At 37.8% G+C, this 47,895-nt stretch carries 50 protein-coding genes and 1 other RNA gene (1 of these 51 cut by a window edge); 33 read left to right on the forward strand and 18 right to left on the reverse strand.

Annotated features, from left to right (window positions below):
* Positions 1-408, reverse strand: the 5' portion of a protein-coding gene (locus MM236_RS12140; protein ID WP_241275247.1) for a class I SAM-dependent methyltransferase. It extends 354 nt beyond the left edge of the window; the window shows 408 of its 762 coding nt (coding positions 1-408); the start codon lies at positions 406-408; the stop codon falls past the left edge of the window.
* 211 nt (positions 409-619) lie between these two features.
* Between MM236_RS12140 and MM236_RS12145 the strand changes: the two genes are divergently transcribed.
* Genes MM236_RS12145 through MM236_RS12155 form a run of 3 tightly spaced genes read left to right on the forward strand, consistent with a single transcriptional unit; the run spans position 620 to position 4,771 of the window.
* Positions 620-1,963: an efflux RND transporter periplasmic adaptor subunit gene (locus MM236_RS12145; RefSeq protein WP_241275248.1), complete on the forward strand. Its 1,344-nt coding sequence runs from the start codon at positions 620-622 to the stop codon at positions 1,961-1,963.
* Positions 1,960-3,288 (forward strand): ABC transporter permease, encoded by a 1,329-nt coding sequence (locus MM236_RS12150; RefSeq protein WP_241275249.1) that lies wholly within the window; start codon positions 1,960-1,962, stop codon positions 3,286-3,288. The genes MM236_RS12145 and MM236_RS12150 overlap by 4 nt, the downstream gene beginning before the upstream one ends.
* Positions 3,281-4,771, forward strand: a complete 1,491-nt coding sequence (locus MM236_RS12155; RefSeq protein ID WP_241275250.1) for a TolC family protein — start codon at positions 3,281-3,283, stop codon at positions 4,769-4,771. The genes MM236_RS12150 and MM236_RS12155 overlap by 8 nt, the downstream gene beginning before the upstream one ends.
* 23 nt (positions 4,772-4,794) lie before the next feature.
* Here MM236_RS12155 and MM236_RS12160 read toward each other — a convergent pair whose 3' ends face one another.
* The 4 genes from MM236_RS12160 to MM236_RS12175 all read right to left on the reverse strand — a co-directional run bounded on the left by MM236_RS12160 (position 4,795) and on the right by MM236_RS12175 (position 6,836).
* On the reverse strand, positions 4,795-4,965 hold the full coding sequence (locus MM236_RS12160) for a type II toxin-antitoxin system antitoxin (RefSeq protein WP_241275251.1): 171 nt from the start codon (positions 4,963-4,965) through the stop codon (positions 4,795-4,797).
* A 4-nt stretch (positions 4,966-4,969) separates the two neighbouring features.
* A complete protein-coding gene (locus tag MM236_RS12165; protein ID WP_241275252.1) occupies positions 4,970-5,470 on the reverse strand; it encodes a hypothetical protein in 501 nt (166 codons plus the stop codon).
* A gap of 3 nt (positions 5,471-5,473) precedes the next feature.
* Entirely contained in the window at positions 5,474-6,322 is an 849-nt protein-coding gene (locus MM236_RS12170; RefSeq protein WP_241275253.1) for an SPFH domain-containing protein, read from the reverse strand.
* A 178-nt stretch (positions 6,323-6,500) separates the two neighbouring features.
* Positions 6,501-6,836 carry an SH3 domain-containing protein gene (locus MM236_RS12175; RefSeq protein ID WP_241275254.1) on the reverse strand — a complete coding sequence of 112 codons (336 nt, stop codon included), beginning with the start codon at positions 6,834-6,836 and terminating at the stop codon, positions 6,501-6,503.
* Positions 6,837-6,983: 147 nt separating this feature from the next.
* On the opposite strand from MM236_RS12175, the gene MM236_RS12180 reads away from it, so the two are divergent.
* Both MM236_RS12180 and MM236_RS12185 read left to right on the forward strand, forming a co-directional pair.
* The gene (locus MM236_RS12180; protein WP_241275255.1) at positions 6,984-8,060 is read left to right on the forward strand and encodes a hypothetical protein; all 1,077 of its coding nucleotides are present in this window, start codon (positions 6,984-6,986) and stop codon (positions 8,058-8,060) included.
* Positions 8,061-8,063: 3 nt separating this feature from the next.
* On the forward strand, positions 8,064-8,816 hold the full coding sequence (locus MM236_RS12185; protein ID WP_241275256.1) for a hypothetical protein: 753 nt from the start codon (positions 8,064-8,066) through the stop codon (positions 8,814-8,816).
* Positions 8,817-8,896: 80 nt separating this feature from the next.
* Here the strand turns inward: MM236_RS12185 and MM236_RS12190 are convergent, their stop codons facing one another.
* Complete coding sequence (locus MM236_RS12190) at positions 8,897-10,204, reverse strand: peptidoglycan DD-metalloendopeptidase family protein (RefSeq protein ID WP_241275257.1); 1,308 nt, start codon at positions 10,202-10,204, stop codon at positions 8,897-8,899.
* 86 nt (positions 10,205-10,290) lie between these two features.
* Here MM236_RS12190 and MM236_RS12195 point away from each other — a divergent pair, with 86 nt between their 5' ends.
* Entirely contained in the window at positions 10,291-10,476 is a 186-nt protein-coding gene (locus tag MM236_RS12195) for a hypothetical protein (RefSeq protein ID WP_241275258.1), read from the forward strand.
* A gap of 204 nt (positions 10,477-10,680) precedes the next feature.
* Here the strand turns inward: MM236_RS12195 and fabG are convergent, their stop codons facing one another.
* Together fabG and MM236_RS12205 are read right to left on the reverse strand one after the other, a co-directional pair.
* Positions 10,681-11,427, reverse strand: coding sequence for a 3-oxoacyl-[acyl-carrier-protein] reductase (gene fabG / locus MM236_RS12200; RefSeq protein WP_241275259.1), 747 nt, complete (start codon positions 11,425-11,427; stop codon positions 10,681-10,683).
* Between the two features lie 116 nt (positions 11,428-11,543).
* Complete coding sequence (locus MM236_RS12205; protein ID WP_241275260.1) at positions 11,544-11,921, reverse strand: GxxExxY protein; 378 nt, start codon at positions 11,919-11,921, stop codon at positions 11,544-11,546.
* A 192-nt stretch (positions 11,922-12,113) separates the two neighbouring features.
* Between MM236_RS12205 and lpdA the strand changes: the two genes are divergently transcribed.
* The 8 genes from lpdA (at position 12,114) to MM236_RS12245 (ending at position 20,081) form a co-directional block, all read left to right on the forward strand.
* Positions 12,114-13,514, forward strand: a complete 1,401-nt coding sequence (gene lpdA / locus MM236_RS12210) for a dihydrolipoyl dehydrogenase (RefSeq protein WP_241275261.1) — start codon at positions 12,114-12,116, stop codon at positions 13,512-13,514.
* A 97-nt stretch (positions 13,515-13,611) separates the two neighbouring features.
* Positions 13,612-14,145 (forward strand): RNA polymerase sigma factor, encoded by a 534-nt coding sequence (locus MM236_RS12215; RefSeq protein WP_241275262.1) that lies wholly within the window; start codon positions 13,612-13,614, stop codon positions 14,143-14,145.
* A complete protein-coding gene (locus tag MM236_RS12220; RefSeq protein ID WP_241275263.1) occupies positions 14,145-14,963 on the forward strand; it encodes an anti-sigma factor domain-containing protein in 819 nt (272 codons plus the stop codon). The genes MM236_RS12215 and MM236_RS12220 overlap by 1 nt, the downstream gene beginning before the upstream one ends.
* A gap of 415 nt (positions 14,964-15,378) precedes the next feature.
* Positions 15,379-16,449: a hypothetical protein gene (locus tag MM236_RS12225; protein WP_241275264.1), complete on the forward strand. Its 1,071-nt coding sequence runs from the start codon at positions 15,379-15,381 to the stop codon at positions 16,447-16,449.
* Between the two features lie 100 nt (positions 16,450-16,549).
* On the forward strand, positions 16,550-16,996 hold the full coding sequence (locus MM236_RS12230) for a DUF2721 domain-containing protein (protein WP_241275265.1): 447 nt from the start codon (positions 16,550-16,552) through the stop codon (positions 16,994-16,996).
* Complete coding sequence (locus tag MM236_RS12235) at positions 16,986-17,945, forward strand: glycerophosphodiester phosphodiesterase family protein (protein WP_369415207.1); 960 nt, start codon at positions 16,986-16,988, stop codon at positions 17,943-17,945. The genes MM236_RS12230 and MM236_RS12235 overlap by 11 nt, the downstream gene beginning before the upstream one ends.
* 313 nt (positions 17,946-18,258) lie before the next feature.
* Positions 18,259-19,275: a threonine aldolase family protein gene (locus MM236_RS12240; RefSeq protein WP_241275266.1), complete on the forward strand. Its 1,017-nt coding sequence runs from the start codon at positions 18,259-18,261 to the stop codon at positions 19,273-19,275.
* A 275-nt stretch (positions 19,276-19,550) separates the two neighbouring features.
* Positions 19,551-20,081 carry a TlpA family protein disulfide reductase gene (locus MM236_RS12245; RefSeq protein ID WP_241275267.1) on the forward strand — a complete coding sequence of 177 codons (531 nt, stop codon included), beginning with the start codon at positions 19,551-19,553 and terminating at the stop codon, positions 20,079-20,081.
* Between the two features lie 139 nt (positions 20,082-20,220).
* Here the strand turns inward: MM236_RS12245 and MM236_RS12250 are convergent, their stop codons facing one another.
* Positions 20,221-20,475 (reverse strand): Txe/YoeB family addiction module toxin, encoded by a 255-nt coding sequence (locus MM236_RS12250; RefSeq protein ID WP_241275268.1) that lies wholly within the window; start codon positions 20,473-20,475, stop codon positions 20,221-20,223.
* Positions 20,476-20,488: 13 nt separating this feature from the next.
* The gene (locus MM236_RS12255) at positions 20,489-20,740 is read right to left on the reverse strand and encodes a type II toxin-antitoxin system Phd/YefM family antitoxin (RefSeq protein ID WP_241275269.1); all 252 of its coding nucleotides are present in this window, start codon (positions 20,738-20,740) and stop codon (positions 20,489-20,491) included.
* A gap of 159 nt (positions 20,741-20,899) precedes the next feature.
* On the opposite strand from MM236_RS12255, the gene MM236_RS12260 reads away from it, so the two are divergent.
* The 7 genes from MM236_RS12260 to MM236_RS12290 all read left to right on the forward strand — a co-directional run bounded on the left by MM236_RS12260 (position 20,900) and on the right by MM236_RS12290 (position 27,440).
* Complete coding sequence (locus MM236_RS12260) at positions 20,900-22,165, forward strand: replication-associated recombination protein A (protein WP_241275270.1); 1,266 nt, start codon at positions 20,900-20,902, stop codon at positions 22,163-22,165.
* Between the two features lie 155 nt (positions 22,166-22,320).
* Positions 22,321-23,808, forward strand: coding sequence for a DUF5687 family protein (locus MM236_RS12265; protein WP_241275271.1), 1,488 nt, complete (start codon positions 22,321-22,323; stop codon positions 23,806-23,808).
* Positions 23,805-24,500, forward strand: a complete 696-nt coding sequence (locus MM236_RS12270; RefSeq protein ID WP_241275272.1) for an ABC transporter ATP-binding protein — start codon at positions 23,805-23,807, stop codon at positions 24,498-24,500. The genes MM236_RS12265 and MM236_RS12270 overlap by 4 nt, the downstream gene beginning before the upstream one ends.
* A gap of 165 nt (positions 24,501-24,665) precedes the next feature.
* A complete protein-coding gene (locus MM236_RS12275) occupies positions 24,666-25,892 on the forward strand; it encodes a sulfite oxidase (RefSeq protein ID WP_241275273.1) in 1,227 nt (408 codons plus the stop codon).
* Between the two features lies 1 nt (position 25,893).
* Positions 25,894-26,364 (forward strand): cytochrome C, encoded by a 471-nt coding sequence (locus MM236_RS12280; protein ID WP_241275274.1) that lies wholly within the window; start codon positions 25,894-25,896, stop codon positions 26,362-26,364.
* A gap of 302 nt (positions 26,365-26,666) precedes the next feature.
* The gene (locus tag MM236_RS12285) at positions 26,667-26,882 is read left to right on the forward strand and encodes a helix-turn-helix domain-containing protein (protein ID WP_241275275.1); all 216 of its coding nucleotides are present in this window, start codon (positions 26,667-26,669) and stop codon (positions 26,880-26,882) included.
* Positions 26,883-26,903: 21 nt separating this feature from the next.
* Positions 26,904-27,440, forward strand: a complete 537-nt coding sequence (locus tag MM236_RS12290) for a type II toxin-antitoxin system HipA family toxin (protein ID WP_241275276.1) — start codon at positions 26,904-26,906, stop codon at positions 27,438-27,440.
* Positions 27,441-27,751: 311 nt separating this feature from the next.
* Here MM236_RS12290 and ssrA read toward each other — a convergent pair.
* Positions 27,752-28,160, reverse strand: a transfer-messenger RNA (tmRNA) gene (gene ssrA, locus MM236_RS12295).
* A gap of 304 nt (positions 28,161-28,464) precedes the next feature.
* Here ssrA and MM236_RS12300 point away from each other — a divergent pair.
* From MM236_RS12300 to MM236_RS12315, 4 genes are all read left to right on the forward strand, one after another.
* Positions 28,465-29,637, forward strand: coding sequence for a BT3233 family polysaccharide utilization protein (locus MM236_RS12300; protein WP_241275277.1), 1,173 nt, complete (start codon positions 28,465-28,467; stop codon positions 29,635-29,637).
* A gap of 143 nt (positions 29,638-29,780) precedes the next feature.
* A complete protein-coding gene (locus tag MM236_RS12305; protein ID WP_241275278.1) occupies positions 29,781-30,569 on the forward strand; it encodes a DUF481 domain-containing protein in 789 nt (262 codons plus the stop codon).
* Positions 30,570-30,669: 100 nt separating this feature from the next.
* Positions 30,670-31,815 carry a DNA polymerase III subunit gamma/tau gene (locus MM236_RS12310; RefSeq protein ID WP_241275279.1) on the forward strand — a complete coding sequence of 382 codons (1,146 nt, stop codon included), beginning with the start codon at positions 30,670-30,672 and terminating at the stop codon, positions 31,813-31,815.
* Between the two features lie 128 nt (positions 31,816-31,943).
* Positions 31,944-32,390, forward strand: coding sequence for a DUF8439 domain-containing protein (locus tag MM236_RS12315; protein WP_241275280.1), 447 nt, complete (start codon positions 31,944-31,946; stop codon positions 32,388-32,390).
* Here the strand turns inward: MM236_RS12315 and MM236_RS12320 are convergent.
* The 5 genes from MM236_RS12320 to MM236_RS12340 all read right to left on the reverse strand — a co-directional run bounded on the left by MM236_RS12320 (position 32,387) and on the right by MM236_RS12340 (position 37,346).
* Positions 32,387-33,376 (reverse strand): DUF3078 domain-containing protein, encoded by a 990-nt coding sequence (locus tag MM236_RS12320; protein WP_241275281.1) that lies wholly within the window; start codon positions 33,374-33,376, stop codon positions 32,387-32,389. The two genes, MM236_RS12315 and MM236_RS12320, sit on opposite strands and share 4 nt — an antisense overlap.
* Positions 33,377-33,403: 27 nt before the next feature.
* Entirely contained in the window at positions 33,404-35,014 is a 1,611-nt protein-coding gene (locus MM236_RS12325; protein ID WP_241275282.1) for a LysM peptidoglycan-binding domain-containing protein, read from the reverse strand.
* Complete coding sequence (locus MM236_RS12330) at positions 35,011-35,655, reverse strand: O-methyltransferase (protein WP_241275283.1); 645 nt, start codon at positions 35,653-35,655, stop codon at positions 35,011-35,013. Before MM236_RS12330 ends, MM236_RS12325 begins: the two co-directional genes overlap by 4 nt.
* 1 nt (position 35,656) lies before the next feature.
* Complete coding sequence (locus MM236_RS12335; RefSeq protein WP_241275284.1) at positions 35,657-36,886, reverse strand: M16 family metallopeptidase; 1,230 nt, start codon at positions 36,884-36,886, stop codon at positions 35,657-35,659.
* A gap of 211 nt (positions 36,887-37,097) precedes the next feature.
* Entirely contained in the window at positions 37,098-37,346 is a 249-nt protein-coding gene (locus MM236_RS12340; protein WP_241275285.1) for a hypothetical protein, read from the reverse strand.
* A 35-nt stretch (positions 37,347-37,381) separates the two neighbouring features.
* Between MM236_RS12340 and MM236_RS12345 the strand changes: the two genes are divergently transcribed.
* Together MM236_RS12345 and MM236_RS12350 are read left to right on the forward strand one after the other, a co-directional pair.
* Entirely contained in the window at positions 37,382-38,683 is a 1,302-nt protein-coding gene (locus tag MM236_RS12345) for an aminopeptidase P family protein (RefSeq protein ID WP_241275286.1), read from the forward strand.
* A 416-nt stretch (positions 38,684-39,099) separates the two neighbouring features.
* The gene (locus MM236_RS12350) at positions 39,100-39,861 is read left to right on the forward strand and encodes a DUF6733 family protein (protein ID WP_241275287.1); all 762 of its coding nucleotides are present in this window, start codon (positions 39,100-39,102) and stop codon (positions 39,859-39,861) included.
* Between the two features lie 224 nt (positions 39,862-40,085).
* Here MM236_RS12350 and MM236_RS12355 read toward each other — a convergent pair whose 3' ends face one another.
* Both MM236_RS12355 and MM236_RS12360 read right to left on the reverse strand, forming a co-directional pair.
* Positions 40,086-40,895, reverse strand: coding sequence for an MOSC domain-containing protein (locus MM236_RS12355; RefSeq protein WP_241275288.1), 810 nt, complete (start codon positions 40,893-40,895; stop codon positions 40,086-40,088).
* A 20-nt stretch (positions 40,896-40,915) separates the two neighbouring features.
* Complete coding sequence (locus MM236_RS12360) at positions 40,916-41,197, reverse strand: hypothetical protein (protein ID WP_241275289.1); 282 nt, start codon at positions 41,195-41,197, stop codon at positions 40,916-40,918.
* Positions 41,198-41,335: 138 nt separating this feature from the next.
* Between MM236_RS12360 and MM236_RS12365 the strand changes: the two genes are divergently transcribed.
* From MM236_RS12365 to dnaK, 6 genes are all read left to right on the forward strand, one after another.
* Positions 41,336-42,511 (forward strand): molybdopterin molybdotransferase MoeA, encoded by a 1,176-nt coding sequence (locus tag MM236_RS12365; RefSeq protein ID WP_241275290.1) that lies wholly within the window; start codon positions 41,336-41,338, stop codon positions 42,509-42,511.
* A gap of 5 nt (positions 42,512-42,516) precedes the next feature.
* Positions 42,517-43,251 carry a sulfite exporter TauE/SafE family protein gene (locus MM236_RS12370; RefSeq protein WP_241275291.1) on the forward strand — a complete coding sequence of 245 codons (735 nt, stop codon included), beginning with the start codon at positions 42,517-42,519 and terminating at the stop codon, positions 43,249-43,251.
* Between the two features lie 12 nt (positions 43,252-43,263).
* Positions 43,264-43,497, forward strand: a complete 234-nt coding sequence (locus MM236_RS12375; RefSeq protein WP_241275292.1) for a MoaD/ThiS family protein — start codon at positions 43,264-43,266, stop codon at positions 43,495-43,497.
* Between the two features lie 3 nt (positions 43,498-43,500).
* Positions 43,501-44,583, forward strand: coding sequence for a ThiF family adenylyltransferase (locus tag MM236_RS12380; RefSeq protein WP_241275293.1), 1,083 nt, complete (start codon positions 43,501-43,503; stop codon positions 44,581-44,583).
* Positions 44,584-44,593: 10 nt separating this feature from the next.
* Positions 44,594-45,040: a molybdenum cofactor biosynthesis protein MoaE gene (locus MM236_RS12385; protein ID WP_241275294.1), complete on the forward strand. Its 447-nt coding sequence runs from the start codon at positions 44,594-44,596 to the stop codon at positions 45,038-45,040.
* A gap of 224 nt (positions 45,041-45,264) precedes the next feature.
* Positions 45,265-47,184: a molecular chaperone DnaK gene (gene dnaK, locus MM236_RS12390; RefSeq protein WP_241275295.1), complete on the forward strand. Its 1,920-nt coding sequence runs from the start codon at positions 45,265-45,267 to the stop codon at positions 47,182-47,184.
* Positions 47,185-47,895: the final 711 nt, after the last annotated feature.

The raw sequence follows: 47,895 nt of genomic DNA on the forward strand, positions 1-47,895 counted from the left end.
TTCGTCTTCGAAAGGAATCTGATGAACATCAAGCTTAACTTTGGCAAGTGGTGATTCAATATCGCCAGTTATATAATCCAAATTTGGCAAAGCATCCATTCTATCAATGAAACAAAGCTCAGGAGCTATGTGGAGAACTTTTAGTCGATCTGTGAAAAAGTTGGTCTCTTCTTGGAGGAAAAGCCACATCAATCTATGTCTTTCAAGCGCCAAGCAGTTTGGGCAAAGTGCATTTTCCCTTGCCTTTCTTCCATATGGTAAAAATTTTCTGAAAGAATGATTGCATACATTGCAAGAAACTTGATTACCTCTGTAAAAAATTGCCAAGACTCTCAAAAAAAAGTGAGAAACAAGCTGGAGGTACTTTCTTGGGATATAGCGGATTACAAAACTGATGATGGACTTCATGAATTTGGGTTATGTCGGAATTGATGATATTAGCAATGATTATTAGATCGGATTGCAATTTAAGTAATGTTCGGGCAAAAGTATTGAAATCATGGAGCACAATCTTATAATTGACTGATTTTATGTTAGTGGTGCTATTTTATTATTGTTGGGGGAATTAAAGAAACTCAATAGACTAAATTTGTAAATAAATAAACACCAAAATAATATAATGAAAAATAAGAAAGTATATATAATACTTGCCGTCGTGTTTGTCGTGTTGATATTTGTTTGGAGATTTTTTTCAGTATCAACAGGAGAGGGTTTTGATATAATGGCTGACGTCAAGAGAGGTGATTTTAGAGTTGAAATAACAAGTTCAGGAGAGTTGGAAGCTCTAAACTCTGTAGAAGTACTGGGGCCATTAGAAGCGAGAAGGTTTAGGGTCAATAATATTACCATAGAAAGCATGGTCGATGAAGGTACTGTGGTATCACAGGGTGACTTGATTGCTGAACTGGACAAGTCAGAACTTTTTGGTAGAATAGAAGACAGAAGATTAGATCTCGAACAAAGTAAAGCCCAATACGAACAAATCCAGTTGGACACTTCCCTTGTACTGAGACAGGAAAGAGACAATATCACAAACCTTGAATATATAGTAGAAGAGAGAAAGTTGGTCGTAGAGCAGTCACAATTTGAACCGCCGGCGATAGTCAAGCAGAATGAATATAATGTAGAAAAAGCGCAGAGAGACTTGGAGCAAGCCAGAGATAGGTATAGGGTGAAAATACTTCAAGAAAAAGCAAGGATGGTCGAAGTAGCTGCCAGAGTTCGCGAATACGAGAATGAAATGGCGCAAATGCAGGAGGTTTTGGAGAAGTTTACGGTAAGAGCACCTCAAAATGGGATGGTGATCTATCAATCGGTAAGAGGAGGGAAGATCAAAGAAGGTTCACAAATAAGTGCGTGGAATCCAGTAGTAGCGACTTTACCGGATTTGAGTAGGATGAGAAGTATCACCTACATCAATGAGGTAGATATCCGAAAAATAAAAAGTGGACAGAAAGTTGAGATTGGATTGGATGCATTCCCAGACAAAAAGCTTTCAGGAACTGTCACAAGAGTGGCAAACATAGGTCAGCAAAGACCCAATTCAGATGCTAAGGTTTTTGAGGTGGCTATCGTGGTCAATGAAAGTGATCCGCAATTGAGACCTGCAATGACGACTAGCAATATGATAATTGTGGAAAAAGTTGAAAATGTATTGCATGTTCCTTTGGAAGCAATAAACGTCCACAATGACAGTATTAACTATGTGTTTCTCAAGAATGGAACCAAGCAAGAAGTTCTTTTGGGTATGGCTAATTTGAATGATATCATCATAGAGATGGGATTGAACGAAGGGGAGAGGGTATTCTTGTCCACCCCTGATTTTGCCAAAGATGCCCCAATTAAATTGCTGCCTGAATTACAAGGGAAAAGGACTGAGATTTACAAGGAAGCTGCAGGTTTGGAAGATGAGGAGAAAAAAGAACAGCCAAGTGAAAATAGAAGAAGGAGGAGGGCACAGTGAAAAAGCCAGTGATTGATGAGAGATTGCTCGCAAATTTTTCCATAGCTCTTGAAGCAGTTATAGCAAATAGATTAAGGTCATTTTTGACTGCATTGGGGATTATATTTGGTGTAGCAGCAGTGATTGCAATGCTCGCTATTGGAAATGGGGCACAACAAGAAATATTGGAACAGATCAAGTTGGTAGGGGTCAATAATATTGTCATACAACCAATAGTAGAGCAGTTTGAGGAGAATGTAGGGGATGAATCTGACTTGGGAAAAGAAAGAAAGAAGTTTTCGCCAGGCTTAAGGTTGATTGATGTGGCATCAATAGAAAAAAACATTCCTGGCATCGCTAGAATCAGTCCCGAAGTGGTCTTGGAAACCAACATCGTCTATGGTGGTGTCAGAAGGTCCGCCAAACTTGTTGGGATTACTCCAGCTTATTTTGATGTTTTGGACTTCAAGCTTGATGATGGAAGATTGTTCAGTGAGGCTAACGAAATCAAAGGTGATCCTGTGTGCATTATTGGAAAAGCTGTTCAGCGCAAATTTTTTCCAAAAGAAAATCCAATAGGTAGGAAAATCAAAAGTGGAAGTCAATGGCTGGAAATAATTGGTATTATGGAAGAGCGCTTGGTTTCAGAGCAGAGTATTTCGAAGTTGGGGATTCGGGATTTCAACATGGATGTATATATACCTATCCAAAGTATGTTGATTAGGTTTAAGAATAGAGATTTAGTAACTGGTTATGACTTAGAATCAGATGAATCAAGTCAGAAAAATCCGAATTACCACCAAATTGATAAACTTGTAGTCCAGGTGGCAGAGAGTGAGTCGCTCAATCCTACAGCAGAAGTAATTTCAAAACTTTTGGCAAGAAGTCATAATGGAGTAGTTGATTTTGAGATTACAATTCCCGAATTGCTTTTAAAACAACAGCAACGTACCCAAAACATATTTAATATTGTCCTTGGAGCTATTGCAGGAATATCCTTGCTGGTAGGAGGGATAGGGATTATGAATATCATGCTGGCATCAGTGATGGAAAGAATAAAAGAAATTGGCCTAAGGCTTTCGTTAGGTGCAAAAAAATCCGATATTGTTAACCAATTCCTTTTTGAGTCCATTATGATCAGTGTTTCGGGCGGTATTATTGGTGTGATATTAGGTGTGATGCTGGCTTATGCAGTGTCCATCTTTGGAGACTTCCCCACAGTAGTCTCATTTGCTTCCATCTTACTTTCCTTTGGAGTAGCTGCCACAGTTGGGTTGATATTTGGAATAGCTCCTGCCCAAAAAGCAGCAAGTCAGGATCCAATAACTTCTTTAAGATATGAATAGAAAATTAATTCTTTGTGCCATTTGCGTAGGGTTTTTCCTATCATCAGCCAAAAAGGCATATTCTCAACAACAACTAGAATACACCCTAGATCAAATCGTGGCAAGAGCTAAGAGTCAATCACCTGCTGCATTGAGAGCTGAAACTCAAAGGGAAAACAGATTTTGGCAGTATAGGTTGTTTAAATCTAATTATAACCCACAACTGAGGCTTGGAGGGACAATCCCAAGTTACTCCCAATCTTTCAACAATGTGACTCAGCCCGATGGTACCATTGAATTTAGGGAGGTTAGGCAAAATTTCATGGATGTTAACTTAGGTTTGGAGCAGATAATTTCTCCGACTGGTGGGCTTTTGTCCGTGAACTCATCCACTTCTAGGTTTGATAATTTCTTGGTTACCGGTAACTCTCCACAGACAAGGTGGAGTGGCGTTCCTGTAAACATCCGATTGGAGCAGCCAATTTTTGCTTTTAATCCATTCAAATGGGATAAGAAAATTGAACCACTTGTATACGAGGAAAGTAAAAGAGAGTTTGTAGAGGAAATGGAAGGGATTAGTAGGATTGTCTCTTCTATGTTTTTTGATTATCTAGATGCTCAGATTAACCTTGATATTGCGAGAAAGAATTTAAGTAATTTTGAAGATATTTATAAGATAGAGCAAGGCAGGTACAATATTGGGACAACTTATGAAGATAAGTTGCTCCAAGTGCGGCTTCAGGTATTGCAGGCTCAGCAGCAACTTGCACAAGCAAGATTGGATATGGAAGACCGCTCTTTAAGGTTGAAATCATACGTAGGACTCAATGAAGCTACAGATTTGGTATTGGTAGCTCCTGCAGAAATTCCAATATTTGATGTGCCAGTGGATGAAGCTTTGGATAGAGCATATCAGAATAGATCCGAAGCCTTGGGTTTTGATAGAAGAAGATTGGAAGGTGAAGAAAGTGTCGCTAGAGCTAGGGGGCAGAGGTTTAATATGAATCTTGGAGCAAGCTATGGTTACAACAATGCGGCATTGATGTGGGGAGATATTTATTCTAACCCTAATACCCAAGCCTTAGTTAATCTAAATGTATCGGTTCCGATTCTCGATTGGGGAAGAAATAAAGCCCGAATGGGTCAGGCAATTGCAAACAAGAAATTGGTGGACTACACTGTCGATCAAGATATCATAAACTTTGAGCAATTGATATTTACAAAGGTAAAGAACTTCCAAATGCTCAAAGACAGAATGGAGATTACCAAACTTTCGGATGAAGTTGCCGATAAAAGATATGAAATATCACTTCAAAGATATCAGAATGGCAACGTTACCATTACTGATTTGAATATTGCACAACAAGAAAAGGATAGCAATAAAAGAGCATATATTCAATCCTTGCGAGATTATTGGACAGCATATTATGAAATGCGTGAGTTGACACTATATGACTTTGAGAATAAAAAATTGCTTTACCTTCCTGAGGAAGTAGAAGATTAGAAAATATTATAAGACCAAGATTCTTAAGATTCTTGGTCTTTTTGCTTTGGAAGCCTTTTGGCTTTTTTCAGCGCTTCATAGATTATCCATTCTATTTGACCATTCGTACTACGAAATTCATCCTCAGACCATTTTTCAACGGCTTTCATGAGTTTTTCGTCAATTCTTAGAGCAAAGGGTTTTTTAGCTGACATTACTTTAATTATTAATAGATAAGACCTCTTCTTCCGACTTCCACAATGCAATAATCTTCTCTATCTCCAAAGGTTTATGCGTACTGAAAGCATACTTTTTATTTTTTGTTTCCACTATAAAGATATGGTCTGAGAAATAAATGTAAGCTTTGATTTTTCTTGAAAATCTTACTCCAATACCACCATACTCAAGAATACCATCTGATTTTTTAACATAAACATTTTCTATTTCTTCTTTTTTAAACTTTGTCCACTTATTAAAGATTGGAGGATTTCTAAATGAAATGCCATAATCATCAACCCTCAGATCAAGTCTCATATTGAAGATAAGTGAAAATGCACCTATCATTATTGTTCCTATTATCAAAAGCATTTTCCCTCCATCTTCACCTAGATTTCCAGTAAAATAGAAAACAGTGAGTAAGATTAGTGTGGGCAATTCAATTAATATGATTGCCCACATAATAATGCTTCCACGAAAATCTTGCCTCTCGTTAAGGACCATCTTCTATTGGTTCAAGGTCCCTACATTCAAAACAGGACTAGCAGAGCGATCAGAACAAAGTACGACCATCAGGTTACTCACCATGGCAGCTTTTCTTTCTTCTTCGAATTCTATAATTCCTTTTATTTTCAAATCTTCCAATGCCATTTCGACCATTCCTACTGCTCCGTCTACGATCTTTCTTCTTGCAGCGACAATGGCCGTAGCTTGCTGTCTTTGAAGCATGGCGGAGGCTATTTCCTGAGAATATGCCAAATGGGAAATTCTTGCTTCTATCACTTTGATGCCGGCATGATGCAAGCGCTCAGAAATCTCGGCCTCCAAAGAATGATTGACATCTTCTACACCTGAACGCAAAGTGATTTCAGCATTTTCAGCTTCAAAGTCATCATACGGATATTTTCCTGCCATCTTTCTCACTGCAGCATCAGATTGTAGATGTATGAAATTTTCATAATCTTCTACTTCAAAAGTGGCTTTGAATGTGTCCTCTACCTGCCAAACGACAATTGTTCCGACCATTACCGGATTACCGATTTTATCATTTACTTTCAAGGGCTTGTTTTCAAAATTCCTTACCCGAAGGGAAATTTTGTTTTTTGTCATAAATGGATTTACCCAAAAGAACCCATTTGCCTTTACAGTTCCTTTGTAAGCTCCAAACAAAATCAGTACCATGGCTTTGTTAGGTTGAAGGGTGAAGAATCCAGGGAGGATTAAAATAAATCCTATAATTGAGAGAATAGCAGGGATTTTTGATCCGGTTGCGATAGAGAATGCTGCGGCAGGAATCAGTGCTATCGCTACCAAAACCATTAAATAGCCAGAAAGAGGTTTGATTGTTTTTTCCATATTGTATTGATATTAAATTGATATCATTACAATATACTTATTTTTCTAGAATAGGTTGTGTGTTCTGCCATATTTTTTAAAACTATCGAATATCTGGTGTTACTATTTATACCGATTTTGGGAATTTTTTATTCGATAATAAGGCTATTTAAAATAAGAGGGATACAAAGGGTTTAAATCAATCAATAGTCCAATAAAAAGCCCCTGATTCTGATTTTAGCATTTTATAGGATCCAAATTCACCGATTATTTCCGCTTCTTTTCCGATAAGGTCGGAAGGAAAAGTATTCTCGTTCAAAAAATCTTCTTTTAGGGATATCGTATTGCTCATATCTATTTTTGACAAAGGAGGTAAGTTTGAGCTGAGCAGATTTTGATGCAAGTATCCATTCTCTCCGTCAGGTAATTTTACTCTATACCAATCTGAGGTTTTGGCCAATGCAAATACTATTGTATTGTTAGTAAGCTGTGTAATAGTTGAAGACTGTGTATTGGGTTCTTGTCTTACAATCATATTTAATTTACGTCTTAAATATTACTTAAAAATGGTTAAATATTGTATTTTGTTGAAATGTTCATATTTAAATATTTTTTTTAAATAAACTAATTAACTATCGCTTTAAAAATTAGGAGGTTTTTTTTTTTTTTTTTTTTTTTTTTTTTGAAAAAAAATTGTTTTATGAAAAAATCTAACATTCTAAAATTTTTGATTTACCCAATAATAGTTATTGGTTGTAATTCTACATTAGAGGAACAAACACTAGTTCCTATTGACTCGACATTTGAAATGGTTGGTCAAACTTTGAAATTTAGTTCTCTTGAAGATTACGAAAATTATTTTGAGAATTCAGAAAAAGTTGACTTACCTGTTTTTCAAAGTTTGAAGTCTGTTTTCAACAGTAACCCTTCTAAAAGTGAATATTTAGGAAGGTTAAGTAAATCTGGCATAGAGAATTTGGAAGAGTTTAAAGACTCTAAAATTCTTGAATTGCTAGATGAAAATGGATTTGTAATCATCCATGATTATTTAATCCAATTGGATTTTGAAAATGGCGAAGCGTACGTAACTAAGGATCTTTCATTGAGAGAGAAAATTTTAAACCGAGATTTTAATAATCTCGATATTAATAAATTTAGTTTTGAAGATGATGTGCTTGGAATTCTATTTGGAGAAGATGAAGTGAAAAATGAAACTAACTCCTATATTGATGAGTTAGTTGTAAATGAAAATTTACGGATATCCTCTGGAGGGTGTCCTGGTTCATATCCTCCAGGTTCTTCTTTTCCTTCTATGGTAGGGAGTGGTTGTGATAGTAAGAAATGTGAATTTACGAGTATTTGGCAAGAGGGAAATTGGGAATTCAAAGCTGAAGCAAAACATGTATATCAAGCAGCAGCTGTTTATTTTAGGCTTAAAACTGAAGTTGCTCAATATAGAAGATCCATTGGAGGTGGAAGTTGGAGCAATTATGGAAGTGATAATATGAAAATAACCTATTGGGGTAGTTTTACTCCTAAAAACCGATCATGGCGTCCATTAAGTGGTTGTTATGATGAGTGTCAAGGTTGTTGGCCTCCACCTGCAAATAAACAAAAGGTTCAGAGAGTTTATCATGAAGCAGGTAGACGCTTGACTCAGTACAATTTATATGGTATAATTGACGTTTTCCTAGGAGGAGGAAATTATGGAAGTGGTTATCATGATACTTTTCAATTGTTCAATATTAAAAGAGACTAATCGATGAATTTCACAAAAATTTTGTTTATCCTAGGTTTTATATTTTTGATGTCCTTCCAAACCAAAGCTCAAAGTAGATTTGCAATTGGGGTACAAGGAGGTGTATCAAGATTGTCTTCTGAGACGATAGCAGTATCAGACCAACTCAATGGATTCAATGCGATTGGAAGCGAAGATGCAAATGTCTTTATATTTTCCAGGTATTATTTCCTGTCAAATTGGAGCGCTAGATTTGGAATAGGGGTTATGGGATTAAGTACTGCTCATCAATTCGAAAACTCTAAGTTTGGAAGGATAAATAATGGAGTTAACGGTCAATTTCTGTTGAGTATAGATAGGTTTATTCCTTTTGGTTCTAGTAATTGGGGAGGTTTGGTTTCTTTAGGCCTGAATGGTGTTTATCTAGGTGAAAGCGCAGGTGAAATCAGAAGGATAACAAGTGAAGAAGGTGCTAGGATCGGGGCACATTTAATTCCAGATGTAAATGGAAATGTAGGTTCAATTATGGGGCATGATGTTGAATACTTTACAAGAGATAGTGAAATCCTTGTTCATCTTAGACCTGAAGTAGGGATATATCGTAAGTTTGATAGGCAAATATTAGGTTTATCTTTTGTCTATGGTCATGCAATAGGGAAACCACTTTATAAAAATGATTTCAATAGAATTTCTCTACATCAGCAAGATTTTTCTAGTAAGCATCAGTTTAGCGGTTCTTTCGTTGCAGTTCAAGTTGGATATGAATTCCAGTTTTAGTAGATAATTTACCTTTGGGTTTCTTAACCGAATCCCAAAGGTATTTCTTCAAAAATTGATACTTTTCTTTGTACTCAAAATCAATCAATAGTCCAATAAAAAGCCCCTGATTCTGATTTTAGCATTTTGTAGGATCCAAATTCACCGATTATTTCCGCTTCTTTTCCGATAAGGTCGGAAGGAAAAGTATTCTCATTCAAAAAATCTTCTTTTAGGGATATAGTATTGCTCATGTCTATTTTTGACAAAGGGGGTAAGTTTGAGCTGAGCAGATTTTGATGCAAGTATCCATTCTCTCCGTCAGGTAATTTTACTCTATACCAATCTGAGGTTTTAGCCAATGCAAATACTATTGTATTGTTGGTAAGCTGTGTAATAGTTGAAGACTGTGTATTGGGTTCTTGTCTTAAGTTGGCTTTTGGGACGATGATTTTGTGAGGGCCTCCCAAATCAATGCTGTCCGAAAAGTTTGGTTCGGCAAGTTCTTTGGCACTTGCCAAAAATGGTAAAGGATCAACAGCTCCTCTTCCAGATTTGTAAATACCAAAATGCAAATGTGGAGGTGTTGTAATGGCGTTCCCAGTGTTTCCGACCAAACCAAGTGTGTCTCCAGGTTTGATTTTTTGACCTATACTGACCAATTGGCTGTCAAGGTGAGCAAAGTAATAGGAATACCCACTTGCAGCAATGCTTACTGTTTTGCCTCCTAACCGATTACTCCCGACTCGGGAAACCCTCCCTTCCGTCACGGCAACCACAGGGGTGCCTCTTGGGGCAAAAACATCCACTCCTTCATGTTTTCTCGCCCCACCATCTCTTGCCACACCAAAGAAGCTACCGATTGATTGGTGGTTTTTTCCTTCTATAGGAAATGCAAGGGAAGCATTGTAGGTTACTGCAATTTGAATGATGCCGCCACGAAACAATTCTGGCTGAACTCTAACACCATGAATCCCTGATTTGGTGACTTTGTATTTGATCGAATGCTGCTCTTTTGCAAAGTGAATATTTTTCTGACTTTCATCTGTTTTTTCAAAAACATCAATAAAGACCATTCCGCTTTGTTGAGAAATCTGTTCTACCTTTATTTCAATTTCTTGACCTTCTGTTACACTGTATTCCAAAAAAACAGCTTGTGGATTTGCGTTCTCAAATCGGGTAACTTCCTGGTAGGGCAATGAAATGGAAGAAGGGTTTAAGAGTGCTTTTTCTCCAGCTTCAATCCAATCTTTTCCCAATGCATAGCTTTCCATTCCAGCATTCTTCAGACTGTTTTCATAATCCTTATAGGGGCTTGAAGAGCCTAGAAGCTTGTCTATTTTGGTACCATTACAAGAAAATAACAGTGCGGAAAATATTAGGAGAAGGGCTGTGGATATGGTTTTCATAGTCGTAAATGATCAATAACCATGCTTACAATACATTTGACTAATTTTTATATCATTCGATTACCTGTGAAGATATCATACTTCCTGTGGAGAATTATGCTGATGCAATCAAGCATTTAGAAAACTCTTTGTCTAAAGGAGATCACTATTTCAATCAGTTTTTGGCAGACATGATTTATGATAAGATAGGGGATAATGATAAGGCCAGGTTTTATGGACAAAACGCTTTGAATAATTATCCAAAGCATTGGGTTGAGAAGAAAGAAAATTGATAGATGAGCTGCTTAAAACTCAGTTTTCGTTGGACTAACTTCTAAAGCAAAAAATAACCCTGCATGAAAAATAAAATCTTTCATGCAGGGTCTGCTTTTTTGTATTTCATAATTCGTAGTTCGGAATTCAATATTCAACATTTTAAATTTCGAAAACCGAAGAGTTCAATCAGAATTCTACAATCTACAATCTAAATTCTATAATTAAGTCAACATCGCGCCATCTACTTGCAGCACTTGACCTGAAATATAAGAACTCATATCTGAACCCAAGAAAACACATGCATTTGCCACTTCCTCAGGTTGACCGCCACGTCGCATTGGAATGGCATCTCTCCAGCCTTGGACGGTTTTTTCATCTAACACAGCCGTCATTTCTGTTTCTATGAAGCCTGGAGCCACAGCATTGCAACGGATATTTCTAGAACCCAATTCCAAAGCAACTGATTTAGTAAAGCCTACTATTCCAGATTTGGATGCAGCATAATTTGCCTGGCCTGCATTTCCTTTGATTCCGACTACAGAAGTGATGTTAATGATAGAGCCTGCTTTGGCTTTCATCATGGTTCGGGTAGCAGCCTTGACAGTATTGAAACAGGATTTTAAGTTTACGTTGATCACTTCATCCCATGCATCTTCGGTCATTCGCATAAGTAAATTGTCACGAGTGATGCCTGCATTGTTGATAAGGATATCCAAAGCTCCAAACTCAGCAACTACAGCATTTACAAGTTCATCAGCAGCAGCAAAATTGGAAGCATCGGACTTGAATCCTTTGGCTTTGATGCCAAAAGCAGCCAGTTCATTTTCCAAAGCTTGGCCTTTTTCTACACTTGACAAATAAGTGAATGCCACATTTGCTCCTTCCTGAGCATATCTGATAGCTATCGCTCTTCCTATACCTTTTGACGCTCCCGTTATCAGAGCTGTTTTCCCGCTTAATAATCCCATGGTTTATTTTCTTTGAATTTGTTTATGATTAAAGTCCAAAAATAATGAAAATTTATTTAGCACGCAGAGACGCAAAGGCGCTTTGTTAAATGGAAATCATAAGAACCAGGATGAATTTAAAGACCATTGACTACTCGTTTTATTCCGTCTCTAATTAGGTTTTCATTGAAATTAATTAATAAGCCTAGTTTAATGTTCGTCAATTTTAAATACGTCAATAACTGTTTGTAATGAACTTTTGAAAGAGATTCTACAGACTTTAATTCAATCAGTACTTTGTCCTCAACAATCAAATCTGCCCTAAATCCATTCTCAAATATCAAACCTCGCCATCTGACTTCAATTGGGGTTTGCCTTTCTACTTTTAATCCTTTATTTTTTAGTTCAAAGTACAAGATGTTTTCATATACATTCTCAAATAACCCCGGGCCAAGGTTAGTGTGTATTAGATAGCACGAATCTAAAATTGATTTAGAAATTTCATTTTCACTCATAAAACCTAGATTTGAGTCATAGAAAAATTTTCACCATGAATTTATAAAAATATTTCTGAACTTGACATTTATTATCAAAACACTTTTTCTTTGCGGCTCTGCGTGCAACAATATTACACAGTTCTTAATTTTTTTCTCTCCTTAAAAAGCTTATTTTTGCATAGCTTATTTGAAAATTAAAATGTTAAAAATATGTCTTCAACGAAATATGATGTGATTGTAGTGGGTTCTGGACCTGGAGGGTATGTAGCGGCGATCCGTGCATCCCAATTGGGTCTCAAAACCGCAGTGGTAGAAGCTGCCGAATTGGGCGGGATTTGCTTGAACTGGGGTTGTATTCCTACCAAAGCATTGATCAAAAGTGCACAAGTATTTGAATATATCAACCATGCTGAAGATTATGGCATCAAAGTGAAAGATGCAGAAGTAGATTTCAATGCCATGATCAAAAGAAGCAGGGATGTAGCCGGAGGAATGTCCAAAGGAATACAATTTTTGCTTAAAAAGAATAAAATAGACCAACTTTTAGGTTGGGGAAAAGTTCAGCCAGGTAAGAAAGTAGATGTTGAGGACAAGGACGGTAAGAAGACTACCTATGCTGCTGACCATATCATCATCGCTACTGGTGGTAGAGCTCGAGAACTTCCTGCTTTGAAGATTGACAATGAAAAAATCATTGGCTACAGAAAGGCTATGACTTTGGATACTAAGCCTACCAAAATGGTAGTCGTAGGATCAGGTGCTATTGGGGTTGAGTTTGCTTATGTTTATAATTCAATCGGAGTGGAAGTTACGATCGTTGAGTTTTTGGACAGGATTGTTCCAAACGAAGACGAGGAAGTATCCAAAGCCTTGGAGAAAATCTACAAAAAAGCTGGTGTCAAAATCATGACAAGCACAGAAGTGACAGCAGTAGATACAAAAGGAAAAGGTTGCAAAGTAACTGTAAAGGATAAAAAAGGAGCCGAATCGACAATTGAGTGCGATGTAGTACTTTCTGCCGTAGGTGTTGTGTCAAATGTGGAAAACATCGGATTGGAAGATGTTGGTATTTTGGTAGAAAAAGGAAAAATCAAAACTGACGAGTTCTACAAAACAAATATGCCAGGTTACTATGCAATCGGAGATGTAGTAGCTGGGCCTGCATTGGCACACGTTGCTTCGGCCGAAGGGATTATTTGTGTAGAGAAAATTGCAGGACACCATCCTGAGGCACTTGACTATAACAATATCCCGGGTTGTACTTATTGTATTCCTGAGATTTCGTCTGTTGGATATACAGAAGCGCAAGCCAAAGAAGCTGGGTATGAATTGAAAGTTGGTAAATTCCCATTCTCTGCATCTGGAAAAGCTTCTGCTGCCGGTGCCAAAGATGGATTTGTAAAATTAATTTTTGATGCAAAATATGGGGAGCTGCTTGGTGCACATATGATAGGTGCCAATGTAACCGAAATGATCGCTGAGATCGTTGCAGTTAGGAAACTGGAGACTACAGGAATGGATCTGATCAAGACAGTTCATCCACATCCGACCATGTCAGAGGCAGTGATGGAAGCAGCAGCTGCGGCATATGGAGAAGTGATTCATTTGTAATTTCTAAGAATAAATTATAATATTATAGGCACAAGACGGATTTATTGTCTTGTGCTTTCTTTTTAGAACAAAATGAAAACAATATAAAAGGTATCTTTTGGAAGAAGAACAGTTGATTAATGGACTTAGAGTGCAAGACCGCAAGACGGTGGAGTATTTGTATGATAAATACTCAAGAGCACTCTTTGCTGTCATTTCCAGGATTATCATTGATAAAGACATTGCGGAGGAAGTATTCCACGATGCTTTTATTAAGATAACCCGAAAAATTGACGGCTATGATGAATCGAAGGGAAGGCTTTATACTTGGATGGCAAATATCTGCCGTAATTCTGCGATAGACAAGACCAGGTCTAAAGAATTTTCTAAGAGCAGTAAGACCAATACGATAGATGATTTCGTATATGGACTAGAAAGCGCATCGGGCACCTTGGAGCTTGTGGATGGGATTGGAGTCAAAGAGCTCTTGACCGCCCTCAACGAGGAACAAAGGTTTGTGGTTGAATGTATTTACTTTAAAGGTTATACACATTCTGAAGTATCGGAAGAATATGATATTCCTTTGGGTACAGTCAAATCACGGATTCGAGCCGCTGTAAATGTGTTAAAAAAGAACTTAGAGAAAATTTAGTGGATATACAAGCATATATATCGTCTGGAAAACTCGAACTCTTTGTATTAGGAGATTTGAGTGTGAGGGAGCAGGAAGAAGTCATGAAAATGGCTGAGCAATATCCTGAGATCAAGAAAGAACTTGAGCAGATAGAAGAGGCCATGTTTGCTTTTGACAATGTGTTAGGACATGCTCCATCTGATTCTGTAAAAGAAAGGGTTTTGGATACTTGGGATAAAGAGGTAAAAACAATCTCTAAGTCTCAGGAAACTCCAAAAGAAGTGACAAGAACAGTTGCAATGCAACCATGGAAAACTTATGCGGCAGCAGCTTCGATTGTAGCAGTAGTGGCATCAGTGTTTGCGGTTTATTTTGCGACGCGTTATTATGATGTGGATGAAAAATTCACAGCAATGGTAAATGAAAGAGCCGTTTTGGCTGAAGAGTTGGATAAATATAAAGTCAACTACGAACAGACAGATGCGCAGTTAGAGACACTTCTTACTGGGAACTTTGAAAGAGTACCTATGAAAGGAGATGGTTTTGAAATGCAGAAAGATGCACAAGTAGATGTGTGGTGGGATAGAGGTGCAGAAAGCGTGTTTATTTCCGTCAATACACTGAATGAGCTGGATGAAAACTCAGATTACCAACTTTGGGCAATCGGTGACGATGGGCCTGTAGGGATTGGCTTGGTCAACGCAGATCAGAAATTCAGCCTGCAACAAATGCAAGCAGTAGCTGCAGCTGGAGCCTTTGCCATCACCATAGAACCAAAAGGAGGCAGTGAAAGCCCAACTTTGGAGAAATTGGTTGTGTTGGGTCCTGTGGCTTAAATAGTTTATATTCAATAATAAAATAAAAAAACCGATCATTCGATCGGTTTTTTTATGGATTCTGAAAACTAATTTTTGTTAAAAAATTAAAAAAAAATTAGTGATCGTTACTTTTTTTCTATACTTGTTCCAATCACAAGACCTTCCGATTGGGTTTCACGATCATATCTTAGGAATTGTAATTGGACTGGGATTAATTTCTGTACAAGGATAACCTCTATTCTATAGTGTGGAGTTATTTTGATTTTCTGTACATGGAGATGTATAAAGTCCTCAGATTGATTATGATTAAATTTCCGATTTTGGAATTTTAAGTGAAATAGATCGGTAATTAATTTGTGGAATTGGAGTAGAGTTATCTGATCAATATTTAAATACTAATTTTATGATACAGCGCTGTATTTTCTGTTTTTCATTGATTGGGTTTTTGTCTTGTAACGTTAAGGATGATGATCGAATTGATTTTGATGAGTTTGACTTGAATGTTGAAGATGTAAAGGTGGTAAATGATAAACTAGGGTTTTTCCAAAAGCCTGAAAAGTCTCAATTAGTATCTGATTCCATTATCGTTTCTGTTGGGGGATTTTCAGGTATTTCTATTTATAATTTAAAGAATGGCGAACAAATTGACTTTGTCAACACTTTAAGTGATCCTAGAAGATCATTGATTTTCTCAACATTTGATGCCACTGACTTTCCTGATATCTATCTTTTGGAAAGTAAGCGAAAAATGGTTTACCATTACAATTTTGATGATAAAGAATTTGTTAAAGCCATCAATTTAGGTTTAGACGAAAGTACTTCTGTTCCTGTGTTTGGAGGGAAGTTTAAAAAGTACCAAGATCATTTCTATATTGAACTCAATGCAGCCGAAACTTCCTTGTTAGATGCTGAATATTACAAGAAGGCAGGTGAATTTATGGGAGTGTTTGATGCTGTGGGGAAACAGATAAAAAGGGTGATCCTATACCCAAAACAAATGACTCATCCAAAAGGTCATTTTGTACCCAGTAATTATTATTCTTTTGATATTTATGACGAAAAACTTTATATCTGTTTTCCTTTTGAAAAATATATTAGAGTTTACGATTTAAGAGGGGATTTTGAAACATTTGAATCAATTTCTCTGCCGTTAAATGATTATATGGAATTAGATCTGATTGGAATCCCTAAAAAGTTTGATCCTCATTTAATACCAATTGAACAACGTCAGGTTTCAGCTAGAGTTAGTAATTTGATTGTAGAAAGAGGGAAGTTGTATTTGTTTTTTGCAATAAAAGATAATAAGCAGAATGAATTTTATAGAGTGTTTTGCTCCCTTTATCAACTAGATTTAGAAGAAGAGAAGTGGAGTGTTCAAAAAAATCATATAGACTTATATGAATTTGGTGAATTTATAGGAGTATCAGGTGAAAAACTGGTTTATTTAGATGCTGCAATGGTGACCAAAGATGAGAAATATATCAATTTGGCGGTTATGAAATAAATATTCTCAACCATTTGAAAAAAGAAAACCGAAGGAATTTCCTTCGGTTTTCTTTTTTAACGGATATTCCCCAACTTGGACTTTCAAATTTAAAAGATTTATGGAACTCCAACTTTCGACTCCCGCACTTTTGTTTTCGGCCATCACTTTGATGATGTTGGCATTTACAAATCGATTTTTGGCCGTTGCTAGCCTGATTCGTGGGCTTCACAAAAAATACCTCGAAAACCCTGATGAAAAGATCATCATTGAGCAAATTCACAATCTCAAAAGACGCTTGAGTATGATTAAATATATGCAACTATGCGGGGTGTTGAGCTTCTTGCTTTGCGTGATCTGTATGTACTTGATTTTCATTGAAACTCAGCCTGCAGCCAATTATGTGTTTATTGGAAGTATGTTGGCTTTGTTGATTTCCCTAGGGATTTCTTTGGTTGAAATATTGATTTCTACTCAAGCGCTCAACCTTGAGCTACAGGATATGGAGACTTTATTTCAGAATAGATCCAGTGGGTTTTGGTTTAAAAAAGATAAAAATGATGAATAAAAAGTACCGATTGTTATTGACCCTTTTTATAGGGCTGTTCCTGATTTCTTGTAATCCTTCTAGTCAGAATATCTCAGAAGGAAAAAATCCTAACGAATCACAAGGCGAAAAAAGGATTGAAGTGGTTTCATTTGATGAGGCAAAAACATTCTATTCTTGGACAGCGGACAGGATCCCAATGGTCTCAGCCCATCGGGGTGGACCCTATTCAGGCTTTCCGGAAAATTCTTTGGAAGCTTTTCAGAATGTGATCAATCATACCCCTTCGATTATAGAATTGGATGTGGCTATTACCAAAGATTCTATTTTGGTGCTAATGCATGACAATACTTTAGATAGAACGACCACAGGCAAAGGTAAAGTCAGCGATTTCACTTATGAAGAAATAAAATCACTGAATCTGGTAGATCTGGATGGCAAGGAGACAAGTTTTTTAGTTCCTACATTTGCTGAAGCTTTGGAATGGTCTAAGGGGAAAGCCTTACTGACAGTGGATGTAAAACGAGAAGTTCCTTTTGAAATGATAATAGAAGAGATAAAAAAGCAAAAAGCAGAACCTTATGCAGCGGTAATCACCTATAGCGTAGACGCGGCAAGAATTATCCATAAACTTCATCCAGATGTAATGCTTTCCGTTACCATCAGAAATGAAGAAGAACTTAAAAGATTTGAAGAATCAGGTATCCCTAATGACAGATGGATTGCATTTACGGGGACTTCCGAAAGAACGCAGGAATTCAATGAAATGCTTCATGAAAAAGGTGTTTTTACGATTCTTGGAGTTTTGGGGAATTTGGATCGCAGTGCTATTGCCAGAGGGGATCAGATTTACGCAGAATTCATCCAAAAAGGTGCAGATATCCTAGCTACTGATAGACCTATAGAGGCCGCTGAGGCGATTAAGGGATTGATTCCTGAGGAGAGTTCTAAAATGAAATACTTTAAATAATAGACACTAGACGCAAGATATGAGATTTGAGACAACAATATGACATAAGATACAAGTGTCAGAGAAACGAGAAGCAGGATGCAAGACTTGCCCAGAAAGGGCTTTTAACATTAGCATAGGGTTGCAACCCTATGCTAGGATAAAAAGATATGTTTATTTCTGCCCTGAAAAGCCTGTCCCGCATCCTTATCGGGAGGCAATTGAATGGCTGTTGGAAATAAAGAGAAATCAATAAAAAAAGTGTCAAGTAATTTTAGGACGTGAGACTAGGTCTTGTTTCTCACTTCTCATAACTCATTTCTAAAAAAAAAATATGATAATCGATTTAAGATCAGATACCCTTACCAAACCCACCGAAGGAATGCTCCAAGCCATGTGGGCAGCAGAGATTGGGGATGATGTTTTTGGGGAAGACCCAACAGTGAATACGTTGGAAGAAAAACTAGCAGGGATGTTTGGCATGGAAGCGGGATTGTTTTGTCCATCAGGTACGATGACAAATCAGATCGCTATTCGCCTACATACAGGTTTGCAGACGGAAGTGATATGCCACAAATACTCCCATATATATCTTTATGAAGGTGGAGGTATTATGTCCAATTCCCATGCCTCTGTCAAATTGCTTGATGGCAAGTATGGGAAAATCAGCCCTCAAGATATATTGGATTCCATCAACCCTGATGACGTGCATGCCGCAGAGACGACCTTGATTTCTTTGGAAAACACCATGAACAAAGGAGGTGGAAGTATTTACACTTTGGAAGAGATCAAACCAATCAAATCTATATGTGATCAGCATGGTTTGAAGCTGCATCTTGATGGCGCACGTTTGTTCAATGCTTTAGTAGAGACAAATGAAAGTCCAAAAGATTGGGGTGCTATGTTTGATACCATTTCTATTTGTTTGAGCAAAGGTTTGGGTTGCCCTGTAGGTTCGGTACTCTTAGGAACCAAAGCAGAAATCAAGCGGGCAAGAAAAGTAAGAAAATCTTTCGGTGGAGGAATGCGTCAGGCAGGTTTTTTGGCGGCAGCAGCTATCTATGCATTGGAGCATCATGTAGATAGACTCAAGGAAGATCATACGAGAGCAAGGGAGTTGGGGAAAATGTTGGAGGGTCACGCTCTGATTTCGGAAGTGTTTCCAGTAATGACCAATATAGTGATTGCCAAACTATCTGGAATTTCGCCAACCGATATGCTTCAAAAACTGGAAGAAAAAGGTATAAAAGCTGTTAAATTCGGCAAAGATCAAATTCGGTTTGTTACCCATCTTGATTTTAATGATGAGATGCTGGAACGTTTTGGGGAAAGAATAAAAGATATTGATTAGATATTTACTTTGCGATATTGGATACATGTTATGCAGAGACCTTTGATTGTGCCGCTGCACATTCAAAGGTCTTTCATGTCAGCAAGCTGTCAAAAGTCAAATAATTGCGCCAAAGTTTAATTGAAAGTATTGGATTTTCTGATTTGTACATGATATTTTTGTCTCTTACACAATGGATTTTAACTATAAATCAGGTGTTTTTCAAAAAGTAACGTTCCTTAAATTCAGCTTTTGGCTTAAAACAGTAGTTACCAAAAAAATCAAATTGTTTACCAATGAAAATCAAATTTTTAATTTTATCCATGGCTTTTTTTCTTCATAGCCATTTTTCCTCCGCTCAGAAAATAAAAATAGAAGATCAGGGGCCAGAAGTTGGCAGTATGTTTCCAGATTTCGAATATGAAACATTGGATGGAGAGAAGGTCGCGCTAGGTTCTTATTCCGACAAAGTCGTAGTAATCAATACTTGGTTTGTTGGTTGTAGTGGTTGTAAAGTAGAAGAGCCATATCTAGCAAAGCTTACTGAAGAATATAAAGACAATGACAGCGTAGTTTTTATTGCTTTGGCAATGAGTAGTCCGAATAAAATCCAAAGATATCTGGAGAGGAATGGAGATTATGGTTATCTACAGGTGAGTGTTCCTAGAAAAGAAATCTTGGAGAAATATAGGGTCGTAATTTCACCAAGTCATTTTATTGTTAAAGATGGAGTTCTTGTTGCCAAATACATCGGGTCTCCCATGGTTCCACATTATAGTAATTTGGAATTATTTCGTGAGGAAATAGAGAAAGCGGTTAAAGAATGAGTCACTAATTTACTTAAAATTGTTCTTCAATGGTTGTTAACTTTCTTGTTTTTAAAACAAATGAACACTATCAAATGAATTGTTTGAACTGCATTAAACTTTTATAGTAATTTCAATTAAAGTTTTACTGAGTATCAGGTCAATAATGGTATCTGCACTGGAGAATGTAGATAGACTCCTTTTCAATTTTGTAAACTAATCTGTGTTCAAGGTTGATCCTTCTCGACCACCATCCAGAAAGGTCATGCTTGAGGGGCTCTGGCTTTCCAGTCCCTTCAAAAGGTGTTCTCATTGAAGTTTTGATCAGTTCATTGATCTTTTTAAGGATTTTTCTGTCGGTCTGCTGCCAAAAAAGATAGTCCTCCCATCCAGTACTCAAAAAAATTATTTTCATAGGCCTGAGATAATTATTCTACGAGACTTTTTTCTTCTCCTAATCCTTTTTCAAATTCTTCAATACCCTTTAGTAAGCGTCCTGCATTTTTAGGACTTTTCAACAAATAAAAAGTTTCCTGCATGCTATCATAATCTGATTTGGACAATACGACCACATCTTCTCCGTTTGATCTGGTGACAAACAATGGTTGATGGTTGATGAAAACCTTATCTAAAAAGGACTTCAAGTTTTGTCTGAAGTTTGAGTAAGTTGTAATTTCCATAACATTCAAGTTTAAGTAAATTTAGTAATAATTTTTCATTGTACAACTTCTTGTACGATGTTGAATTTTAAAAGTTGGAATAACTTTTCTTTCTTGGGGAAATATACTGTCATTGTCTATACTTATTGTTAATTTTCAGTTTCAAATTTCACCATTCAAATGATAAACAACACCCCACTAGCAGAAAGAATGCGTCCAATTAGGTTGGAAGACCTTATTGGCCAAGAGCATCTTTCGGCGCCAACATCCTTTTTGCATAAAGCTATCAAAAGTGGTAATGTACCTTCTTTGATACTTTGGGGACCTCCTGGGGTAGGGAAAACGACCATTGCCAACATCATTGCCAATGAAATCAAAGCGCCTTTTTATACTTTGAGCGCTATTAGTTCAGGAGTAAAAGATATCAGGGAGGTGATAGAAAAAGCCAGGTTCCAGATGGGTGTAGTGCTTTTTATAGATGAAATCCATCGCTTCAATAAATCTCAGCAAGATGCATTGCTTGGAGCGGTAGAGAAGGGGGTGATTCGGTTGATCGGTGCCACTACCGAGAACCCTTCTTTTGAGGTCAATGCTGCTTTGTTGTCAAGATGTCAGGTGTTTACGTTAAATCCTCTCGGGAAACCCGAATTGGAGGCAATGTTGATTCAGGCTTTGGAAAAGGATGTTTTCCTCAAGAAAAAAACTGTAGAATTAAGGGAAACCGAAGCTTTACTGAGACTTTCTGGTGGTGATGGGAGGAAATTATTGAATCTCTTTGAAATTGTCATAGAAGGAATCAATGAAGATCCATGTGTCCTTACCAATGAAATCGTGACTACGATAGCCCAGCAAAAAGTAGCACTTTATGATAAGTCTGGTGAGCAGCACTATGATATCATTTCTGCATTTATCAAGTCTATCAGGGGATCAGATCCGAATGCTGCAGTCTATTGGCTTGCCAGAATGATCGAAGGCGGGGAGGACGTCAAATTTATCGCAAGACGATTGGTTATCTTAGCTTCTGAAGATATTGGCAACGCAAATCCCAATGCATTGCTTTTGGCAACCAACTGTTTTGATGCAGTGAAAATCATCGGTTATCCTGAGGCAAGAATCATTCTTTCACAATGTGTGACATATTTGGCAAGCTCTGCAAAAAGCAATGCTTCTTATATGGCTATCAACAAAGCCCAGGCATTGGTAAGGGAAAAAGGAGACCTTTCTGTCCCGCTTCATCTTCGCAATGCGCCTACCAAGCTTATGAAAGATTTGAATTATGGCAAAGAATACAAATATTCACATGATTACGAAGGCAATTTTGTTGCTCAGGAGTTTTTGCCAGAAGAAATCAAAAACCTCAAGCTTTATGATCCCGGGAATAATGCAAGGGAAAATGAGCTAAGAAAATACCTGAATTCAAAGTGGAAAGGGAAGTATGGATATTGATTAAAGAAACTTGAATTCATCTACCTTTTCGATTTTTTGTTTCAAATTATTGATTTTAAGTAACTCTTTCATGATTTCTATAGAATAATTAAAAATCTATTCTATCTTGAATGGTAAAAATATTTAATGTCTATTAATCATTGATATCAAAGCCTATGATGCTACAACTAATCAAATTGGAATTGACAAAAACCATGCGATCCACTTCCTTTGCCAAATCGGTTTTGGTGGCTGTTTTTCTTGGGTTTTTGGCAGTATTGCTTCTTTCTTATTTACTGATTTTAGGCTTGGTACTGAAAGAGGTGATAGAGGAGGTTTTCAAGACAACAGACACACTCAGCGTGTTGAATTCATACCTGATTTACTTTTTTCTATTTGAATTTATGATCAGGTATTTCACCCAAAAGCTTCCAGTAATTGAACTTGAGCGCTTCTTGCATTTACCTATAAAGAAAAGTAGGATTATCAATTTCCTTTTGGGAAGATCATTTGTGTCTCCATTATCGTTGATAGCATTGCTACTTTTTACACCTTTCGCATTCAGGGTAATTGCACCAGAATATGGAAGTCAAGGTGCGTGGACTTGGTTGTTCTCCATCTTACTTGCAAGCTGGTCACTTCATTGGTTTATGTTGTGGTTCAAGCAAAAATTTGAAGATAGCTTTATAGGCTTGATAGTCACCTTTGCAGTGATTTTATTAGGAGTTGGATCTAGTTATTATGGATGGTTCAATTTGGGAGAATTGATTAAGCCATTTTTCGACTACTCATTGACGTCAATTATTCCAGTGGCATGTTTGCTTGGCTTGTGCATCGGTATGTATTGGCTTGCATATTCCTTTTATACCAAAAATGCATACCTCGAAGATCTTGCAAAAGAAGAAGAGGTTAGGTTTGTCAATTCAAATTTTGGGATTTTTGACCGTTTTGGTTTGGCTGGTGAGCTTGCAAATTTAGAGTGGAAATTGATCATTAGGCATAAAAAGAGCAGAACCTATCTCATGTTGGCTGGCTTCTTTCTTTTGTATGGATTGATATTTTATACCAATCCCCTCTATAAGTCCGTTGATGGATTTAGTCACATGTTTGTATTTGTTGGGACATTTATTACAAGCATTTTCATGTTGCAATATGGTCAGCTTTTCTTGAGTTGGAATTCCGCAAATTTTGATTTCTTCCTCAATAAACGAGGAGGAGTGGAGGCATTGGTCAAAGGGAAGTACTTGCTTTTTGTGGCCACTTCTGCATTTTGTTTTTTGGCATCTGTTCCTTATGTTTATTTCGGTTGGGAAATACTATTGATCCACCTAGCCACTTTCTTATTCAATATGGGAGTAGTCATCCATTTGGTGATCTATCTTTCGCTTTGGAAACCAAAACCTATGGATCTCAACAAAGGGGCTATATTCAATTATGAAGGTGTTGGAATCGCACAGTTTCTGATGATGCTTCCGATTTTCTTGGGGCCTTATGTAGTATATTTTCCTTTTGCCTTATTGATCAACCAATATGCTGGATTGTTGGCGCTGGGAATTACTGGGGTCATTGGTATTATAGCAGGACCATATTTATCTTCCTTTCCTGTTAATAAAGTATTAAAAAACAGATATGAAATTTCATCCGCATTTAGACAAGAATTATGATCACAATAACTAACCTTCAGAAAAAATACAAAGATATTGTTGTATTGGATGTTGAGACATTAGAAATCCCAAAATCAGAATGTTTTGGTTTGGTGGGTAATAATGGTGCAGGTAAAACTACACTTTTCAGGATTATTCTTGACTTGGTACGTGCCACTTCCGGAAATGTAATTATCGATGGAGAAGATGTAAGCAAATCAGAAGATTGGAAATCCAAAGTTGGCGCTTATCTTGACGAACACATGCTTTTGTCTTACCTGACGGCAGATGAGTATTTCGAAACTTTAAGAAAGATATATGGACTGTCTGTGGAGGATTTGGCGCTTCACCTTGCCAAATTCGATGAGCTGTTCAACGATGAAATCAGAGGAAAGAAAAAGTATTTGAGAGATTTGTCAAAAGGGAATATCAAAAAGGTTGGTGTCGCAGCAGCTATGATGGGAAACCCACAGGTAGTCATGCTTGACGAACCTTTTGAAAACCTGGATCCAAGTTCACAGAATAGACTGAAAAAATTGATTCTTCAGGAAAAAGAGCTTTCCCAAATCACTTTCTTGATTTCCAGTCACGACTTGAATCACGTAACAGATATTTGCGAAAGAATAGTCTTGTTGGAAAAAGGTAAAGTAATCAAAGATCTTAAGGATAAGTCTTTGATGGTCGGAGAGTTGAATGAATATTTTGGGACTTGATGTAAATTAGAATTTGAGAAATTGAAAAAGAGATTTGCTGGACTGGTAAATCTCTTTTGTTTTTCTAGCAAGTCATCATTCGCTTTGAAACTTAACACTTTTCAGACCGGTATTTTGGATAAGGTCTCCCTTTGCATTAATTTTCAATACTCAATTGAATCATTTGTGAAAAAGGAAAGAAGAGCATTTATCAAAAAAATCACTTTGGCATCTTTGGCTTCGGCTTTGGGAGCGGAAATTGTATTCGCGAAGAATTTGCCCAAAGATTATATACCTGTTTTCCTTGAAGAGCAAGATAGCCTAAAGGCATTTGGTAAAGATTCTGCTCTGAAGGTACTCAATGACCGGCCATGGAATATTGAGACTCCCATTCACTTGCTTGATGATAAGGTTACCCCTGCAGACAAAATGTTTGTCAGAAACAATGGTTCAATTCCTGATAAAATTGATATCTCCACTTGGTCATTGACATTAAAAGGGGAGTCGGTACAAAAGGAAAAAAGCTATACGCTTTCCGAATTGAAAAATAAATTCAAAAATTACACCTACCAACTTACCTTGGAATGTGGTGGTAATGGGAGAGGGGAATTTTATCCACCTACAGAAGGAAATCAATGGGGGCAAGGTGCGGTTTCCTGTGCTTTGTGGACCGGAATCAGGTTGAAAGATCTCTTAGAAGATGTGGGTATCAAAAAGGATGCAGTCTATATTGGATATCATGGCGTAGATGCTCATCTTAGTGGTGATCCAAAAAAAGAAGCCATTTCGAGAGGAATTCCAATCAAAAAGGCCATGCAAGACGAGACTTTGTTGGCTTTTCAGATGAATGGTAAAGAAATCCCAATGGCTCATGGTTATCCTTTGAGATTAGTCGCAGGTGGTTATCCAGCTTCAGCATCGGGAAAATGGCTAAAAGCTATTTCTGTAAGGAATATAGTACATGATGGAGCAAAGATGGAATCACCATCTTACAGAGTTCCGATAGAGCCCATTGAGCCCGGTACACAAACGGCTGCCGAAAACATGCGAATCATAGAATCCATGCCCGTCAAATCTTTGATCACCCATCCTAAATCTGGAGCAGAGTTTTCTATAGGCAAAACACTTGAAATTAGAGGGCATGCTTGGGCAGGTGAGGAAGAAGTAAGTAAAGTTGCCTATTCAATAGATTTTGGTGCCACTTGGCAATCTTGCAATCTTGACAAGCCAGTGAATAGGTTTGCTTGGCAGCATTTTCAGACAAATATCAAATTCCCAAAAAAGGGATATTATGAAATTTGGGTGATGGCAACTGATGAAAATGGAAATAGTCAACCTATGGTAGTTCCTGGGTGGAACCCAAAAGGTTACCTCAACAATGCTTGTCACAGAATAGCCGTAAAAGTAAGCTGAAATGAAAGAAGAGGATATTAAGAGAATGATCCGATTTGTGTCAATTTTGGGTTTTTTATTGCTTTTTTTGGTGCTTTCTTCCATTGGAGTTGTCTTGATGTTACAATACCAGCCTGACTTGGTACAAGGCTGGCTAGCCAAAGAAAAATCTCGAAATTCAGAACAGATTAATGAAGCCTTTCAAGATGAATGGACACCTGAGAAATTGGAAGAAGTGGGTTTGGTCGAAGGAGAAGGGCTTCAATTGGTTTTGGCTAATTGTACCAACTGTCATTCTGCAAAGCTCGTTACCCAGAATAGATTCACCCGTGAAGGATGGATACAAGTGATTCGCTGGATGCAGGAAACACAAGGGTTTTGGGAATTGGGAGAGAATGAAGATGCCATCGTTGACTATCTTTCTACCCATTTCGCTCCAGAAGCACAAGGACGTAGAATGCCACTGGAAGTGGAATGGTATAGTTTAGAGTGAAAATGGATACGAGATGCGAGAGACTAGAAGCTAGAGATTAGATAGGAGATAGAAGACACAAGATTCAAGACAAAATGTAATCAACCCCTATGGACCTGTCCCGACGGATGACGGGTTAAACCTTGAATACTTGGCCGTGACGGAGCCCTGGGTCGCAACCCGGGGAATAATGATGATACAGGAAACAACAAGCCCAGATGGGATTGAACATTTTTAATTCCGAATTGATTTTCATATTATAATGTGATTTTTTATTGATTTTTAATTCAGTTTTGTCTATTTTTATTGAAAATCACATTATAATGACAATTCAAGAGATTGGAATTTATATAAGAGAGCGTAGAAAGATGCTGGAAGTCACTCAGCCTGATTTGGCAGAGATGGCAGGTATCAGTATAAACACCTTATACAAAATAGAAAGAGGAGTGGCGAATCCTTCCGTAAAAGTGCTTAAAAAAATAGGTGATATTCTAGGGTTGGAAATTTCGATAGGATTAAAAAAAATAAATGATCGATGAAACAGGCAAATGTGTTTCGAAATGGTGGATCAAGTTCCTGCGAATGAACATTTGACTATGCAAATAGCCAAGCAGTTGTATGGGATAAAAACTGCGGAAAATGCACTTGTATTTTTTCAAAATGGAGAGCCCGCGTATATGACGAAAAGATTTGATGTCTTGAAAAATGGGAAGAAATTGGGAATGGAAGATTTTGCGAGTCTTGCAGGAAAGACAAAGCAAACTAATGGGGATGAATTTAAATACAATTATAGTTATGAAGGTATAGCAGATCTTATCAAACAATATGTGCCTTCAGCTCCAATAGCATTGGAAAACTTCTACAGATTGTTGTTGTTCAATTTCCTATTCTCCAATGGAGATGCACATTTAAAAAATTTCAGCATTTTGGAAACAAAAGCAGGTGATTACCAATTGAGTCCCGCTTATGACCTTATCAATACGAGGCTTCATGTTAATGATCCGGAACTTGCATTAAAAGGTGGGCTGTTTAAGAATGATTATTATACAGAAAGTTATGAAGCGAATGCTTTCTATGCCTATGATGACTTTCTATGAATTTGGGATAAAAATCGGAGTTTTGAAACAGAGGGTTTTAAAAATAATGAGTGGGTTTTCATCCGAAAAACCAGAAGTTCAGTCATTGGTGAAAAGGAGTTTTTTAAATGAAGAAGCCAAAAATATTTATCTTCAAACCTATAAGGAAAAGCTCAAGGCCTTAAATTTTTCTTTTATTGGACCTATCTCAGGTTAGTGAATGGTTAATCAGAATTGATTGAAAATCATCTTTTATTTACCAAAATGTCAATAAAAAAACTCCCTGAATCTCCGAAAGCTCAAAAAGTTTCGGGGGATTCAGGGAGTTTAGGTTGTGGAGCTGGCGAGATTCGAACTCGCGTCCAGATAGGGAAACACCGTACCGTCTACATGTTTAGTCACCTGTTGGGTTTTCGACGATATGCTGCTGGATGACACACCTACATATCACTTATCTACTAGATTTTCGCATCTGCTTAGTAGTATCACAGACACTAGTCCTAACATTTCGACACCTCAGAATCAACCTCGAAAGGACGAAAGGTTGCGAGATGTGGCCGGGGAATCTCTATCGAGGCTCAACCCTTTAAGCGTTATCTATTTCCCGTAAGGGATAGATTAGGCAGCCATGGCGTAATTAGATTCGCCAATTATGGTTCGTATGAATTATTCACAGACGTACATACTCCACCTGACATGCGAGCCCGATCCTTACACCTACTGTCAAAACCGGTCAGCCCCATTGTTTTCCAATTAGGATGACAAATATAAGGGAAATAAAGTTCCTGCTATCGATTTTATGATTGTAAGATTGAAAAATTAAAAAATTGGGAACTGCTAAAAAGTTTATGTTTTGTTTGAATGTTGTAAAGTTACAAGGTTTGAAGGTTAGGTAGTTCCTGGGTTTGGAAGATTCTTCGTACATCGTACTTTGAACATTGTACATAATACAGCGTACCATAAAAAAATCTATCCGTATGTTCTTATCAAAAATGGTTGTGATCAATTTTTGGGATTGCTATCTTAGGCCTCAAATATCCTCACTATGAAAAACACCACCCCATTTATTTTGTCTTTTTTCTTGTTGATTTTGGTTCTGTCTTGCGGACAAAAAGAACAAAGATTTAAAATCAAAGTAAGTAGCTCTGTGGCACAGCCTATGGCAATAATCAGCCTGACGAAAGAAGATTTGCCAGAGTTGTTTGACAAAAATTTTGAAGAGAATTTAAGTGTGGTTGAAATGGACAGTGATGCTTTAATTACTTACCAATGGGCGGGGGACGAGTTGTTGTTAGGGCTCGGATTTGAGGCTGGAGAAGAAAAGATTATTTTGATTTCTACGAATAATGAACCGCAAAGCAAACCAGACATTAGTACTTTTTCCAGATTTGTGCCCGAAAGGACAGATGATTTTGCTTGGGAAAATGACAAGGTAGCATTCCGAACTTATGGACCCAATGCCAGGGATTTGGTTTTGGAAGGTAAAAGTGGAGGGACTTTATCTTCAGGAATAGATGCATGGCACAAAAAAGTGAATTATCCGATTATAGACAAATGGTATGACAAAGAGTTGAATACTTCTGGGACATATCACAAAGACGATGGAGAGGGTGCTGATTTTTACCATGTAGGAAGTAGCCGTGGTGTAGGGAGTTCGGGGTTTTGGGCAGGAGATACGCTTTTTGCAGCAGTGAATTTTACAGATTATGAAATTTTAGCAAACGGTCCATTGAGGACAGTTTTCAAACTCCATTATGCACCTTATGATGCAAAAGACTTGAAAATCAAAGAAACAAAGACTATCAGCATAGATTTGGGTAGCAATTTTTCCAAATATGAAATCAAGGTTGAAGAGGCAGATGGAAAAGAGTTGCCTTATCTTACAGCTGGCATCACATTACATGATAAAAAAGGAGAAATTTTCGTGAATACTGACAAAGGTTATTTTGCGCAATGGGAACCTATGTCTGGAACGGAAATCGGAACTGCTATTGTCGTCGTCGACCCTATTGAAGGTTACAAAGAGCATATCACCGATTATGTAGATCAAAGTCAATTGTTGGTTCATGTCAAACCAAGAAATGATAGCTTTACATACTATGCAGGCTTTGCATGGGATCAAGCAGGTGAGATTACCAGCATAACTGAGTGGGAAAAATACCTCTCGGAATTTTCAGATAGACTCAAAAATAAACCTGTGATTGAAGTTTTGGATTGATTTTCAATTATTTGCTATGGCTGTTGGGATAGTTTTTTAGATGGCAGCCTTAGAGGAAAGTGAAATTGACTCATCTAACTTCACTTTTCCTTGCATAGCCATTCTAAAATTGAAACCTTTGCAAATCAAAAAAAAAACAAGTTTTGAGAAAATTACTCTTTTTGGCAATTCTATTCTTGCCACTAGCGACAGAAGCCCAGATTTTGAACATCGAAAGGTCAAGGATTGAAAAAGACACTTCAAAAGTTTTTATGTTCAAAGCCGTAGCTGGTCTGAATGTTTATAACAGAAGTGCTGCTGCAGACGATCCTGTAAACCTTTTTGGATACAATTTAGATGTAAATGCTTTATATTACCCCGGTAAACATGGTTTTATGTTTATTTCAAAGTTTGATTATTTGAAAATTAATGATTCTGATTTTCTAAATTTTGGGATGATGCATGGAAGGGTTAATTTTTTAAGAGAGAATACCACCAATTATGAAACATTCATCCAATACTCATTTGATAATTTCCGAGGGTTGGATCCAAGATGGATTGCTGGTGGTTCTGTAAGGCATACTTTTGTCAAGACAGATAAAATTACCTTGTTATTTGGAATAGGTGGGATGTATGAGTTTGAAAAATGGCAGGTTCCGAATTCCGACGACTTTGTTGAATTGAGCCTATTCAAAAGTTCTAATTACGTCACATTCAGGGCAACGATCAACGACTTTGTAGATTTCAACATGGTCAATTATTATCAAGTTGGTTATGACAGAAGTATTTCGGGTTTTAGAAACAGAATCAGCAATTCGACTATCCTCAATACAAGACTGAATGAAAAATTTTCGATCACCAACACTTTTGAAATATCTTATGAAGATAGGCCTGTTGTGCCAATCACCAATGTGATCTATGCTTTCAAAACGGGTCTCTCAATAAATTTTTAAAAAATTTAATTGGGCACATAATCAGAGAATTGATTAAAATTTATAACCGAAATATGCTTCCACCAAAGGCTAGTTTCCAATAATTTTATATCTTGCAGGGATGGAAAATTTTGTTGTTTCAGCTAGAAAGTATAGACCTTCCAATTTCAAAAGTGTAGTAGGCCAAAGCCATATAACTACTACTTTGAAAAATGCGATCAAAAACAATCATTTGGCGCAGGCATTTCTGTTTTGTGGGCCAAGAGGAGTTGGGAAGACTACCTGTGCGAGGATTTTGGCAAAAACCATCAATTGTGAAAATCTGACAGCTGATTTTGAAGCGTGCAATGAATGTGATTCTTGTAAAGCTTTCAACAACAACGCATCCTTCAATGTGCATGAACTGGATGCTGCTTCAAACAACTCCGTGGATGATATTCGAAATCTAGTCGAGCAAGTCCGCTATGCACCGCAACAAGGTCAGTACAAAGTGTACATTATTGATGAGGTTCACATGCTTTCAAATCAGGCTTTCAATGCTTTTTTGAAGACTTTGGAAGAGCCTCCCAAGTATGCTATTTTTATATTGGCGACTACTGAAAAGCATAAAATAATACCTACGATTCTCTCACGTTGTCAGATTTTTGATTTCAACAGAATCCAAATCAAGGACATTGCTGAGCATTTGACCTATATTTCTTCGGAAGAAAAAATTGAATATGAAGATGAAGCCTTAAGGCTGATTGCTACAAAGGCTGATGGAGCATTGCGTGATGCTTTGTCGATTTTTGATCTGATCGTCACCTATTCGGCAGGGAATAAACTGACATATCAAGAGACGATTTCTAATCTTCACATTCTTGATTATGATTATTATTTCAAAGTCGTAGATGCGCTTATCGCTGAAAGTATAGGCCAAACTTTATTGATTTTTGATGAAATCCTGAAAAAAGGATTTGACGGACATAACTTTATCGTGGGGCTCAATGAGCATCTTCGTGATTTGTTGGTCTGCAAGGATGAAGCTACAGTAGAGCTTATTGAAGTTTCAGAGGGTGCTAAAATGCGCTATTTGAAACAATCAAAAGAGACATCTTTATCTTTTTTACTGTCTGCGATGAATATTTGTAATCAATGCGATATTCACTATAAAGCCAGTAAAAATCAAAGATTGCATGTGGAATTGGCTTTGATGAAGCTGGCTAAGTTGAATCAGGCGATTTCACTCGCAGTATTGGCTCAAGAAGACACAAAAAAAAAAGCCTAACAGCTCAGTCTGAAACCACTGCACCAGCGCCAAGTTCGATCAAAGAAGCAGCGAATCCTTTTGGTGCAAAAAAGTCTCCAGTTCAAAAAACCATTGCAATACCTTCATCTATTCAGGATGCCAAAAAAATGGCAGCTGAAAAGCCAGTCGTCCAAGAATCAAAAGTAGTAGAGCCTGATATCAAAGAGGAAGTCAATCAGCTTGCGGAAGTTTTTGATGAAAATAAACTGAAGAATGTCCTACATGAAATGGTCGAGGAATATAAAAAAGACCATAAAAACCTAGAAGTGACAGTCCTCAAACAACCCCATAAACTGGAAGGTGAGCATATCACATTTTTTCTGAATGGAGAGATTCAGGAAGATATTTTTGCGAAGAACAGACCTGTCGTAATGAATATAATCAGGAGAAGGTTGAATAATTACAATGTGACCATCTCTGCACAAATACAAGAAGATGCCGTGCCAGAAGGCAAGAGACTTTACACATCTTCAGACAAGCTGAATTACCTTTTGGAGAAGCATGGTGCTTTGCGAGAGTTGCAGCGGAAATTTGGGTTAGAGACAGATTTCTAAAAATCCACGCCAATCCCAAAATTGATCAAGTTTTGAACCTGAATGGCAGGTCCTTTAGTCTCGTCAGACCTCGTGATCAAGACTCTTTCATCATAGATCAATATAGTTTCAATACGGGTTGTAATGAATCGGTTTACTTTCATGCTGATAACAGAGTTCATGTTTACGACCAGATTCCCTAACTTTTCGTAATTGGAAAAAAGGTTGAGATCCATTTTCCATCTTATATTCTCGAGAATCTGAATGTCGGTCGATGAAGTCACAGACATACCTGCTTCTGCCCGGACCACTTCTCCAGGTATCACTCCGAAAGCTCCTGCGCGGCTAAGGGAGTCATCCATGACAATCGTAAATCTTCCAGTAAATGGAGATCCAATCACCGAGATTTTATCATTGTTTTTCATTTCCCTTTTATAGTTCAACCCCGTTGACGATTGTATATAAGCCGGTGCGAATAAGTCTGATATTTTTGTTCTAGCATCCAATTCGGCTCCACTAGGCCTAAAGTATCTGTACCCTGAGAGTAACTGTGTCCTTGCATCTATTTGTGTAGAAAGGTACCATTTGGGAGTGAGTTCGCGTCCATATTTACTGATAAAAACAAAGTTGTCGTTTGTTTTTCTGTTGGCAAATCTCCTGTCACTTTGTCTATTGAAGCCAAAGCTGACTGTAAGGTTGTTGTCCCATATTTTTTTATCTTTTTGGAAATTCGCAAAAAGATTCACGCCTGTATTCAAAGCCATATTGCTGGCTCCACCTGCAGACCAATTGGTCAAGCTCACTTGCTGAATGCTAAGGTTAAAATTCCCACCTTTCTTCCAATATTTAGGTTGCTCAGCTCTAAGTATTATCACCGAGTCGCCAAGCATAATGATGGTTTCACCATTGATGATGAGGGTATCAGCAAGTTGGATGTCATCTTGAGCCTGACTTTGTGCTGTAAAAGCGAACAAAGCAAATAAAATTAAAAACAGCTTTCTGATCATGATTCAAATATATTTGACTTTTGTGATTTATGGTCTATAAATCGTCAGTTTTTGCCCAAGCTGAATATTATCATTGTTAAGATTATTCCATTTTTTGATTTCTTCTACTCTTACACCATATTTTTGGCTAATCCTAAATAGATTTTCCCCTTTGATCACTGTATGTACAATTCTTGAATTTTCAGGGCTCTTATTTACTTCTTGGTTTACTGGAGGACTTGTTTGTGTTTGAGGATTGCTTGTAGGGATGGCCTGCTGGGTTGTCACAGGTTTATTGGCAATGTTTTGTTGGTTAAGTGGAAGGATCTTAATGTCCTCGCTTCTTTTTCTATGTTCTTGAAGGTTCAAAACCATACCCGGCACCAAGTGATTGTCGGCTCTGATTCTATTCTTTGCTTTGAGTGCAGCCAGTTTAATACCATACTTTTGGGAAATAGACCACAAAGTTTCCCCTTTTTTTACAACATGGATTTCCGCTTCTGCTTTTGTACTCTTTTGTGCTGTGTAATAGTATTCTCCAGCTTTTACAGGTTCTTTTTTGTCCAAATCATTGATTCGACGAAATTTACCAGTTCTCATGCCGATTTGGTCGGTAAACTCATCCTGCGTAGTACTGGCAGCAGCTTGTACAGCCTCAATATCATTGACCAAAATTTGGTTTGGTTGTGTTGCTTTGGCAGTGTTTCCGGATACCTTTGGATAGGTAGTGGCCTGTCTTAATGATTGGCTGTACCTAGTGTCTTGGTAGTTGATCTCGGATGCAGGTGCAGCTGAGGTAGCTTCCGAAATAGCAGGTCTTGGTGTCAATCCACTTTTTAGATAAATTATCGAATAAGGCTTGTCTCCTGGGATGGAGCCCTTGCTTGTCCATTTGTTATATTCTTTTAGATGGTCTTCGGATACATTGAGTCGAGAAGCTACAGCCTTGAGTGTGGTGGGGCCTTGGATACTAATTTCTTCAAGATAGCCAGTGTTCGATACTAACTGAACGTTATTTCCTTCAAAAGCAACTTTGTGGGCTAGGAATTTCTTGAAATACCAATGGGTATTTCTGTCAAGTTCTACTACCTTTTTGCCATTGTATTGCGTGCCGAAGTATGATTTTGCACCTCCCAAACCCATTTGGTATGCGACAAGCCCACACATCCAATTGTTGAATTGAGCATTATTTTTCTTTAGGTATCTAGCAGCACCTTGTGTGGAGGAGACAATGTTTTTTCTTTCATCAATCTGACTGTCAACACGTAGAAAAACCTCTTCAGCCGTTCCTTTTTTGAATTGCCAAAAACCTACTGCATTGGAAGTAGACACTGCATCTGCGATTAAGCTACTCTCTTGGATTACCAAGTATTTCAAATCTGTGGGAACTCCTTCTTTCTGCAGTTCTCGCTCGATTATTGGCATATAAAGATTGACCCTTTCCAATTTCGTTTTGAAATAGGTTGGATTTCTGTAAAGGGCATCGACATCAAGTTGGATTTCTCTTCTGGCTTGTTCATTGAGTCGCAAAGTAAGGTCAGCAAACCTCATTTCCTTTGGGACTTGGGGTGTTTGTGCTATTGCATGGCTGGAAGTCAGCAGCAATAGTAAGATTACAAACAAGTTGTTGAAAATATAATTTAGATTGTTTGTTTTCATAATTTTCTCGCTAACATGATTCCATCACGAATGGGAAGTAGTACGTTTTCTACTCTCGGATCATCTTGTACCATTTTATTGTACTCCAACAATATTTTTGTGTCTTTGTCCACCTTTTTGCCTTCTTCCACCAATATTTTACCCGACCAAAGGACATTGTCAGCCAATATTACACCGCCCGGATTCATTCTATCTATGATTAGATTGTAGTAATTGATATAGTTTGCCTTATCGGCATCGATGAAAACCATGTCGAAATTCCCTTCCAATTGCGGGATAAGATCTAAGGCATTTCCCAATCGGTAATCAATCTGATTCGCAAGCCCTGATTTTTCAAAAAATCCCCTCACCATAGGTGCAATTTCATCATTGATATCCAAAGTGATCAATTTCCCTTCTTTTCCCAAGCCCCTAGCCATACAAATTCCCGAATAACCTGTATAAGTACCGATCTCCAAAATTGTTTTTGGATTCAAAAGTTTGGTGATCAGTTCTAAGGTTTTTCCCTGTAGATGTCCTGAGAGCATTCTTGGCATCATTACTTTGGTGTGCGTTTCCCGAGAGATATACTGGAGTAATTCATCTTCTTCCGAAGTATGGGTTTCGCAATATGCCAATAACTCAGGTGCTATAAATTCCATTTTATCGAGGTAAATAGGTGAGAAAGCTTAATTGATCCAGAGCAAAAACTTCATTTGCTATTTCCAATAGATCTTCAGCTGTGGTTAGTCTAATAGTGTCAAAGATACTGTCCAAAGAATCAACTTTTCCCTTGTCCAATAAATTTTTGCCAAAAACCAACATCAATGCAGCATAATTTTCTTCTGCCATGGCCATTTGACCTATGGCCTGCTCTTTTGCCATGTGAAGTTGCATGATGCCAAGTTTTTGGGTCCGCAACTTTTCCATTTCTTTCAGTACCAATTTCTTGGCTCGATTGACAGTGTTTTCCTCAGTACCGAAGAATATCCCCAAAAAGCCTGTGTCGGAATAAGTTTGATAGGAAGATTCTACTGCATAGACATATCCATGCTTTTCGCGCAAGGAAAGATTGAGCCTCGAATTCATACTAGGCCCACCCAAAATGTTGTTTAAAAGATAAAGCTTAAACCTTTTGGGATCATAGATCGAAAAGGCAGGTTTGCCTATCGCGCAATGCGCTTGTGTAATATCTTTTTCTATAACCTTGGATTTTGGCGTGTATTGGTCGTAGCCGCTTCGGATGTATAGACTTCTCTTGGCAGGTATGGAAGTGAGGTAGCCTTCGACTTGGTTTAGAACTTTCTTGAAACTGATATTTCCCACTACCGAGAACACTATGTTTGTAGTGTCCATTCTGCTCGATATGAAGTTAAAAAAATCCTGTTGGCTAAATTTCCCAACCGTTTCTTCTGTCCCAAGGATGTTTCTTCCCAAAGCATGGCCTTCGAATACCAGCTCGTCAAATTCATCCTGAATAGCATCTTCGGGAGAATCCCTATACATAGCCATTTCTTCCAAGATGACTTGCCTTTCTTTTTCGATTTGTTTTTCCGGAAAAGTACTGTTGAAGGTGATATCACAGAGCAATTCAGCCGCTTTGTTGAAGTGTTCTTTCAATATGGTGGCGTAAAAACAGACTTTTTCTTTCGTCGTATAGGCATTGAGTTCGCCACCAAGTGACTCTAGGCGATTGATAATATGAAATGCTTTTCGTTTTTTGGTGCCTTTGAAAGCCATGTGTTCCCAAAAATGAACAAGGCCTTCCTGTTCTTTGGACTCATCTCGGCTGCCAATATTCAATATAAAACCTGAATGAACCATCCGAGTGTGTGGGACTTCCATGTGGATGATTCTGATTCCGTTTGGTAATTCTTTAAGGTTGTATTGCATCAGTAATGTTTTCGCAATTAATGTACAAAATTATAATAGTTTTTGAGTTGTTTGAGTATATGAAAGGTTTATTGGCTGGTTTTCAAAAAATAGTAGGAAAAGATACCAAATCTTCTTCGAATTCATGGTCTCGGCTTCTGTAAAAATCTTTGATTGGGAAGGATAGAAGAAATAGTAAAAGTATATTTGTGAATCTGTGAAGGATTAATCACTAAATTCCTTGGTTAGTCTCTTCACATACCAAAATGATTATGATTCTGATCCTTGGTTTGTGTCCCCACAGACCAATAGAAATATTTTCTCCATCCTTGGTCTGTGTCCTCACAGACCAATAGAAATATTTCCTCCACCCTTGGTCTGTGTCTCCACAGACCATTAGAAACATTTTCTCTCCTTGGTTTGTGTCCTCACAGACCAATAGAGTGTCCTCACAGACCAATAGTGTGTCCTTATAGACCAATAAATTTGGATTAAAAACGTAAAAAATAAAGTAAAATGAAATACAGCCCACTTTCAAAAGAATTCTATATCAATAACCGTAAAAAGCTGGCAGAAAAATTACCGGCAAAATCTGTTGCGGTCTTACATTCTAATGATATCATGCCCACAAATGCAGATGGGACGATGCGTTTTAGACAAAATAATGATATTTTTTATCTTTCAGGAATAGACCAGGAGGAATCCATATTGGTGATTTGTCCAGATTTTCCAAACCCAGATATGAGAGAAATTTTGTTTGTACGGGAGACAAACGAGCATATTGCAATTTGGGAAGGTCATAAATATACCAAAGAGGAGGCTTTTGCTGCATCAGGAATTGAAAATATCCAATGGGTAGCAAACTTTGACAGTGTTTTCAACAGCTTGATGGCATTGAGCGAAAATGTATATTTGAATACAAATGAACACCTTCGGGCAGATGTGCAGGTACAAAGCAGGGATGCTCGATTTATCAATAATTGCAAAGAGAGATATCCACTTCATACCTATCGCCGTGTGGCTCCTCTGATGCATCAGCTCAGAGCTGTAAAGGAGCAGGAAGAAATCGATCAGCTTCAGATTGCCTGTGATATTACAGAAAAGGGATTTAGGAGAATTCTTTCATTTGTAAAGCCTGGAGTGACTGAATACGAGATAGAAGCGGAGTATATCCACGAATTTATCCGAAATAGAAGTAGGGGGTTTGCTTATGAGCCGATTATCGCATCAGGGTCGAATGCCTGTGTACTGCACTATATTGAAAATAAAGAAGTATGCAAAGATGGTGACTTGATTTTGTTTGATGTAGGTGCGGAATATGGAAACTACAATGCAGATATGTCCCGAACTATCCCTGTCAATGGTAAATTCACCAAAAGACAAAGGGCTGTGTACGATGCTGTGTTAAGGGTTCAAAGAGCTGCTATGGATATGCTAAGACCTGGGGTGAATATTCAGGATTATCACAAAGAAGTTGGCTTGATCATGCAATCGGAATTGGTAAGCTTGGGATTGATAGACCAGACCGATATCAAAAATCAGGATCCAAAATGGCCAGCTTACAAAAAATACTTTATGCATGGCACTTCCCATCATTTGGGATTGGATGTGCATGACGTAGGTACGATGCACGAACCAATTACACCAGGCATGGTTTTTACTGTTGAGCCGGGGATATATATTCAGGAAGAAGGCTTAGGGATTAGGTTGGAAAATGATATCCTGATCCAAGAAAATGGATACTTAGATCTAATGCGAAATATTCCTATTGAGGCTGAGGAGATAGAAGAGCTGATGGGAAGTCGGAAAAGTAGTTAAGTAAGATGCTTCTTTTCATATTTTAATGTAATTTCATCTGAAAACTATAAAAAGTAAAAACCCGCTTCATTTTTGGAGCGGGTTTTTACTTTTTTAAGTAGATTTCATAAAATCAGGTTTATTGATTTTGACTTTTTTAAAATTTTTAGCAGAAAATGATTTTTTGGGTTTGATTTGGGTTGTGTTTTTGGTATTTATAACAGAGTCTTAATGTTGTCGGCGTAATTTTCATCTGTTTTTCTTGTACTTTCTGTAAATTTTCTGTGTTATCGTTATTTTTTTGATTAAAAAAACTGATAAATGTTGTCTTTTATAAAATCATAGTTAAATTTGAAAGCATAATATCAGTATAGAACATATTTAATGATTTATAAGGGTATTTTTCAAACCTATTTCTAACATAACCTATTAAAAAAATGAAAAACAGATTTACAAAAGTTTTGGCAAAGGCTTCAGCATTGGTTGCGCTTTGCTTGGTATTGGTATCAGCTCCAGCACTCGCTCAGGAAGAAGATAGCAGATTTAGCATGGATGTTACCTTGAACTCTGATACCTTTTTCGGATTTTATCCATTCTTCGCTGGTTCTTATAGTGTGAGTCCAAAATTAGATTTCACATTTTATGGGATTCTTTGGTCAGGTGGTACTGGTGGAGTTCAAGGTGCAGGTGGCGGTGGCTGGGGTAACTGGACAGAGTTTGGGGTTGGTGTGGGTTTCGAGCCAGCACCAGGTTTGAGCATAAGCCCACAAATAGGAATTACAGGAGGTAACTTACTTTCATCGGGAGCAGTTGGCCCTTCAATATTTGGTGATGGTATTGTTCCTAACTTGACAATAGGTTTGGATAAGGCAAAAACTGAAGGTGAAATATACTTGGGGTTCTATGCACCATTAAGGGATGAAGCACCTGCTGGCGGTACGACATTATCATACTTACATTACTGGGCAAATTTCGGGATAAAGGCTACAGATTTCTTTTCAGTTGGGGCTCACTATGAACATTTGATCAACTCTGGTGGATCTAACGTATCTTCTTCTACAGATCTTTATCAGTGGTTAGGTCCATATGTTCAATTCAGCAAGCCTACTGGTGGAGCTTTCGCTAGATTGTCTTTTGGTACTGACTTGGTTGATGGAAATGACTCTTTCTTCAAAGTAACCACTGGATTTAGCTTCTAAATTTAAAGTCACAAAAAAAATAAAAGCCATCCGATTGATTTCGGATGGCTTTTTTGATTTAGGTATATGTGTATCCGCTTTCTTGCACGTAGCCAAACAATAGGATGGCGGTTGAACGATTTGTGGTTCTGTTGACAGTAAACTGTTGTCTGCCGACGAGTATCCGCAACTTACAAAGTTACTTTTTAACCAAGGTGCAACATTTCGGATACTCATATAAAACTTTAACTATTTCTTTCATTTACCACCTTTACTTCATCACCAACAGCTATTTTTTCACCTTTTAGCAGCAACATGTTTTGACCAAACATAACCTTGCCATCTACAGTCCGATAACTTGCCAAGGTCTTCAAAGGTTCCTTGCTTTTATTCGCATTTTCTTGATCTACGGTCACCATCACACACCTGGCACAAGGTTTTGTAATTTTGAAAAGGGCGGTTCCGACTTGAATTTGATCCCATTTGTCTTCTTCAAATGCTTCTCCTCCTTCAAATACCAAGTTTGGTCTAAACCGATCCATGGGCACCGGGTCTTCCAGTTTTTCATTCAGATCGTCCAATGAAGATTGTCCAATCAACAGGTAGGGCATCCCATCTGCAAAACTGACAGATTCTCCGTTGACAGCATATTTTTCCTTTAGCTTTCTCTTTGTGCTTTCAGGCATGATTACAAGTTCGCAAGACATGGAGAGTTGTTCGCTGAACCAGTCGCTTACATGTTTATCTACAACCTGCCCTTCTACCACATCCTCCCATATACTGACGTTTTTCAACTTGTTAGTTTTGGCATCTAATGGAAAGGAGATACTGATATTTGGTTCTTTTTTGTGCGTGACTTGCAGCTTGTTTTCAGAGATGCTTACTTGCAGTAAAGCTAGTTTTGGGATGGTTCTTTGGGACAAAAATTTTCCGTCTTTGTCTATCAGCATCCATCTTCGGTCGTATTGCAGCCCTTTTTCTTCTAAAATTGCTTCAGTTAATCTTATCCCACCCAATGATTTGATGGGGTAAATGTAGATGTCTTTTAAGTGCATTTGGTGACAGTTGATTGAAATCAAGAGTCAAGATACAACCTTTTGAATTTTTCAGGTATCTCAAACGAAAAGAATTTGGTGATGAATTGATAAAATTGATTTTCCTGTTCTACTTTCAAAAATTCGATTGGATTGATTAGGGTGTGTAGGAAATTGTGCTCTGAAGGTTCGTAAGAGAAAAATAAGACAGTGGCCAAGCAAACGAGAAAGACCAATGCCCATCTTTTTCTTTCTTTTCTACGTTTTGCCAAATTGTCCCGAATCATACTACTAAGATACAGGTTTTGGTAAAAAGGTTGCATTTAGATTTTTTTTTAACAAGAATTCTACTTTGATTTATATGTCTGATCTTTTAAGTTTTAAAGATAGAAATAGGATCAGTATGCGAGGGCAGGTATTTTTATGCCCCGATTGTTCGTCTCAACCAAATAATAATAAAAATGATCAATGTAGAGGAAGCCAAAAAAAGAATATCAGAAATACTGATTTCACGGAAAATAGAAATCTGCCCGATATCTGAATCGACAGGTCTTTTTTGTGCAGAAGAAATTTTTTCTCCAATTTCTGTCCCTTCTTTCGATAATTCCGCAATGGACGGTTACGCGCTTGCTTTTGGGGATTTGAAGCCTGAAATGGTGATTTCTGGAGAGGTTAAAGCAGGGGTTTTGTCCGTAGAAAAATTGAGGCCAGGTACGGTGGTTCGAATTTTTACAGGCGCGCCGATTCCAGAAGGGGCAGATACAGTCGTCAAGCAAGAGGTTGCAAATGTTTACGAAAACAAGTTCTTGATTGATGTTAATGAGGTTAAAAAGGGTGGCTTTGTCAGAAAGGCTGGAGCTCAATGTGAGGTTGGGGAGAAGGTATTGGAGGTTGGGTCGGAGATTTCTTCTGGAACAATAGCCTTGCTTGCCTCTTTGGGAATAGAGGGGATCAAGGTTTTTAGCAAGCCCAGAATAGGTGTGATTCTTACTGGGGATGAAGTAGTCGAGCCAGGGCAGAAACTTGAAAATGGTCAGATTTATGATGCAAATGGGCCGATGTTGACTTCTGCATTGATGAAATTGGGAGTCAAACCAGCGTTTGTCGAAAAAGTAAAAGATGATGCGGATGTTGTCCGATCATCAGTAGAAAGACTGGTAGAGCAGGTTGATGTTTTGATCCTGAGTGGAGGGATTTCTGTGGGAGATTATGATTTTGTCAGGCCTACCATGCAAGATATGGGAGTAGAAGAACTCTTTTACAAAGTTGCGCAAAAGCCTGGTAAACCATTATTTGTGGGTAAATTGGGGTCCAAGATTATTTTTGCATTGCCGGGAAACCCATCGTCTTCCCTTTCTTGTTTTATGGTGTATGTTAAGCCTTTTATAAGACATTTTTGTGGTGCAAATGATGCGTTTGAATCGAACCTTCGGTTTCCTTTGTCAGAAACGTATCATTCAGAATCGATCTTGACGTTTTTCCTAAAATGCCAGTTGAAAAATGGGATGATTCATCTCCTTAAAGGCCAAGAATCTTTTAATCTCATTTCATTCAATACAGCCACAGGGCTTGTTGAAATTCCAGGCATAAATTCAGTTTCTCCAGAAAATAGCAACTACAACTATTATCCCTTTTAGCACATATGGATTTGTGGACTTTGGTTTTGTTTTGTCTCTTGCCGATTGCGGCATTTTTATATGCTTCTGTAGGTCATGGTGGAGCAAGTAGTTATTTGATGATATTGACCTTGATGGGTTTTCTCCCGGAAGATATACGGCCTTCTGCTTTGCTATTGAACATATTTGTATCGTTGATTTCCTTTCTGAATTTCAGAAAGCAGGAGTCTTTGCAAAGAGACTTGTTTTTCTCCTTGATTGTTTTTTCTATACCTGCAGCATATTTGGGAGGGACGATCCTATTGGATACAGATATTTACCGAAAAATATTGGGAGTGATTTTGCTGTTTCCAGCTTTGAGATTCTTGATGGTTTTTCCTGAGTCAAAAAAAGTTGTCGTAGAAAGAAAAATATGGATGGCACCATTGCTCGGGGTGTTGATAGGCTTGCTATCAGGCTTGGTAGGAATTGGCGGAGGTGTTTTACTTACACCGATTGTCTTGGTTCTTGGATGGGCAAATGTGAAGCAAACGGCAGTTTTGTCTTCATTATTTATATTTTTGAATTCAATAGCTGGTTTTGTTGGTTCTGGGGCGTTGAATTTCGATCTTCCAAGTGAGTTTTGGGTTTTGATACCAATTACGATAGCGGGAGGGTTGCTTGGAGGGTATTTTGGAGCAAGAAAATTCAGTAATTCAGCATTGCGCTATTTACTCTGCGCTGTCCTAATATTCGCATCAGTCAAATTATTGTTAAATTAGAATTTAAAAGAAATGAAATTGATTGTTAAAGTATTTGGGAGGATTTCGGAAGAAATTGGGGAAAGTGAGTTTATGATAGAAAGATCAGACAATATTGCTTCTTTAAAAGGTGAAATTAATGCAGTTTATCCTCAATTAAAGGATTTGAAATTTGCGATAGCTGTCAATAAGAAGCTTTCTACAGATTCGGACAAGATTCCTGAGGGGGCTGAAATTGCCCTTTTGCCACCTTTTTCGGGAGGTTGATTTATGGATAGATTTGATAGGCATTATAATTTGAAAGGTTTTGGGCTAAAATCCCAGCAAAAGCTTCAGGAAGCTAAAGTCCTTGTAGTAGGGGCAGGTGGGCTAGGTTGTCCAATATTACTCTATCTTGCTTCTGTAGGTTTTGGGAAAATAGGAATCGTAGATGGAGATCTAGTGTCTGAGTCCAACCTAAGTCGCCAAGTCCTTTTTGGTCAAAATGATTTGGGCAAAAACAAAGCTGAGGCAGCGGTTCAAATCCTTCTCGGAAAGTATAGTGATATCGAGCTTGTCTCTATTCCTGAATACTTGAATAAAGAGAATATCATTGAGCATCTCAATGACTATGATCTTGTAGTAGATGGTTCGGATAATTTCCCAACCCGCTATTTGGTAAATGATGCTTGCGTTTTGCTTGGTAAGCCATTGGTGTTTGGCGCCTTGTATCAGAATGAAGGGCAAGTGGCAGTTTTCAACACTCGTGGTATTCAGTCAGTAAATTATAGGGATATCTATCCAATACCACCATCAGCCCATGAAGTGCCAAATTGCAATGAAGCTGGAGTTTTGGGGGTTTTTCCTGGAATTATCGGTAGTATGATGGCTTCTGAAGCAATAAAGCTGGTGTCTGGTTTTGGGGTAATATTAGATGGAAAGATGCTCTACTATAATTTTCTCAATCATTCTGAATATAAAATTGAGCTTACGAAAGACCCACAAAGTGAAATTTCCAGACCCAAATCAGCAAATGATTTAATTCAAATGGATTACCAGGATTTTTGTGGGTTGTCTTCTCAGCTTAATTGGGAAGATGTGATCCCTTTGATGAATGAATTTGGAGATACTGTTTTGGTTGATCTAAGGCAATCTCACGAAGAACCTGAACTCGAAGATATTCCTTTTATTCGTGTTTCCATGGATCAGATTCATTTGGAAAATGCTGAGTTGACAAGAACGAATACAATCCTTTTGTTTTGTCAAACAGGCGTAAGAAGTATGAAGGCATCAAAATTACTTCAAGAAAAATATCCCGATAAATACATCAGATCGATTTCTGGAGGAATCAACTCCTTTGATCTCAATCTCTAAAAAACATAAAATGGAAAAGACTAGAAAGCCAAAAAACATATTTGTAGAAGGAGCAATTTCCCCCGAGAAAATCGCCAAATCTATTGCCAATCATGCTGCCAATCATGAAATCGGTGGTCATAGTATATTTTTAGGTCAAGTAAGAGCTGACGCAAAAGAAGGAGGAAAAGTCACTGCCATCGCGTACACCGCTTATGAAGAGATGGCTCTTCAGCAGGCATTCGAAATCAGGGAAGCAGTTTTTGAGAAGTATCCTTTGACATGCATGCACATCTACCATAGCCTAGGTGAAGTTAAAGTGGGAGAAATCTGTCTATTTGTGTTCACTTCATCCAAACATAGAAAAGCAGCCATTTCTGCATGTGAAGAACTTGTGGAAAGAATCAAGAATGAATTGCCGATTTGGGGGAAAGAATTGGTTAGCAATGACACCTCAGTTTGGAAAGAAAACACGTAAGTAATCACATTGACAAAACCCAGCTAAAGCAGCGACCCAAAGCCATACTTTATGACATGAAAAGTGTTTTTCGGAAAGATATTGTCAGGTTTTGGAAAATAAAATGTCACCATCTACTGACATTCTGACGTAAATTTTCTCAGTATTTCCCTTGGCACAACCCTTGTCAATAGGTGTTTTATAGTTTTAAAAATTGAACAATCAAAAAATAAAAATATAAAATCATGGGAAAAATCATAGGTATAGACTTGGGTACTACAAACTCTTGTGTTGCTGTAATGGAAGGGAACGAGCCAGTGGTCATCCAAAACAGTGAGGGAAGAAGAACCACGCCATCTATCGTGGCATTCTTAGACAATGGCAATGGAGAGAGAAAAGTTGGAGATCCTGCAAAACGTCAGGCAATCACAAACCCAGCAAATACTATTTCATCAGTAAAAAGATTTATGGGTAAGAAGTTTTCTGAAGTTTCAGAAGACAAAAAACACGCTTCTTACAAAGTAGAACAAGGTTCTAACGATACTGTAGCTGTAAAAATCGGAGACAGATCATATACTCCACAGGAACTTTCAGCTATGATTCTTCAGAAAATGAAGAGTACAGCAGAAGATTTCTTGGGTCAGGAAGTAACAGAAGCGGTGATCACTGTACCTGCTTATTTCAACGATGCAGAGCGTCAGGCGACTAAAGAAGCTGGACAAATTGCAGGTTTGGAAGTGAAAAGAATTATCAACGAGCCTACAGCTGCCGCATTGGCTTATGGTATGGACAAGAAAAACCAAGACATGAAAATCGCTGTGTATGACCTTGGTGGTGGTACATTTGACGTGTCTATCTTGGAATTGGGTGATGGTGTATTCGAAGTAAAATCTACCAACGGTGATGTACACCTTGGTGGTGATGATTTTGACCAAGTGATCATCAACTGGCTTGCAGAAGAATTCAAAGCTGAGGAGCAAATCGATCTTAGACAAGATCCTATGGCACTTCAGAGATTGAAAGAAGCAGCTGAGAAAGCTAAAATCGAGTTGTCAAGTTCTTCTTCTACAGAAATCAACTTACCATATATCACTGCTACGCAATCAGGACCAAAGCACTTGGTGAGAACATTAAGCAGAGCTAAGTTTGAGCAACTATCTGAAAGTTTGGTAAGAAGATCTATGGATCCTTGTATCAAAGCTTTGAAAGATGCTGGTCTTTCTGCTTCTGACATTGATGAAGTGATCTTGGTGGGTGGTTCTACCAGAATCCCTAAAATCCAGGAAGAAGTAGAGAAATTCTTTGGCAAAAAACCTTCAAAAGGTGTAAATCCTGATGAGGTAGTAGCAATCGGTGCTGCGATCCAAGGTGGTGTATTGACAGGAGAGGTTAAAGATGTATTGTTGCTAGACGTAACTCCTTTATCTCTTGGTATCGAAACAATGGGTGGAGTATTCACTAAATTGATCGAGGCTAACACAACTATTCCTTCCAAGAAGTCAGAAGTATTTTCAACAGCTGCTGACAACCAGCCTGCTGTAGATATCCACGTATTGCAAGGAGAGAGACCTTTGGCGAAGGATAACAGATCAATCGGTAGATTCCAATTGAGCGATATTCCACCTGCACAAAGAGGAGTTCCTCAAATCGAAGTAACTTTCGATATCGATGCAAATGGTATTCTTAATGTGTCTGCAAAAGACAAAGGCACTGGAAAAGAACAAAAAATCAAAATCGAAGCTTCTTCAGGATTGTCTCAGGATGATATCGAAAGAATGAAGAAAGAAGCAGAAGCAAATGCTGCCGGAGATAAAGCTGAAAAAGAGAAAATCGAGAAACTAAATGGAGCTGATAGCTTGATTTTCCAAACTGAGAAACAATTGAAAGAATATGGAGATAAGTTGTCAGATGGCAATAAAGCGAATATCTCTTCAGCTTTGGAAACTTTGAAAACTGCACATCAGTCTCAGGACTTGGCAGGAATCGACGGAGCCATGGAAGGTTTGAACAAAGCTTGGGAAGCTGCTTCTCAGGAAATGTACAACGCAACCGGCGGAGCAGAAGGCCCACAACCAGGAGCAGAAGCAAATGCTGGAGGTTCAGCTGAAGCTGGAGATGGTGTTTCTGATGTAGATTACGAAGAAGTATCTGAAGATAAAAAATAAGCAATTATAGCTTTAATATATTGAAAAAGCACCCATATCAAATATGGGTGCTTTTTTTTAGACCTTTGAGGTTTTTTTTCAAAACCTCGAAGGTCTTAATCTTTTGAATTCAAAGGAAATGCTAAAACAACATTTTTATTTTTTAGAAATCAATTCCCTCCTGCTTTAGCTGGAGGCTACAGAAACTATCAAAAATGTAAACAGGCTTTACCCAAAATATCAGTCCAAAAATCACTGTTTCTGATTTTAATCAATGATTCTTTTAACAAATAGAAATATTTGGCTAAAGCCCCCTGATCGAGGTACATATTCTTTAAGGATGGGCTAAAGCACCATCCCTATTCATTAAAATCAGGGAATTGAGTAAAGCAATCTAGCTATTCATTGAAGTAAGGGGATTGGCTTAAGTTCCTTTCTATTCATTGAATTCAAAGGAAATGCTAAAACAACATTTTTATTTTTTAGAAATCAATTCCCTCCTGCTTTAGCTGGAGGCTACAGAAACTATCGAAAATGTAAACAGGCTTTGTCCAAAATATCAGTCCCAAAATCTTAAAATCTTAGAATTTTCCAATCTTTCAATCTTGAGTCCCCTCCTAAAACTATGTTTCAGGAGAAAGCTGACAATTTAATATTTAGGTAAATTTGAGTTATAGTCCTGATCTTTGTTTTTATTTCAAAGATTTTGGATTTAATCTTTGTTGTGGTGGT

This window comes from Belliella calami (genome assembly GCF_022549695.1).
GTDB lineage: Bacteria > Bacteroidota > Bacteroidia > Cytophagales > Cyclobacteriaceae > Belliella > Belliella calami.

Bases quoted from the DNA above. Each gene is read 5' to 3' on its own strand.
- MM236_RS12145 (WP_241275248.1), top strand. From the start codon at position 620: ATGAAAAATAAGAAAGTATATATAATACTTGCCGTCGTGTTTGTCGTG.
- MM236_RS12155 (WP_241275250.1), top strand. From the start codon at position 3,281: ATGAATAGAAAATTAATTCTTTGTGCCATTTGCGTAGGGTTTTTCCTA.
- MM236_RS12160 (WP_241275251.1), bottom strand. From the start codon at position 4,965: ATGTCAGCTAAAAAACCCTTTGCTCTAAGAATTGACGAAAAACTCATG.
- MM236_RS12165 (WP_241275252.1), bottom strand. From the start codon at position 5,470: ATGGTCCTTAACGAGAGGCAAGATTTTCGTGGAAGCATTATTATGTGG.
- MM236_RS12170 (WP_241275253.1), bottom strand. From the start codon at position 6,322: ATGGAAAAAACAATCAAACCTCTTTCTGGCTATTTAATGGTTTTGGTA.
- MM236_RS12175 (WP_241275254.1), bottom strand. From the start codon at position 6,836: ATGATTGTAAGACAAGAACCCAATACACAGTCTTCAACTATTACACAG.
- MM236_RS12185 (WP_241275256.1), top strand. From the start codon at position 8,064: ATGAATTTCACAAAAATTTTGTTTATCCTAGGTTTTATATTTTTGATG.
- MM236_RS12190 (WP_241275257.1), bottom strand. From the start codon at position 10,204: ATGAAAACCATATCCACAGCCCTTCTCCTAATATTTTCCGCACTGTTA.
- fabG (WP_241275259.1), bottom strand. From the start codon at position 11,427: ATGGGATTATTAAGCGGGAAAACAGCTCTGATAACGGGAGCGTCAAAA.
- MM236_RS12205 (WP_241275260.1), bottom strand. From the start codon at position 11,921: ATGAGTGAAAATGAAATTTCTAAATCAATTTTAGATTCGTGCTATCTA.
- lpdA (WP_241275261.1), top strand. From the start codon at position 12,114: ATGTCTTCAACGAAATATGATGTGATTGTAGTGGGTTCTGGACCTGGA.
- MM236_RS12230 (WP_241275265.1), top strand. From the start codon at position 16,550: ATGGAACTCCAACTTTCGACTCCCGCACTTTTGTTTTCGGCCATCACT.
- MM236_RS12235 (WP_369415207.1), top strand. From the start codon at position 16,986: ATGATGAATAAAAAGTACCGATTGTTATTGACCCTTTTTATAGGGCTG.
- MM236_RS12240 (WP_241275266.1), top strand. From the start codon at position 18,259: ATGATAATCGATTTAAGATCAGATACCCTTACCAAACCCACCGAAGGA.
- MM236_RS12245 (WP_241275267.1), top strand. From the start codon at position 19,551: ATGAAAATCAAATTTTTAATTTTATCCATGGCTTTTTTTCTTCATAGC.
- MM236_RS12250 (WP_241275268.1), bottom strand. From the start codon at position 20,475: ATGAAAATAATTTTTTTGAGTACTGGATGGGAGGACTATCTTTTTTGG.
- MM236_RS12255 (WP_241275269.1), bottom strand. From the start codon at position 20,740: ATGGAAATTACAACTTACTCAAACTTCAGACAAAACTTGAAGTCCTTT.
- MM236_RS12260 (WP_241275270.1), top strand. From the start codon at position 20,900: ATGATAAACAACACCCCACTAGCAGAAAGAATGCGTCCAATTAGGTTG.
- MM236_RS12265 (WP_241275271.1), top strand. From the start codon at position 22,321: ATGATGCTACAACTAATCAAATTGGAATTGACAAAAACCATGCGATCC.
- MM236_RS12270 (WP_241275272.1), top strand. From the start codon at position 23,805: ATGATCACAATAACTAACCTTCAGAAAAAATACAAAGATATTGTTGTA.
- MM236_RS12280 (WP_241275274.1), top strand. From the start codon at position 25,894: ATGAAAGAAGAGGATATTAAGAGAATGATCCGATTTGTGTCAATTTTG.
- MM236_RS12285 (WP_241275275.1), top strand. From the start codon at position 26,667: ATGACAATTCAAGAGATTGGAATTTATATAAGAGAGCGTAGAAAGATG.
- MM236_RS12290 (WP_241275276.1), top strand. From the start codon at position 26,904: ATGGTGGATCAAGTTCCTGCGAATGAACATTTGACTATGCAAATAGCC.
- MM236_RS12300 (WP_241275277.1), top strand. From the start codon at position 28,465: ATGAAAAACACCACCCCATTTATTTTGTCTTTTTTCTTGTTGATTTTG.
- MM236_RS12310 (WP_241275279.1), top strand. From the start codon at position 30,670: ATGGAAAATTTTGTTGTTTCAGCTAGAAAGTATAGACCTTCCAATTTC.
- MM236_RS12315 (WP_241275280.1), top strand. From the start codon at position 31,944: ATGGCAGCTGAAAAGCCAGTCGTCCAAGAATCAAAAGTAGTAGAGCCT.
- MM236_RS12320 (WP_241275281.1), bottom strand. From the start codon at position 33,376: ATGATCAGAAAGCTGTTTTTAATTTTATTTGCTTTGTTCGCTTTTACA.
- MM236_RS12325 (WP_241275282.1), bottom strand. From the start codon at position 35,014: ATGAAAACAAACAATCTAAATTATATTTTCAACAACTTGTTTGTAATC.
- MM236_RS12330 (WP_241275283.1), bottom strand. From the start codon at position 35,655: ATGGAATTTATAGCACCTGAGTTATTGGCATATTGCGAAACCCATACT.
- MM236_RS12335 (WP_241275284.1), bottom strand. From the start codon at position 36,886: ATGCAATACAACCTTAAAGAATTACCAAACGGAATCAGAATCATCCAC.
- MM236_RS12345 (WP_241275286.1), top strand. From the start codon at position 37,382: ATGAAATACAGCCCACTTTCAAAAGAATTCTATATCAATAACCGTAAA.
- MM236_RS12350 (WP_241275287.1), top strand. From the start codon at position 39,100: ATGAAAAACAGATTTACAAAAGTTTTGGCAAAGGCTTCAGCATTGGTT.
- MM236_RS12355 (WP_241275288.1), bottom strand. From the start codon at position 40,895: ATGCACTTAAAAGACATCTACATTTACCCCATCAAATCATTGGGTGGG.
- MM236_RS12360 (WP_241275289.1), bottom strand. From the start codon at position 41,197: ATGCAACCTTTTTACCAAAACCTGTATCTTAGTAGTATGATTCGGGAC.
- MM236_RS12365 (WP_241275290.1), top strand. From the start codon at position 41,336: ATGATCAATGTAGAGGAAGCCAAAAAAAGAATATCAGAAATACTGATT.
- MM236_RS12370 (WP_241275291.1), top strand. From the start codon at position 42,517: ATGGATTTGTGGACTTTGGTTTTGTTTTGTCTCTTGCCGATTGCGGCA.
- MM236_RS12375 (WP_241275292.1), top strand. From the start codon at position 43,264: ATGAAATTGATTGTTAAAGTATTTGGGAGGATTTCGGAAGAAATTGGG.
- MM236_RS12380 (WP_241275293.1), top strand. From the start codon at position 43,501: ATGGATAGATTTGATAGGCATTATAATTTGAAAGGTTTTGGGCTAAAA.
- MM236_RS12385 (WP_241275294.1), top strand. From the start codon at position 44,594: ATGGAAAAGACTAGAAAGCCAAAAAACATATTTGTAGAAGGAGCAATT.
- dnaK (WP_241275295.1), top strand. From the start codon at position 45,265: ATGGGAAAAATCATAGGTATAGACTTGGGTACTACAAACTCTTGTGTT.